At 70.6% G+C, this 55,635-nt stretch carries 55 protein-coding genes and 1 pseudogene (1 of these 56 only partly in view); 22 read left to right on the top strand and 34 right to left on the bottom strand.

All coding sequences use genetic code 11. The annotated features are described in order from the left end of the window. On the top strand, positions 1-372 hold a 372-nt coding region (locus G6045_RS06855), incomplete at its 5' end, for an oxamate carbamoyltransferase subunit AllH family protein (protein WP_165330916.1). Between the two features lie 19 nt (positions 373-391). On the opposite strand, the gene G6045_RS06860 is transcribed toward G6045_RS06855, so the two are convergent. The 4 genes from G6045_RS06860 to G6045_RS06875 all read right to left on the bottom strand — a co-directional run bounded on the left by G6045_RS06860 (position 392) and on the right by G6045_RS06875 (position 6,992). Continuing rightward, complete coding sequence (locus G6045_RS06860; protein WP_165330917.1) at positions 392-1,447, bottom strand: LacI family DNA-binding transcriptional regulator; 1,056 nt, start codon at positions 1,445-1,447, stop codon at positions 392-394. 107 nt (positions 1,448-1,554) lie between these two features. Further along, positions 1,555-4,005, bottom strand: a complete 2,451-nt coding sequence (locus G6045_RS06865; RefSeq protein WP_328707680.1) for a glycoside hydrolase family 3 C-terminal domain-containing protein — start codon at positions 4,003-4,005, stop codon at positions 1,555-1,557. Between the two features lie 43 nt (positions 4,006-4,048). Beyond that, on the bottom strand, positions 4,049-5,797 hold the full coding sequence (locus tag G6045_RS06870; protein WP_165330919.1) for a discoidin domain-containing protein: 1,749 nt from the start codon (positions 5,795-5,797) through the stop codon (positions 4,049-4,051). Between the two features lie 91 nt (positions 5,798-5,888). After that, positions 5,889-6,992: a DUF1996 domain-containing protein gene (locus tag G6045_RS06875; protein WP_165330920.1), complete on the bottom strand. Its 1,104-nt coding sequence runs from the start codon at positions 6,990-6,992 to the stop codon at positions 5,889-5,891. 316 nt (positions 6,993-7,308) lie between these two features. On the opposite strand from G6045_RS06875, the gene G6045_RS06880 reads away from it, so the two are divergent. Then, the gene (locus tag G6045_RS06880; RefSeq protein ID WP_165330921.1) at positions 7,309-9,138 is read left to right on the top strand and encodes a coagulation factor 5/8 type domain-containing protein; all 1,830 of its coding nucleotides are present in this window, start codon (positions 7,309-7,311) and stop codon (positions 9,136-9,138) included. 81 nt (positions 9,139-9,219) lie between these two features. Here G6045_RS06880 and G6045_RS06885 read toward each other — a convergent pair whose 3' ends face one another. Together G6045_RS06885 and G6045_RS06890 are read right to left on the bottom strand one after the other, a co-directional pair. After that, complete coding sequence (locus G6045_RS06885; protein WP_328707681.1) at positions 9,220-11,049, bottom strand: RICIN domain-containing protein; 1,830 nt, start codon at positions 11,047-11,049, stop codon at positions 9,220-9,222. Between the two features lie 14 nt (positions 11,050-11,063). Then, entirely contained in the window at positions 11,064-13,133 is a 2,070-nt protein-coding gene (locus G6045_RS06890; RefSeq protein WP_165330922.1) for a hypothetical protein, read from the bottom strand. A 208-nt stretch (positions 13,134-13,341) separates the two neighbouring features. Between G6045_RS06890 and G6045_RS06895 the strand changes: the two genes are divergently transcribed. Beyond that, positions 13,342-14,580, top strand: a complete 1,239-nt coding sequence (locus G6045_RS06895) for an ROK family transcriptional regulator (protein ID WP_165330923.1) — start codon at positions 13,342-13,344, stop codon at positions 14,578-14,580. A gap of 100 nt (positions 14,581-14,680) precedes the next feature. On the opposite strand, the gene G6045_RS06900 is transcribed toward G6045_RS06895, so the two are convergent. Beyond that, positions 14,681-15,559: a class II fructose-bisphosphate aldolase gene (locus tag G6045_RS06900; RefSeq protein WP_165330924.1), complete on the bottom strand. Its 879-nt coding sequence runs from the start codon at positions 15,557-15,559 to the stop codon at positions 14,681-14,683. 21 nt (positions 15,560-15,580) lie between these two features. Further along, on the bottom strand, positions 15,581-16,465 hold the full coding sequence (locus G6045_RS06905; RefSeq protein WP_165330925.1) for an SIS domain-containing protein: 885 nt from the start codon (positions 16,463-16,465) through the stop codon (positions 15,581-15,583). Positions 16,466-16,601: 136 nt separating this feature from the next. On the opposite strand from G6045_RS06905, the gene G6045_RS06910 reads away from it, so the two are divergent. Continuing rightward, positions 16,602-17,381 (top strand): DeoR/GlpR family DNA-binding transcription regulator, encoded by a 780-nt coding sequence (locus G6045_RS06910; protein WP_165330926.1) that lies wholly within the window; start codon positions 16,602-16,604, stop codon positions 17,379-17,381. Positions 17,382-17,467: 86 nt separating this feature from the next. Here G6045_RS06910 and G6045_RS06915 read toward each other — a convergent pair whose 3' ends face one another. The 5 genes from G6045_RS06915 to tuf all read right to left on the bottom strand — a co-directional run bounded on the left by G6045_RS06915 (position 17,468) and on the right by tuf (position 23,768). Then, the gene (locus tag G6045_RS06915) at positions 17,468-18,646 is read right to left on the bottom strand and encodes a Gfo/Idh/MocA family protein (protein ID WP_165330927.1); all 1,179 of its coding nucleotides are present in this window, start codon (positions 18,644-18,646) and stop codon (positions 17,468-17,470) included. Next, positions 18,646-20,295, bottom strand: a complete 1,650-nt coding sequence (locus tag G6045_RS06920) for a type 2 periplasmic-binding domain-containing protein (protein ID WP_165330928.1) — start codon at positions 20,293-20,295, stop codon at positions 18,646-18,648. Before G6045_RS06920 ends, G6045_RS06915 begins: the two co-directional genes overlap by 1 nt. Before the next feature lie 72 nt (positions 20,296-20,367). Next, on the bottom strand, positions 20,368-21,309 hold the full coding sequence (locus G6045_RS06925) for a carbohydrate ABC transporter permease (protein ID WP_165330929.1): 942 nt from the start codon (positions 21,307-21,309) through the stop codon (positions 20,368-20,370). After that, positions 21,306-22,343, bottom strand: coding sequence for an ABC transporter permease (locus G6045_RS06930; RefSeq protein WP_408056307.1), 1,038 nt, complete (start codon positions 22,341-22,343; stop codon positions 21,306-21,308). Before G6045_RS06930 ends, G6045_RS06925 begins: the two co-directional genes overlap by 4 nt. 252 nt (positions 22,344-22,595) lie before the next feature. After that, positions 22,596-23,768, bottom strand: coding sequence for an elongation factor Tu (gene tuf, locus G6045_RS06935; protein WP_165330931.1), 1,173 nt, complete (start codon positions 23,766-23,768; stop codon positions 22,596-22,598). Between the two features lie 387 nt (positions 23,769-24,155). Between tuf and G6045_RS06940 the strand changes: the two genes are divergently transcribed. Beyond that, entirely contained in the window at positions 24,156-24,509 is a 354-nt protein-coding gene (locus G6045_RS06940) for a VOC family protein (protein ID WP_165330932.1), read from the top strand. A gap of 18 nt (positions 24,510-24,527) precedes the next feature. On the opposite strand, the gene G6045_RS06945 is transcribed toward G6045_RS06940, so the two are convergent. After that, positions 24,528-25,268 (bottom strand): DNA alkylation repair protein, encoded by a 741-nt coding sequence (locus G6045_RS06945; RefSeq protein ID WP_165330933.1) that lies wholly within the window; start codon positions 25,266-25,268, stop codon positions 24,528-24,530. Positions 25,269-25,372: 104 nt separating this feature from the next. Between G6045_RS06945 and G6045_RS06950 the strand changes: the two genes are divergently transcribed. From G6045_RS06950 to G6045_RS06965, 4 genes are all read left to right on the top strand, one after another. Continuing rightward, the gene (locus tag G6045_RS06950) at positions 25,373-26,113 is read left to right on the top strand and encodes a TVP38/TMEM64 family protein (RefSeq protein WP_165330934.1); all 741 of its coding nucleotides are present in this window, start codon (positions 25,373-25,375) and stop codon (positions 26,111-26,113) included. A gap of 254 nt (positions 26,114-26,367) precedes the next feature. Next, positions 26,368-27,243: an undecaprenyl-diphosphate phosphatase gene (locus G6045_RS06955; RefSeq protein WP_165330935.1), complete on the top strand. Its 876-nt coding sequence runs from the start codon at positions 26,368-26,370 to the stop codon at positions 27,241-27,243. A 74-nt stretch (positions 27,244-27,317) separates the two neighbouring features. Beyond that, positions 27,318-27,488 carry a hypothetical protein gene (locus G6045_RS06960; protein WP_165330936.1) on the top strand — a complete coding sequence of 57 codons (171 nt, stop codon included), beginning with the start codon at positions 27,318-27,320 and terminating at the stop codon, positions 27,486-27,488. 59 nt (positions 27,489-27,547) lie between these two features. Further along, the gene (locus tag G6045_RS06965) at positions 27,548-27,787 is read left to right on the top strand and encodes a hypothetical protein (protein ID WP_165330937.1); all 240 of its coding nucleotides are present in this window, start codon (positions 27,548-27,550) and stop codon (positions 27,785-27,787) included. Positions 27,788-27,855: 68 nt separating this feature from the next. On the opposite strand, the gene G6045_RS41965 is transcribed toward G6045_RS06965, so the two are convergent. The 3 genes from G6045_RS41965 to G6045_RS06975 form a co-directional block, all read right to left on the bottom strand. Next, a complete protein-coding gene (locus tag G6045_RS41965) occupies positions 27,856-27,978 on the bottom strand; it encodes a hypothetical protein (protein ID WP_268978381.1) in 123 nt (40 codons plus the stop codon). A 319-nt stretch (positions 27,979-28,297) separates the two neighbouring features. Then, positions 28,298-29,008, bottom strand: a complete 711-nt coding sequence (locus G6045_RS06970; protein WP_165330938.1) for a phosphotransferase — start codon at positions 29,006-29,008, stop codon at positions 28,298-28,300. 74 nt (positions 29,009-29,082) lie between these two features. Next, positions 29,083-29,445 (bottom strand): antibiotic biosynthesis monooxygenase, encoded by a 363-nt coding sequence (locus G6045_RS06975; protein WP_165330939.1) that lies wholly within the window; start codon positions 29,443-29,445, stop codon positions 29,083-29,085. Between the two features lie 164 nt (positions 29,446-29,609). Between G6045_RS06975 and G6045_RS06980 the strand changes: the two genes are divergently transcribed. Beyond that, positions 29,610-30,662 carry an aldo/keto reductase gene (locus tag G6045_RS06980; protein ID WP_165330940.1) on the top strand — a complete coding sequence of 351 codons (1,053 nt, stop codon included), beginning with the start codon at positions 29,610-29,612 and terminating at the stop codon, positions 30,660-30,662. A gap of 184 nt (positions 30,663-30,846) precedes the next feature. Continuing rightward, positions 30,847-31,320: a nuclear transport factor 2 family protein gene (locus G6045_RS06985; protein ID WP_165330941.1), complete on the top strand. Its 474-nt coding sequence runs from the start codon at positions 30,847-30,849 to the stop codon at positions 31,318-31,320. A gap of 28 nt (positions 31,321-31,348) precedes the next feature. Here the strand turns inward: G6045_RS06985 and G6045_RS06990 are convergent, their stop codons facing one another. Then, positions 31,349-31,804: a MarR family winged helix-turn-helix transcriptional regulator gene (locus G6045_RS06990; protein WP_165330942.1), complete on the bottom strand. Its 456-nt coding sequence runs from the start codon at positions 31,802-31,804 to the stop codon at positions 31,349-31,351. A 97-nt stretch (positions 31,805-31,901) separates the two neighbouring features. On the opposite strand from G6045_RS06990, the gene G6045_RS06995 reads away from it, so the two are divergent. Then, complete coding sequence (locus tag G6045_RS06995) at positions 31,902-32,768, top strand: SDR family NAD(P)-dependent oxidoreductase (RefSeq protein ID WP_165330943.1); 867 nt, start codon at positions 31,902-31,904, stop codon at positions 32,766-32,768. Between the two features lie 128 nt (positions 32,769-32,896). Then, positions 32,897-34,486 (top strand): apolipoprotein N-acyltransferase, encoded by a 1,590-nt coding sequence (lnt, locus tag G6045_RS07000; RefSeq protein ID WP_165330944.1) that lies wholly within the window; start codon positions 32,897-32,899, stop codon positions 34,484-34,486. Here lnt and G6045_RS07005 read toward each other — a convergent pair. Continuing rightward, positions 34,410-35,315 carry a Gfo/Idh/MocA family protein gene (locus G6045_RS07005; RefSeq protein WP_165330945.1) on the bottom strand — a complete coding sequence of 302 codons (906 nt, stop codon included), beginning with the start codon at positions 35,313-35,315 and terminating at the stop codon, positions 34,410-34,412. The genes lnt and G6045_RS07005 overlap by 77 nt on opposite strands. Before the next feature lie 83 nt (positions 35,316-35,398). Beyond that, complete coding sequence (locus tag G6045_RS07010) at positions 35,399-36,583, bottom strand: FAD-dependent monooxygenase (RefSeq protein WP_165330946.1); 1,185 nt, start codon at positions 36,581-36,583, stop codon at positions 35,399-35,401. Between the two features lie 117 nt (positions 36,584-36,700). Here G6045_RS07010 and G6045_RS07015 point away from each other — a divergent pair, with 117 nt between their 5' ends. After that, positions 36,701-37,288, top strand: coding sequence for a TetR/AcrR family transcriptional regulator (locus G6045_RS07015; protein WP_165330947.1), 588 nt, complete (start codon positions 36,701-36,703; stop codon positions 37,286-37,288). A 74-nt stretch (positions 37,289-37,362) separates the two neighbouring features. After that, on the top strand, positions 37,363-37,836 hold the full coding sequence (locus G6045_RS07020) for a hypothetical protein (protein ID WP_165330948.1): 474 nt from the start codon (positions 37,363-37,365) through the stop codon (positions 37,834-37,836). 19 nt (positions 37,837-37,855) lie between these two features. On the opposite strand, the gene G6045_RS07025 is transcribed toward G6045_RS07020, so the two are convergent. From G6045_RS07025 to G6045_RS07055, 7 genes are all read right to left on the bottom strand, one after another. After that, the gene (locus tag G6045_RS07025; protein ID WP_328707682.1) at positions 37,856-38,329 is read right to left on the bottom strand and encodes a hypothetical protein; all 474 of its coding nucleotides are present in this window, start codon (positions 38,327-38,329) and stop codon (positions 37,856-37,858) included. Between the two features lie 156 nt (positions 38,330-38,485). Next, positions 38,486-39,154 (bottom strand): uracil-DNA glycosylase, encoded by a 669-nt coding sequence (locus G6045_RS07030; protein WP_165330978.1) that lies wholly within the window; start codon positions 39,152-39,154, stop codon positions 38,486-38,488. Positions 39,155-39,272: 118 nt separating this feature from the next. Continuing rightward, positions 39,273-40,829, bottom strand: coding sequence for an ABC transporter substrate-binding protein (locus tag G6045_RS07035; protein ID WP_235967642.1), 1,557 nt, complete (start codon positions 40,827-40,829; stop codon positions 39,273-39,275). A gap of 194 nt (positions 40,830-41,023) precedes the next feature. Then, positions 41,024-41,779 carry an SDR family oxidoreductase gene (locus G6045_RS07040; RefSeq protein ID WP_165330950.1) on the bottom strand — a complete coding sequence of 252 codons (756 nt, stop codon included), beginning with the start codon at positions 41,777-41,779 and terminating at the stop codon, positions 41,024-41,026. A 17-nt stretch (positions 41,780-41,796) separates the two neighbouring features. After that, on the bottom strand, positions 41,797-42,558 hold the full coding sequence (gene fabG, locus G6045_RS07045; RefSeq protein WP_165330951.1) for a 3-oxoacyl-ACP reductase FabG: 762 nt from the start codon (positions 42,556-42,558) through the stop codon (positions 41,797-41,799). A gap of 194 nt (positions 42,559-42,752) precedes the next feature. Then, the gene (locus G6045_RS07050) at positions 42,753-43,127 is read right to left on the bottom strand and encodes a DUF3037 domain-containing protein (RefSeq protein ID WP_165330952.1); all 375 of its coding nucleotides are present in this window, start codon (positions 43,125-43,127) and stop codon (positions 42,753-42,755) included. Then, positions 43,124-43,990, bottom strand: coding sequence for a HipA family kinase (locus tag G6045_RS07055; RefSeq protein WP_165330953.1), 867 nt, complete (start codon positions 43,988-43,990; stop codon positions 43,124-43,126). The genes G6045_RS07050 and G6045_RS07055 overlap by 4 nt, the downstream gene beginning before the upstream one ends. Positions 43,991-44,097: 107 nt before the next feature. Between G6045_RS07055 and G6045_RS07060 the strand changes: the two genes are divergently transcribed. From G6045_RS07060 to G6045_RS07070, 3 genes and pseudogenes are all read left to right on the top strand, one after another. Next, positions 44,098-44,346: a hypothetical protein gene (locus G6045_RS07060; protein WP_165330914.1), complete on the top strand. Its 249-nt coding sequence runs from the start codon at positions 44,098-44,100 to the stop codon at positions 44,344-44,346. An 82-nt stretch (positions 44,347-44,428) separates the two neighbouring features. Beyond that, positions 44,429-45,079, top strand: a pseudogene (locus G6045_RS41250) (HAD family hydrolase); the annotation flags it as partial. A gap of 577 nt (positions 45,080-45,656) precedes the next feature. Next, positions 45,657-46,175, top strand: coding sequence for a Rieske (2Fe-2S) protein (locus G6045_RS07070; RefSeq protein ID WP_165330955.1), 519 nt, complete (start codon positions 45,657-45,659; stop codon positions 46,173-46,175). A 51-nt stretch (positions 46,176-46,226) separates the two neighbouring features. Here G6045_RS07070 and G6045_RS07075 read toward each other — a convergent pair whose 3' ends face one another. Both G6045_RS07075 and G6045_RS07080 read right to left on the bottom strand, forming a co-directional pair. Continuing rightward, positions 46,227-46,646 (bottom strand): MmcQ/YjbR family DNA-binding protein, encoded by a 420-nt coding sequence (locus G6045_RS07075; RefSeq protein WP_165330956.1) that lies wholly within the window; start codon positions 46,644-46,646, stop codon positions 46,227-46,229. Positions 46,647-46,699: 53 nt separating this feature from the next. Further along, a complete protein-coding gene (locus G6045_RS07080; protein WP_165330957.1) occupies positions 46,700-47,326 on the bottom strand; it encodes a cysteine hydrolase in 627 nt (208 codons plus the stop codon). Between the two features lie 172 nt (positions 47,327-47,498). Between G6045_RS07080 and G6045_RS07085 the strand changes: the two genes are divergently transcribed. After that, entirely contained in the window at positions 47,499-47,969 is a 471-nt protein-coding gene (locus tag G6045_RS07085) for a pyridoxamine 5'-phosphate oxidase family protein (RefSeq protein WP_165330958.1), read from the top strand. A 33-nt stretch (positions 47,970-48,002) separates the two neighbouring features. Here G6045_RS07085 and G6045_RS07090 read toward each other — a convergent pair whose 3' ends face one another. Next, on the bottom strand, positions 48,003-48,908 hold the full coding sequence (locus tag G6045_RS07090; protein WP_165330959.1) for a LysR family transcriptional regulator: 906 nt from the start codon (positions 48,906-48,908) through the stop codon (positions 48,003-48,005). A gap of 103 nt (positions 48,909-49,011) precedes the next feature. On the opposite strand from G6045_RS07090, the gene G6045_RS07095 reads away from it, so the two are divergent. Both G6045_RS07095 and G6045_RS07100 read left to right on the top strand, forming a co-directional pair. After that, positions 49,012-49,959: a DMT family transporter gene (locus tag G6045_RS07095; RefSeq protein WP_206343348.1), complete on the top strand. Its 948-nt coding sequence runs from the start codon at positions 49,012-49,014 to the stop codon at positions 49,957-49,959. A 368-nt stretch (positions 49,960-50,327) separates the two neighbouring features. After that, positions 50,328-50,705, top strand: a complete 378-nt coding sequence (locus G6045_RS07100; protein ID WP_235967643.1) for an SMI1/KNR4 family protein — start codon at positions 50,328-50,330, stop codon at positions 50,703-50,705. Positions 50,706-50,724: 19 nt separating this feature from the next. Here G6045_RS07100 and G6045_RS07105 read toward each other — a convergent pair whose 3' ends face one another. Then, positions 50,725-52,068: an aminotransferase class I/II-fold pyridoxal phosphate-dependent enzyme gene (locus G6045_RS07105; RefSeq protein WP_165330961.1), complete on the bottom strand. Its 1,344-nt coding sequence runs from the start codon at positions 52,066-52,068 to the stop codon at positions 50,725-50,727. A gap of 35 nt (positions 52,069-52,103) precedes the next feature. On the opposite strand from G6045_RS07105, the gene G6045_RS07110 reads away from it, so the two are divergent. Further along, complete coding sequence (locus G6045_RS07110) at positions 52,104-52,796, top strand: pyridoxamine 5'-phosphate oxidase family protein (RefSeq protein ID WP_408056306.1); 693 nt, start codon at positions 52,104-52,106, stop codon at positions 52,794-52,796. A gap of 85 nt (positions 52,797-52,881) precedes the next feature. Here G6045_RS07110 and G6045_RS07115 read toward each other — a convergent pair whose 3' ends face one another. The 3 genes from G6045_RS07115 to G6045_RS07125 all read right to left on the bottom strand — a co-directional run. Next, positions 52,882-53,868, bottom strand: coding sequence for a DMT family transporter (locus G6045_RS07115; RefSeq protein ID WP_165330963.1), 987 nt, complete (start codon positions 53,866-53,868; stop codon positions 52,882-52,884). Positions 53,869-54,026: 158 nt separating this feature from the next. Then, positions 54,027-55,031, bottom strand: coding sequence for an EamA family transporter (locus tag G6045_RS07120; RefSeq protein ID WP_165330964.1), 1,005 nt, complete (start codon positions 55,029-55,031; stop codon positions 54,027-54,029). A gap of 135 nt (positions 55,032-55,166) precedes the next feature. Further along, positions 55,167-55,635 carry the 3' portion of a Clp protease N-terminal domain-containing protein gene (locus tag G6045_RS07125; RefSeq protein WP_165330965.1) on the bottom strand. The gene runs 92 nt beyond the window's last position, so only the last 469 of its 561 coding nucleotides appear in the window; its start codon lies off the right edge, out of view; the stop codon is at positions 55,167-55,169.

Here is a 55,635-nt window from a genome sequence, read left to right on the forward strand (position 1 = left end):
CACCCTCTCCGCGCACCCGCCCTCGCTCTCCTGGGCCGAGGCCCGGGCCTTACTCCGTCCGGCGACGACTACCTCTGCGGTCTTCTCCTGGCGGCCAATGCAGCTTCCGTCACGCCGAGTTGGAAAGCCTCGCTGGCCGACGCCCTCATCGAAGCCCATGAACACACCACCCTCGTCTCCGCCTCCCTCCTCGCCCACGCCGCCACCGGCCACTGCATTCCCCAGGTCCATGACCTGCTGAGCGCCACGGCGGCTTCGGACGAGGTCCCGCCCGGCCCGCTCGCCGCCCTCCTCGCCGTGGGCCACAGCTCGGGCTCGGACCTGCTGCACGGACTGTGCGCGGGGGCGAGGCTGCTGACACGGCCGGACTGACCGCCGCGCAGCGCCCCGCTCAGGCCGAGTCCCGCACGATCAGCTCCGGATCGAAGACCACCGACGTGGGTTCGTCACGCTTGCCGTGGATGTGCTCCTCGAGCAGCCGGGCCATCTCGGCGGCCATGTCCTCGACCGGCTGGCGCACCGTGGTGAGTTGCGGGCTGCAGGTGACGGCGATGGTGGAGTCGTCGAAGCCGACCACCGCCACGTCCTCGGGAATCCGCCGGCCGTGCTCACGGAGCACCTGGCAGATGCCCTGGGCCATCAAGTCGTTCGCGGCGAACACCCCGTCCAGATCCGGGTGTTCGGCAAGGAGGCCGGCCATCGCGGCCATGCCGCTGGCCAGCGTGAACCCGCCCTCGGCTATCGGCACGTACGGACGGCCCTGGCGGGCCATCGCGTCCCGGAACCCGTCGAGCCGTTCCTGGCTGGCGCGCACGTCGAGCGGCCCCGCCACCGTGACGATCCTGCGGCAGCCCCGGGCGAGCAGATGGTCGGCCGCCTGACGTCCGCCGTCGCGGTGGTCCAGGTCGACATAGCTCAGGGCGACCGGGCGGGCCGGACGCGCGAAGAGCACCGCGGGCAGCCCCTCGGCGGCGAGTTGCGCGGGCAGCGGATCCTCCGGGTGCGTGGACACCACGAGCGCGCCGTCCGCGCTGCCTTGGCGCAGATACGACAGGACCTCGGCGCGCGCCTCCGCGCTCTCGGCGAACATCAGGACGGGATGCATGCGGCGCGGCCGCAGATGACCGATCACTCCGCTGACCACACGCCCGAAGAAGGGGTCGGCGAAGACCCGCGCGGTGAAGGCGTTCTGGTCCTGCGCCGAGGCACCGCCCGCCGTGGCGTCACCGGCGCCGGAGACCACAAGGGCGATCGTGCCGCTGCGCCGGGTGACCAGGGATCTTGCGGCACGGTTGGGCGTGTAGCCGGTGCGTTCGATCGCCCGCCGGACCAGATCCTGGATGCTCGGGTCCACGTTGCGCACGCCGTTGATGACCCGGGACACGGTCGCCCTGGACACTCCGGCTTCCCTGGCGACATCCTCCAGGGTCGGGGCCTGTCGGTTCATGCCCCGCACCTTAACCGTGCGGCCGGTCGGCTGAATAGAGCGCTCTCCCATGATCGTTGGAGGACGAGGCCGCGTACGGGGCCCCAGGTCCGAGGCCCCTCCACCGCTCACTCGTCGCCGGCCAGCCGCACCTCCACGGCCAGCCGTGGATCCCCTGCCGAGCGGCCGACGAGGAAGCGGCAGCGGCCGGGCTCCACACGCCACCCTCGCTCATCCACCGACCAGTACGTCAACAGCCGGGCCGGTACGCGTACTTCGGCCGTCACCGCCTGCCCCGGTCCGGCGCGCACCCCGGCATAGCCCACGAGGCGGCGCTCCGGGTACTCCACCGCCGCACCCGGCCGGGTCAGATACACCTGGACGACTTCGCGGCCTTCCCTGGGACCGGTGTTGCGGATGCGTACCGCCACCGTGACGTCCTCGCCGGGACGGACGACGGGCGGCCCGGCGGCCTCCTCGTACGCCCAGGTCGTGTATCCGAGACCGTGCCCGAACCAGTACGCGGGTGCCCGCCTGCCGCGTCGCGCCCAGGCCCGGTAACCGATGTGCAGACCTTCCGCGTAGTGCAGCCGGCCCGCGGCCGGCCGCGTCCGCGTGACCGGGGCGTCGGCCAGACGCACGGGCCACGTGGTGGGCAGTCTGCCGCCCGGCTCCACGCGCCCGAAGAGCACGTCGGCGAGCGCACCGCCCGCTTCCTGTCCGGGGAACCAGGACAGGAGCAGCGCGCCGACTTCGTCGCGCCAGGGCAGTTCGACCGGGCCGCCGCTGTTGACGACGGCGACGGTCCGCGGGTTGGCCGCCGCGACCGCCCGTACCAGCGCGTCCTGTTCCTGCCCGAGGGCGAGCGAGGTGCGGTCGCTGCCTTCGCACTCGGTGTGCTCGGTGGTGCCCACGGCCACGATGACCGCATCGGCGCCATGGGCCGCGGCGGCCGCCTGGCGCAGTGTGGTGTCGAGGTCCTCGGACGGGGGCGCCGCGCTCAGGACCGTCGCGCGGCCGGTGTCCGGCGCGAGCTGCCGGGTGGCCACGACCAGCACCTCGCATCCCGCGGTCAGCTCCACCTCCGCCTCCGCGGCGGGCGGGTTCACGTGCACGACCGCGGGATCGTCCGTCGCGCGGGGGAAGTCCCCGTCGAGGACGAGGAGTTCGTCCACGGTGATCCGCATCCGCCCGAACCCCGCGAGGCCCAGCCGCCAAGTCCCGGACACACGTGGCTGCAGCCGGGCCCTGAGCTCGACCGTGTGCGCTCCGGGGGCCACGGGCGGCTCCAACTGCCGCCCGGACCGGCGGTGTCCGGAGTACAGCGGGCGGCCGTTCGCGTCGAGGACGCGGAGCCGCAGTCCCGGCTGCCCGGTCACCGGGTCGGTGCACAGGTCGGGGTCCAGCGGCGGCGCGGGACACCGCGGTGCGGGGCCCGGCACGTGCACGACACGGGCGCGACCGCGCAGTGCGGCCCGGATACCGGCCAGGAACGGCATCTCCGCGTGCGGGAAGACACCCGCGCTGCCGCCGCCCTGGGTGCGGGTGCGCGCGGCCGGTGCGCCGATGACGGCCACCGTCTTCAGTGCATGCGGGTCCAGCGGCAGCACCCCCCGATTGGTGAGCAGCACCATCCCCGACACGGCTGCGCGCCGCACCAGCCGCCGGCTCGCGGTGGAACGCGGCGACGCGGCCAGGTGCCCTGCGGCCCGTACGGCAGAGTGCTCACCGCGCTGCAGCCAAGCGGCCAGCCGCAACAGCCGACGCACCTTTTCGTCCACGGCCTCCTGGGGCACCTCGCCGTTCTCGACGGCGCGCAACAAGGCCTCGCCCCACGGCCCTTCGGGCCCGGGCATGACCAGATCGAGGCCGGCGGCCGCGGTGTCGGCGGTGGTGCGTACGGCACCCCAGTCCGACACCACGACCCCGTCGAAGCCCCACTCGCTCTTGAGCGGATCCGTCAGGAGCGCGTTGGCGCTCATCGTGGCGCCGTTGACGCTGTTGTAGCCCGCCATGACGAGGCGTACTCCGGCGCCCACGGCCGCTTCGAAAGGCGCCAGGTACACCTCGCGCAGCACCCGCTCGGCGACGCGGACGTCGACGGTGAGCCGGTCGGTCTCCGCGTCGTTGGCCACGTAGTGCTTGGCCGCGGCGGCGACGCCCTGCGCCTGGATCCCGCGGACCAGTGCCGCCCCGGTTCGCCCGGTGAGTTCGGGGTCCTCGGAGAAGCACTCGAAGTGCCGTCCGCCGAGCGGGCTGCGGTGCAGATTGAGGTTGGGCGCGAGCACCACGTCCACCCCCTTGCGCCGGGCTTCGGCGGCGAGCAGCCCGCCGAGGGACTCGACCAGCTCGTCGTCCCAGGCCGCCGCGAGCGCCGAGGCCGAGGGCAGCAGCACCGAGGTGCTCCGTTCGTCCCAGGTCTGGCCGCGGACGCCCGCGGGACCGTCGGAGAGCACCGACTCCCGCAGCTGCACGGCAGGTTCGGCGTGCGTGCGCCAGGTGGTGGCCCCGGTGAGCAGCCGGACCCTGGCGGCCGGGGTCAGTTTCTCGAGCAGCCGGTCGAGTTCCTCGTCGTTCACTCGGACCTCCCTTCGTGAGGTGTACCGGTCGGCGGTGTACGGATCAGCTGTAGACGCCGAACTCGTACAGCGAGTAGCCCCAGCCGGTCCCGCGGGCGGTGCCGTGCACGCGGACATGGCGGGCGGTCCCGGAGATGTCGAAGGAGTCGACGCCGCCGTTGCCGTCGGTCACCTCGCGCACGGTCTGCCAGTTCTGCCCGTCGTCCGAGGTCTGGATCGTGTACGCCTTCGCGTACGAGGCCTCCCAGACGAGCTGGACGTGCCGGAACGTCGTGCGCGAACCGAGGTCGACGCTCAGCCACTGCGGGTCGGCCCAGTCGCTGGCCCAGCGGCTCGTCGCACCTCCGTCGACGGCGTTCGAGGCCGGGCACGGGCAGTCGCCGTAGCTCTGCTGGAAGGAGGACGCGGTGGCCGGCTTGCCGAGCGCCACATTGGTGCCGCCCGGGGTGGGCGGCACGACCTTGACCGACCGTGTCTCGACGCCCACGTTGCCCCTGCCGTCCTTGACCTTGACGTACACCTTCCAGACGCCGGGCTTGTCGGGTGCGGTGACCTTGAGGCGTCCGCCGCCGAGGTCGGTGTGGGGCACGGTCGTGAGGTACTTGTTCTGGTCGATGTAGTTGCTGCCGACCTGCACCTCGTGCGTCAGCGCGTCGCCGTCGGGGTCGGTGACCTGCGTGGCGAGGGTGAGATCGCGCCCGGCCCCGACCTTCGTGGCATCTCCTTCGACGTCGAACCGGCCGATGACGGGCGGGGTGTTGTCGCCCGAGGTGTCGCCTCCGTACGCGCGCTTCAGTGCGTAGTACGAGAGCCGCTTCTCGCCGGCGGGCAGCAGGTTGAACCAGATGCCGCCGAAGTCGTACTCGAGGCCGTAGTGGAAGAGCGTGGCGCCGAGCGCGACGCCCTGATGGTCCTTGATGCAGTTCCAGGCACGTGTGTAGCCCTCGGCCTTGGCGCGGTCGGTGGGCTCCTCGGGCACGCCGTTGATGTCGTCGGGCACCTCCCACTCGCCCGCGGGTCCGCCCTCGGTGACGATGTACGGCTTGCTGTACCCGCCCTGCTCCCAGGCGGACTTGACGTCGCATACGGCGTCGTAGGAGTTCACCGCGTACAGGTCCAGGTCGGGTGCGTTGCGCTTGTAGTAGGGCCAGGCGCCGACCCAGGCGTCGGTGGAGGTCACGGGGTGGTTCGGGTCCACGGCGTGGATCTTCTTGGTGACGTCGTTGACGAAGGCCGTGTAAGCGTTGCGCTGGGCTTCCAGTTCGTCGCCGCTGTAGCAGTTCTGCAGGCCGAGCACCGACTCGTTCCCGACGTTCCACATCAGGACGCCCGGGTGGTCCTTGTACTCCTGGACCCACTTGGGGAATTCGTCGAGCATCTGGTTCTTGTACGCGGTGTCCGTCAGGTAGTTGACGCAGCCTCCGCTGCCCGGCCCGCCGCCGGGCTGGAGCCAGAAGCCGGCGATCACCTTGATGCCGTGGGCGGCCGCCGAGTCGAACAGGGGCTTGCTGGAGGCGTCGGTGCCCCAGGTGCGGACGGTATTGACGCCCATCGATCTGAGGTCGGGCATATAGCGGTCGGCGTCGGCGACCGAGGGCCCCCAGGTGAGGCCCTTCACCTGGTACGGACTGCCGTCGACGGTCAGCTGCCAGTTGCCCTGGCCGCCGGTCACCTTCACCACGCTCGGGGCGGCCTGGGCGCTCTGGGCGGGCAGGACGAGTGCGCCGGCGGCGAGCACGCCGGCGATCAGCGGCGCCGCTGCACGGCGCGCGCGGGTTCGGGGTCGGATCATCGTTGCCTCTCCGGTACGGATGCGGGTGCTGGGGGTGCCGCGGGAGCCGGCCCGGGCTCAGCGGGGGGCGTGGTGCCCGGGCCGGCCCGGTTCAGGGCAACTCGTAGTTCTCGTTCAGGGCGGCCCCGGCTTCGGGGTGGTTCTGGTCGTAGCCGCGTGCGTCGCACTGCAGCGCGCCGACGACGCAGTGGTCGACGAGGGCCTCGAGGGTGCGGTCGTCCCAGGCGTTGAAGAAGTCGTAGTGGAACGACCAGGCCTCACCGGACGAGAGCCGCACGTTCGACAGATCGCCGTTCACGGGGAAGGCCATCTTGAACTCGATCATCGGCAGCGCGACCGGATGCGAGGCGGGGCAGATGTTGTTGTTCGTCCCGGGGTTCACCACCGGATACGCCATGTGGCTCTGGTGGTTCGGGGTGTCGAGGTACTTGCCGTCCCAGCAACTGGGCGCCTGGAAGCGGATGTTGACCTGGACGTCCTCGCGTTCGGGGCAGTTGGTCGGGAAGTCGGTGTTGAAGAAGCTGTCACCGCACTCCCAGCCCTCCACGAACCCCTTGTGGGCGCGGAACTCCTCCCGGCTCTGCAGCGGGCTGCCCACGACGTAGCGCAGCCCCTTGGGGAAGGGCCGCACGCTGGTGTAGTCGGTGACGCCCGCCTTGTAGTAGATGACCTGCGGTCCGATCGGCAGGACCGGCCGGTCGCCGTCGAGCAGCGTGGGCATCCAGTACGCCGACTTGTCGCCGGGCGCCCGGCACTTGGTGCCGGCCGCGGAGAGCGAGGCCGTGGTGCTGGCCGCGTCGGTCGTGGTGTTGCCCATGAACGTGTGGTCGTGGGACTTGCCGGGCTGCTGCGGATAGACGATCGGGTCGTCCGGACGGGTGTGGCTGACCGAGCAGTTGGCCTGGAACTCGTGGAAGTAACGGTGCGGCGGCTCCTTGGTTGACGGCTCGACGCCGGTGACCGGCGGTTCGGCCGGTATGTAGCCGTCGCCGTCGGGGTCGTCCGCCGCGGCGCGCGTCGAGGCGGCCATCTGGTGACCGGCGTGGGCGGCCTGCGCCATGGGGGCGGCGGCCGGCGCCGCACCGCTCGTGGGCGGGCCGTCGACGCTGGAGGCGACACCGCCTATCCCGAGCGTGGTGAGCAGCAGGGCGCCGGCGATCAGACTCCCTGAGAGGACTTTCGATCTCCGTGGCATGGAGACCTCCTGGTCGATGGAAGGACGGTGGGGGTCGGGCTCTCACCCGGATTGCGCCTTCACGGGGAAAGCGGGAGAGCGCTCTCCCACTGCGGGAGTGTTGAGGTGGCCGCGTAGGACTGTCAAGAGTTCGAACGGAAGGATCAGCGGGGACCGCAACTGCCTTCATTCCCTGATGTGTTGAGGAGGAGGCTGCTGTGGCTCCGGAACATGGTGCGACACCTCTTGACGCGGGCTCACCGCACCTGAAGCATGCACGTTCGGAGAGCGCTCCCCCACCCCTGCCCGTTCATTACATGAACCAGGAGAGCCGCCCATGTCCTCAACATCCCCCCACAACCCCCAAGAGCCGTCGCACGGTTCATCGGTCGGCCGACGCACCGTCCTGGGCGCCGCCGCCACGGCCGCGGTCCTGTCGGCCACCGTCGGCCGTGCCTCTGCGGCACCCGCCGACGCATCCGCGTCCGCGTCCTCACAAGCGGCGAAGCCCCTGCGCGACCTGCCCGGCGGCGGCGACCTCGGGCCGAACGTGATCGTCTTCGACCCGTCGACGCCCGGCATCCAGTCGCGGCTGGACGAGATCTTCCGCGCGCAGGAGTCGGCCCAGTTCGGCACCGGCCGCTACGCCCTGCTGTTCAAGCCCGGAACGTACAACGGCCTCAACGCCCAACTCGGCTTCTACACCTCGATAGCGGGCCTCGGCCTGTCCCCCGACGACACCACCATCAACGGCGATGTGACCGTCGACGCGGGCTGGTTCAACGGCAACGCCACCCAGAACTTCTGGCGCTCCGCGGAGAACCTGGCCCTCGTCCCGGTCAACGGCACCAACCGCTGGGCGGTGTCCCAGGCGGCGCCGTTCCGCCGGATGCATGTGCGCGGGAGCCTCAACCTCGCGCCCGACGGGTACGGCTGGGCCAGCGGCGGCTATATCGCGGACAGCCGGATCGACGGCCAGGTCGGACCGTATTCGCAGCAGCAGTGGTACACCCGCGACAGCGCGGTCGGCGGCTGGGTCAACGCGGTCTGGAACATGGTGTTCTCCGGCGTCGAGGGTGCCCCGGCCCAGAGCTTCCCCAACCCCCCGTACACCACGCTCGACACCACCCCGGTCTCGCGCGAGAAGCCGTTCCTGTATCTCGACGGCAGCGCGTACCGCGTGTTCCTGCCGGAGAAGCGCACCGCCGCCCGCGGCGTCAGTTGGGGATCGGGCACGCCACGCGGCACCTCGCTGCCACTGGAGCAGTTCTACGTGGCGCGTCCTGGCGATTCGGCCGCCACACTGAACCAGGCGCTCGCCCAGGGCCTGCACCTGCTCCTGACCCCGGGCATCTACCACGTCGACCAGCCGATACAGGTGGAGCGCGCGGGTACCGTAGTCCTGGGGCTCGGCTACGCGACGCTCATTCCCGACGGCGGCGCCACGGCCCTGACCGTCGCCGACGTCAGCGGCGTACGCCTGGCCGGTTTCCTGATCGACGCCGGGCCCGTCAACTCCGCGACCCTGATCGAGGTGGGCCCGCAGGGTGCCTCCGCCGACCACTCGGCGGACCCGATCACGGTGCAGGACGTGTTCATCCGGGTCGGCGGCGCGGGCGCGGGGAAAGCGACCTGCGGCATGGTCGTCAACGCCCGCCACACGATCATCGACCACACCTGGATCTGGCGCGCCGACCACGGCGAAGGAGTCGGCTGGGAGACCAACCGCTGCGACTACGGCCTGATCGTCAACGGCGACGATGTCCTGGCCACCGGCCTGTTCGTGGAGCACTTCAACAAGTACGACGTCCAGTGGTCCGGGCAGCGCGGCCGCACCGTCTTCTTCCAGAACGAGAAGGCGTACGACGCACCGGACCAGGCCGCGATCCAGAACGGATCGATCAAGGGGTACGCGGCGTACAAGGTGGCCGACTCCGTGACGGAGCACGAGGGTTGGGGCCTGGGCAGCTACTGCTATTACAACGTCGACCCGAGCATCGTGCAGCACCACGGTTTCGCGGCTCCGGTCACGCCGGGCGTGCGCTTCCACGGCCTGCTGGTGGTGTCACTCGGCGGCAACGGCCAGTACGAGCACGTCATCAACGACACGGGCGCCCCGACATCGGGTACGTCGACGGTGCCGTCCACGGTGGTGTCGTATCCCTGATGGTCCGCCGGGCGTCCCTCACGTGCGTGCCGTACCGCCGTACGGCACGCACGCGAGGCAATGCGACCTATGCGACTCGGCTCAGCTGTCGGGCGTGAGCGTGAGCGTCTGCTCGTCGGCGGTGCGTCCGCCGCCGACCGGGTTGCCCGTGGTGTCGGTCCACGCGCGGGTCGGCGTCGTCTCCACGAGACGGTCCCCGTCCGCCGACATGCCGATGACCAGGCCGCTGTAGCGGTTGACCAGGCGGTACGTGTCGGTGGGCGCGCCGTCCGTCGTGGTGGTGCGGATGACGAACCACTGCTGGCCGACGCTGGGACCGCCCTTGGGCGCCGCCGTCACGGTCGGGTCGGCGCCCCAGGCGCGGCCCGCGTTCCGGCTCGAATCGACGCCGAGGAGCTGCTTGGTGGCGGCGTTGGCGATGCGGTACGAGCCGTCACCGTTGGACGTGAAGGTCCACTTGCTGCGGGCGGAGCCGGCGGCGGACAGGGAGGTGGTGCCGGAGCCGCGGGCTGCCTGGGCCAGGGCGCGCCCGCCTTCGCTTGCGATGGTGTACGTCCCGCCCGACTGGACCGGTGCGGCGGGCGAGTCCGTCTCGATCGCGGTGTTGTAGTACTCGCCGCTGCCGCCGCCGGAGCACTGCCAGGAGCAGTAGTTGCGGAAGTTCTTGCCGACGATGGTGGAGCCGGTCTTGTTCACCGAGTCCAGCATCCAGCGGTACCAGGACCCCGACTTGTAGGCGCCGGTGTCGCCGATCAGCTTCCACTTCTGCGTGGACAGGTCGTCGGTCGCGTAGAAGCGCTGGGACTTGCTGCTGTCCTGGACGATCGCTTCGGGTGTGCCGATGTACAGGCCGAGGTACGCGTTGTAGGCGATGTTCATCGTCAACAGGTCGGACTTGGCGGGGAGTTCACCGGCCGCGACCTGCTCGGCGACGTTCCCGTCGTTCGCCGGGTCGTAGTCGTGCTCGACGGGCGTGTAGCCGTTGGGGTTGTCGGCGTCGACCGGCTCCATGTTGCTTTCCTTGCCGCCGACTCCGGGCTGCGACCAGGCGCCGTCGTACCACTTCTGCCAGGACCCCGGCGCCATCTTCGCGGACATCGGGGCGCGCGCCACATGGCCGCGGCTGCCGTCGGTCCAGCCGCCGGAGACGCCGCCCTTCGGGATGGCGCGGGAGTTGTAGTAGACGTAGAAGTAGCCGGACGCGGTGTCGACGAACAGCCGCGCGTCACCGTTGCCGTAGTGGTACAGGTCGTGCGGGAAGGCCTCGTTGTCCCCGCGCTTCGTGCTGTACGGCGAGGTCAGGACGTGGTCCTTGATGTCCCAGGTCTTGCCCTGGTCCTTGGAGACGGCGTAGTCGAGCGCGTCGTAGTGCAGTCCGTCGTCGAAGGGGCTCGGCGTGAACTCGTTGTGCACCAGGCCGTACCAGTCACCGGTGTCCGGGTCGACCCACACGCCCATGAGGTCGCAGTAGTTCTTCTGCGCGTAGTGCGAGGTGTCGGGCGCGTATGTGGACTCGCGGCCGGTGGGGCTGTTGTTGCAGCGCCAGGTCGTGTCGTCGTTGCGGTCACGTGCGTCGGCCGGGTTGACCGCGCTGCTGAGCTTGGTGTCCAGCTTCGCCGAGTCGAAGTCGCCGCCCGTGTAGAACGACCACTTGCGCGGGTCGTTCGCCGCGTACAGCGCGTGCGCGGACTGGTAGTGGAACGTGCCGTCCTTGTCGATGTACGTGCCGGCGGGGGTGTCGTCGGGGTTGGTCCACGTGCCGATCTGCCCGACGTTCACCGAGTACGACGGGGCGTCTTCGGCGGCGGCTGCCGTCGGCGACGACAGCGCCGCACCTGCCACCAGGGCGGCCGCCGCGGCGAACGCGCCGGCCGTCCGTGCTCTCGTACGAGCGGACATACGAGTTGACACAGGTACTCCTCGATTCAGGAGAGGGGGGAGGGGGATCGAACCGGCGACCACCCGAGGGCGGTACGCCACTCGAGGACCAGCCAGCCGCGGTGCGGCAGAGCGGGCTCGAGGTGCAGAGGGCCGGCCGCCGACGTCATGGCGGCCGGGGCCGGGTCGGCCAGCGGCGCGAGCAAGGTGGCGCGCACCGTGTCCGGAGCGGGAGCGTGGGGCAGGTCGATGCGCGGATGGGCGGGGTCGGCGCTGCCGTTGGCGATCGCGAGCCGGAGCGTGTCGCCCGACCGCGACAGCCGCGGGATGAGATGGGGAGCGCCGTCGATCAGCGGAAGCCGGGGGTGAGCGCCCTCCAGGAACCGCACCGACGTGTGGAGCAGGCGCTGTCCCCGGTCGCTGCGGGCCAGTCGGTCGGGCGCCGTCGCGGCGAGGACCGCGACGCGTCCGCCGAGAGCGTTCACGTAGTGGCAGCGGCCTGCGCCCCACTGGCTGTCGTCCGGCGTCAGGATCTCGGTGATCACCTGGGCGCCGGGGGCCGGTTCGAGCAGGGCGAGCGCCGGCTGGACGTCGACGCTCACGTACGCGCCCTCGTCCGCGCCGGCGAGTGCCGTGATCCGCTCGGCAGCGTAAGGGCCGGGCTGTGCCGGTTCCTCCCGGGCGTACAGCCGTCCGGCGCGCACCCCGAGCAGGTCGGCGAAGCCGCGCTCGGTGAGCAGCTGCGCGGCCACCCCGTCCAAGAGCAGCCCGCCGCTCAGCATCGCGCGCAGCTCGTCGTCGCCGAAGGCGTCGACGGCCCGGCCGAACAGCGCCTGGACGGGGGCCGGTTCGGCGGTGACGGGAACCCCGTAGCCGAGCAGGAAGTCCGCGGTCCGCGCGGGACCGGCCTCCAGTTCCTGCCAACTCCCACCGGTGGTCCGCAGGTGAGTGGCGGTGTCCGGCTTCCACGGCAGTCCGATGCCGAGGGAGGCGGACTGTTCGGGGTGCAGCCGGGCGGCCCAGTCGAGGGCGGGCCGTGCGCGGCTCAGGAGCCGGTCGATGCGCGGGAACTGTTCGGCCCGCTCGGCCGAGCTGGGGTGCACGTTCAACAGGAGTGCGTCGGCGCCCGAAAGCTGCGCGGTCACCATCTCGGACCAGGTCTGCGTGTCCGACTTCGACCAGGCGGTGTGCGGCCAGTTCTCGATCTCGGGCTCGCAGGCCACATAGGGCGGACGCAGCGCGCGTTGCGCCTCGAGGGACCACACGGCCGAGGTCAGACTCCGGCCCGGAGTGTCGGAGTAGGGGGCGAAGTGCGGCCGCTGGGTGGCCTGTTGCCCGATCGACAGCGCGGTGAACAGGGCGTCCCAGTCGCGTCCCTCGACGGAGTGCATGGCCGGCAGTGAGCTCATCAGGCCCAGCCGGCTGCGGCCGGCTGAGTTCTCCCGTACGGACTGCGCGAGCCCTTCCGCGACTTCGAGCTGCGCGGTGCGCCAGACCTGCTGGAGCAGGGCGCGCCAGGGATGCGGGCGTCCGGGTGCGGTGACGGCGGCGACCACTTCCTCGCGTGTGACCTCCTCCCCCACGAGCCGGGACAGGCGCTCCATCATGAGCGGCTCGAAGCCGCCGCCCCAGTCGAGCGGTGCGTGGTTGTGGAAGCGGAAGTCGTCCTCGACCCACAGCACCCGGAAGCCGAGCTGAGCGAAGCGCCCGTAGTGCGCGTACAGCCAGGTGCGCCATGCCGGGCAGGCGAACGACGCCTGGGCGGCGGCCACTTGTCCGCTCGGCGAGACCATGGGGGCGAAGCCGAGCCGGTCCCTGCGGCCGCGGTCCGCGTGCCCGACCGTCACCCACGGGTTGAGGCTGACCTCCACGCCCGCGCCCGTCAGGACGTCGCGCGCCTGGGCCGCCGCCGCGAACCAGGTGTCCTCCTCCGCTCCGGCCAGATGACCGGTGTACGCCTCTTCGGCGCCGAGCAGCAGGACGACTTCCGCGACCTCGTTCTCCTGGCACACCTTGGCCAGGTGCCCGGCCCGCTCGGCCAGGTCACCGCCGGGCCGCAGCTGGTAGCGCAGGTGGTAGCGGGCCCTCGGGCCGCGGGGCGTCAACGGCACCTTCATCCATCGTCTCCATCGCCGAGCTCGATTAGTTCGACTAGAATCTGAAATTAATACTTCCTAGTCAACAGGCCGGAACCGGAAAGTTTCTGACAGTGATCAAGGGCCTCTCGCCGAGGACCGACCGTTCGCGTACGTTGACCGGGAGTACGGCGAGCGCGCGAAGAGGGGCCAAGTGAACGTAGATCCACCCAGATCAGGCGTACGGAACGTGGGCGGGGATGGATCGTCCAAGGCACGCGACCGTGCGTCGCTGCGCCGCACCAATCTCGCTCTGGTGCTGCGTCTGTTGCGGGACGCGGGACCACGGCCGCGCACGCAGATCGCGACGGAGACCGGCCTGCCCAAGGCCACGATCACCAACCTGGTCGCGGAGCTGGTGGAGCGCGGTCTCGTACGCGAAGGGGACTCCGCGCGCGACGGCGCCGTCGGCCGCCCGAGCCGCACCCTCGCGATCGACGGCCGTTCCGTGTGCGGTATCGGCCTGGAGATCAGCGCCGACTACGTCCATCTGATCGCCCTCGACCTGCGCGGCGAGGTCGCCGCCGAACACCGCCTGCCGCTCGACGCGCGGGCCGCCGGTCCGGACGCGGTCCTCGACCGGGCGGCGGAGGCGATCCGCGCCACCCGCCGGACGCTGCAGGGCCGGAAAGCGCAGGCGGTCGCGGTGACCGTGGCCGCGCCGGGCGTGATCCAGCGCGACAGCGGAGTCGTCTCCTACGCACCGAACATCGGCTGGCGTGATGTCGATGTGGTCGGCGGCCTACGGGAGCGGCTCGGCCGCGGCTGCCCGCCGGTCCGGCTGGAGAACGACGCCAAACTCGGCGCCGTGGCCGAGTACTTGGTCGCCGCGCAGGCCGGTATCCACGACCTGATCTATGTGACCGGCGAGACCGGCGTCGGCGGCGGCATCATCTCCGACGGACGATTGCTGCGCGGATCGGCCGGATTCGCCGGCGAGATCGGCCATATGCGCCTGGCCCCCGACGGAAAGCCGTGCGCCTGCGGCCGGCAGGGCTGCTGGGAGACCATGGTCGGCCTCAACGCCCTGCTCGAGCACGCGGCCGCACCCGACGACCCCGTACGCGACCCGAGCGTGGACCTGGAGCAGCGCCTCGCGGAACTCAGACGCCGGGCCGACGCGGGCGAGCCCGCCACCCGGGCCGCGCTCGACAAGATCGCCGACGGACTCGGCCTGGGACTGACCGTACTGGCCGATGTGCTCAACCCGCGGGCCATCGTCCTGGGCGGCTACTTCGCCTACTTCGGCGACCACTTCATCGCGCAGGTGGAGAACGAGCTCACCGCACGCGTCGTGGCCCCCGACGCCGGCGGCTGCACCGTCCTGGCCTCCACCCTCGGGTTCACCGCGGCGGCGCGCGGCGGCGCCCACGCCTCGCTGGACTTCGTGTACCAGGATCCGGGCGGGACGATGGCAGCACCCGGGTGATACAAGGCACCCGGGTGCTACAAGGATCGCAACCCCCGCTTGATACGCGAGGGTTGGCCGGTCAGCCCGAAGGCCGACCGGCCAACCCCAGAGCGACCGCTCAGAAGCTCACCCTTCGGCAGTGCCCGCCCGCACCGGCCCCCCCGATCGTCCGGGCCACCGCCGCGGCCATCGCCTCTCGCCCGGCCGCCAGATACTTGCGGGGGTCGACCACCGCGGCGTGTTCGGCGAGGTGGTCGCGTATCGCCCGGGTCATGGCGACGTTCAGCGCGGTCCCCACGTTCACCTTGGCGATGCCGCCCGTCACGGCCAGGGCGAGTTCGCCGGCCGGGACGCCCGACGAACCGTGCAGGACGAGCGGCACCTTGACCGCCTCGCGCAGCGCGGCGAGCAGCGCATGGTCGAGCGTCGCCGTGGCCTCGGTCATCGCGTGCGAGCTGCCGATGGCGACGGCCAGCGCGTCGACTCCGGTCTCGGCGACGAACTCCCGTGCCTCGCCGGGCTCGGTGCGCGCGCCGGGTGCGTGCGGGTCCAGCGGCGGCCGGCCGTCCTTGCCGCCGACCTCGCCCAACTCGGCCTCGATCCACAGGCCTTGGGAGTGCGCCCAGTCCGCGGCGGCCCGCGTGGCGGCGACGTTCCGCTCGTACGGCAGATGGGCCGCGTCGTACATGACCGAGCTGAACCCGGCAGCCGCGGCCTGCCGCAACAGGTCGTCGCGCTTGACGTGGTCGAGGTGCAGGGACACCGGCACGGAGGCGCACTCCGCGGCGGCGACGGCGGCCCGGGCCAATGGCAGCAACTGCCCCTGCCGGAAGGCGACCGCGTTCTCGCTGACCTGAAGGATCACGGGCGATCCGGCGGCCTCCGCACCCGCGATGACCGCTTCGACGTGCTCAAGGGTGATGACATTGAAAGCGGCGACGGCCTGCTGCTTGGCCGCGGCCTCGGCGACGAGTGCGCCGGTGGTGGCGAGTGGCATCGAAGTCCCCCTTCCGGCCGGTCAGGCGGAGGCGAGCACGACGGACCGGGTCAGATGCCGCGGCCGGTCCGGGTCGAGACCGCGCGCCGCCGCCACCGCGACGGCCAGCCGCTGGGCCCGCACCAGCTCGGCCAGCGGGTCGAGCGTCCCCTCGATCCACAGGGCCCCGGTCGCACGGACCTGCTCGGCGAGACCCTCCGGCGCCGCACCGAACATCCAGGTGGCCGTGCCGGTGGTGGAGATGGAGATCGGTCCGTGCCGGTACTCCATCGCCGGGTACGCCTCGGTCCAGGACAGTGACGCCTCGCGCATCTTCAGGGCGGCCTCCTGGGCGAGGCCGTTGGTCCAGCCCTGGCCCAGGAAGCTGAACTGGGTGCTCTCCACGAGCCCTTCGGGCAGCGGCTCGGCCAGCGCCACGCGCGCGTCGGCCACGGCCTGAGGGGTGTGCAGGCCCAGATGCGCCCGCAGCAGGGTGAACGCGGTGGTGGCGAACCGGGTCTGCACCACCGACTCCTCGTCGGCGAAGTCGAGCACCACCACGTCATCGGCGGCCGTCATCACCGGCGTATGCGGGTCGGCGGTGATCGCGGTCGTCCGGGTGCTCCCGCGCAGCCGCGCGAGCAGCTCGAGCACCTCGGTGGTGGTGCCGGACCGGGTCAGGGCGATCACCCGGTCGTACGTGCGGCCCACCGGGTATTCGGATGCGGCGTAGGCGTCCGTCTCGCCCAGGCCCGCGCTCTCACGCAGCGCGGCCACGGACTGCGCCATGAAGTACGAGGTCCCGCAGCCCACGAGAGCGACCCGCTCCCCCGGTGCGCCGAGCGCCTGCCCGTGCCCGGCCGCCGCCTCGGCGGCCCGCTCCCAGCAGTCGGGCTGGCTGTTCAGTTCCGCCTCTATGTGGCTCATGCCCACTCCGCTCATCAGAATGATTGTTCCTGCAAGATAAAGCCTTGTTTCAAACATAATCAAGCATTGAGGTGTGCGTTAAGGTCGTCCCGGACGGTGCGTGTCACGCACCGACGGACCGACAGGGAGGCTGTGGATGTCACGCGAGGCGCGCTGGCAGGCACTCCTGGAACTACTCGTGGAGCGCGGCCGCCTGGACGTCGAGGGCGCGGCGAAGGAGCTCGACGTGTCCGCCGCGACCATCCGCCGCGACTTCGACCAGCTCGCCGAGCAGCAGATGCTGGTACGCACCCGCGGCGGCGCCCTCGTCCACGGCGTCTCGTACGAGCTGCCGCTGCGCTACAAGACGGCGCGGAAGGTCTCGGAGAAGGAACGCATCGCCAAGGCGGTGGCGGGCCTCATCACGCCGGGCGAGGTCGTCGGCCTGACCGGCGGCACCACCACGACCGAAGTGGCCCGCGCCCTGACCCTGCGGCCCGACCTCGCGGACGGCGCACCGGCGTTGACCGTCGTCACCAACGCGCTCAACATCGCGAGCGAACTGGCCGTCCGGCCCCAGTTCAAGATCGTGGTGACCGGCGGCGTGGCCCGCCCCCAGTCCTACGAGCTGGTCGGCCCGCTCGCCGACGGCGTCCTCGACCAGATCGCGCTCGACATCGCGGTGGTCGGCGTGGGCGCCTTCCACGTGAAGCACGGCGCCAGCGCCCACGACGAGGGCGAGGCCGGCATCAACCGCCTGCTGTGCGAACACGCCGCGCGCGTCGTCGTGGCCGCCGACTCCACCAAGCTGGGCGAGCGCGCCTTCGCCCGCATCTGCACGACCCAGCAGGTGGACGTCCTGGTGACCGATACGGGCCTGTCCCCGGAAGCTGCCGCCCAGTTCTCCGACGCGGGCGTGGAAGTCCTCACCGTCTGACGGCTGCCGCAAGGCGTGCCACGACCTGCCGGCCGCCGCGAGGTGCCCGGCCCGGGAGGAGTCACGCTCCCAGGCCGCGCCGGCGCTCAAGCCCTCGTCTGACCGGCGTCGAAGTACCGGACGAGGTCCGCGTCCAAGGCCGGGACGTCGTACGGCGTGCCGCCGTCGCGCAGCGAACGGGTCGCGAGTTCGCCCGCGGCCACGCTCATCCGGGCCGCGACCGGAGAGGTGTCGGTGACGCCCCCCTCGCGGACGAAGCGGCAGAACTCCTCGATGATCCGGCCGTCCGCGCCGCCGTGCGAGCCGTCGGCCGCCGGGACGCGGTGCACCGCGTCGGCGTCCGACCGGTAGGCACTCGGCCCGGTGTTCCAGACGCGGATCTCGTCGCCGGGCCGGTCACCGAAGTTCTCCAGACGGCCCTCGGTCCCGATGACCGTGTAGTTGCGGAAGTAGTCGGGACTGAAGTGGCACTGCTGGTACGCGGCGATGACCCCGTTGTCGAGGCGCATGTTCATCACCGACACGTCCTCGACGTCGACGACATGGTGCAGGTCCTTGCGCGCCGTCGGCGGCCAGTCGAACTCCTTCAGCCAGCCGTCCGGACGCGGGGTGTCCGGGGCGCGGCGGGGCAGGTCTCCGTAGACCATCAGGTCGCCGAGTGCGTTGACCCGGCTGGTGTAGCCGCCGGCGAGCCAGTGCACCACGTCGATGTCATGGGCGGCCTTCTGAAGCAGCAGTCCGGTGGTGCGGCGACGGTCGGCGTGCCAGTCCTTGAAGTAGTAGTCGCCGCCGTACGACACGAAGTGCCGTACCCAGACCGTCTTCGGCTCCCCGATGTCACCGCGCGCGATCAGCTCGCGCATGGTGCGCACGACACCCATGTGCCGCATGTTGTGGCCGACGTAGAGCCGGGTACCGGTCTTGTACGCGGTGCGCAGGATCTCGTCGCACTGCTCGGTGGTGATGCCGAGCGGCTTCTCCACGAAGGCCGCCTTGCCGGCGCTCAACGCGTCGCAGGCGATGGCCTCATGGGTGTCGTCGGGGGTGGCCACGATGACGGCGTCCAGCGTCGGGTCGTCGAGGAGGCGGTGGTAATCGTCGAAGGCTGTCGCGCCTTCGTACCGGTCCGGGACTCCCGCGCGTACGGCCGGATCGGTGTCCGCGACCGCGGCCACCACGGAGCCGCGACCGGGCCGGTGGGCGGCGTCGGCGATGCTGGCGCGCAGGCCGAGGCCTATGACGCCGATACGGAGATCGTCTGTCATCACTTGTTCCCCTTCGCGATGGCGTCCTCGAACTCGCCGCGGATGGCGTCGCCGCCGTCGCGCAGCCACTTCTTCAGCGATTCCTTGTAGGTGGACAGCGGCTTGCGCCCGGCGACGATGTCCTTGATGTCGTCCTCGAGCTCCGAGCGCAGGGACTGCCACTTCGCGGCGTACGTGTCGGAGTAGAAGCCGATGGTCGGGTCGGCCTGGGCGATCTTCAGGAGTTCGGTCTGCGTCTCGTGGATCGAGCGCGTGACGTCCGGCTTGCCCGGGGTGTAGAGGGTCTCCGGGGTGTTGCCGAGGAACTGCAGCGGGTCGAAGGTGGTCAGCGCCTCGCCCTCGCCCTTGGGCGTGAGCGCGACGTCGCCGTCCTTGGTCCGGGTGTGGTGGGTGCCCTCGATGCCGTTGCCGAGGAACAGCCGCTCCTCGCTGCCGAAGGGGGCGTTGAGGTAGTCCATGACGGCGAGCAGCGTCTTGACGCGGCTCTTGTCGGCCTTCTTGCTGATGCCGACGAACCCGACGGAGCCGATGCCGAGGTTGTACTTGGGGCTCGCGCCGCTCTCGGCGGCGAAGGGCACGATGATCTCCATCGGCCAGTCGTACATCTTGGTGTCGCTGAGCAGGCCGGGGAAGGACTGGACGTGCGCGCCGAGGTACCCGCCGCCCATCTTCTCGAGCGTGGTGCGCAGGTTCGGGTCGGGCCAGAACAGCTGCGCCTGCCGGCACTTGAGGGCGAACTCGATCGCCGCGAGGTACTCCTCGGTCTCGTAGCGGGCGGTCAGCTTGCCGTCCTTCAGGGACCACCAGTTGGGAGCGCCGTACCACTGGCTGAACATGTGCACGTGGTTCACATAGGCCGGTTCGAGCACGTACTTCCTGCGCTTGATGTCGAGCAGGTCCTTGCCCTTGGCCAGGAAGTCCTCGGCGTCGTCGAAGCGCACTCCGCCGACGGGCTTCCAGAAGTCCGAGTTGGCGACATAGACCTGGCCGAAGCGGCCGTACGGCACGGCCGTGCCCCAGATCTTGCCGTTGATGACGGCGGTCTTCCAGGCGAAGTCGGGGATGTTGGCGAGGTTCGGGAACTCCTTGACCGCATCGCCGGAGAGATACGACGTGAGGTCGTGGAAGCGGGCCTCCAGGAGCTGCGGCACGTTCTTCAGACCCTGGTTCGGCGGGAACCACACGAGGTCCGGCAGATCGTCGCTCGCGGTGAGGGCGTTGAGCTTGGTGCGGTAGACGTCCTCGTCGCCGAGGCCGTTGACGACGGTCATCCTGAACTCGGAGCCCAGCTGCTTGTTGAGCTCCTGCCAGTACGCGTTGCGGCCCATGGCCGGCGGCGCGGTCGTGAACGTCTCGGTGAGCGCCGTGATCGGCTTGCCGTCGCCGGGGGTCTTCGCGACGGACTTCACCAGCTTCTTCGGGTAGCGCAGATACGCCGGGTCGAGGCCGTCGGCGTTGCCCGCGAGATCCGGTGCGGCCACGTTCGCCGCGATGTACGTGGGCAGCTTGACCTTGGCCGACTTGGCGGCGCCGCCCTTGCCGGACGCGGCGCCTGAGCCGCAGGCCGTGAGCAGGGAGCCGCCGGCGACCGTGAGGCCCGCGAGACCGGCGGCGCCGAGGAAGCCGCGGCGGTTGAGGGAGGAGGACATGGGTGGGGAACTCCTTGTGAGGTGCGGGGAGATCTTGCAGGAAGGCGAGAGGGCCTCGGTGAGGAGCGGGGCTCAGCCCTTGACCGCGCCGGTGAGGACGCCCTTGGTGAAGTGCCGCTGCAGGAAGGGGTAGACGGCGATGATCGGCACGATGGCGAGGAGCAGCACGGCCATCTGCGTGGCGCTGGACGGCGGCAGGCTGGAGACGCCCATGGCCGACTCGTTGATGGTGTCGCCCTGCAGCACATAGGAGCGGAGCACCATTTGGAGCGGGAGCTTCGCGCCGTCGTTGATGTAGAGCATCGCGTTGAAGAAGTTGTTCCAGTACGACACCGCGTAGAACATGCCGACCACCGCGAGCACGGCCTTGGACAGGGGCAGCACGATCCGCCACAGGATGGTGATCTCACCGGCCCCGTCCAGGCGGGCCGCCTCGTGGAGTTCGTCGGGGATGCCCTGGAAGAAGGCGCGGACGATCACGATATTGAAGGCGTTGAGCATGATCGGCACGATCAGCGAGGCATAGCTGTCGATCATGCCGAGCTGGTCCACCACCAGGTAGACGGGGATGATGCCGGGCGTGAACAGGAACGTGCCGAGGACGAGGAAGAGGATCGGCTTGCCGGCCACCGTCCCGGGCCGGGACAGGCCGTAGGCGAGCGCGATCGTGCACAGCAGGCTCAGCGCGGTGCCGACCAGGGTGACGCCGATGCTGACGAGGGCGGCCCGGGTGACCACTCCCCCGGACAGGACCGCTTCGTACGCCTGGAGCGTCGGCTCCGTCGGGAACATGACGTACCCGCCGTTGGCCGCGATCTCCTCCTTGCCCGCGAGGCTGGTGCCGAGGGCGATGAGGAAGGGGTAGCCGACGGCCACCACGATCGCGCCGAGCACGAGGACCTTGAGGCCCTGCCCGTACCAGGTGGGGCGCTCCATCCAGGGCGGTCGCCCGTCGGTGCGGCCCTTGAACGTGTCGGTGCGGCGCTTGAACAGGCTGATGGCGGGCGTGGTCATCGGTAGACCCCCTGCTCTCCGAGGCGGTGGGCCACCTTGTTGGCGACGACGATCAGGACGAAGCCGATGACGCCCTTCATCAGGCCGGCGGCGGTGGACATGCCCCAGTCGCCGTCGACGACGCCGTGGTAGTAGACGTACGTATCGAGGACTTCGGCGGCGTCGGGGCCGACCGCCTCGCGCTGCAGCAGGATCTGCTCGAAGCCGACGGAGAGGATCTCGCCGAGCCGCAGGATGAGCATCAGGACGATCGTGGGGCGGATGCCCGGCAGCGTGACGTGCCACATCCGGCGGGCCCAGCCGGCCCCGTCCATCGCGGCCGATTCGTACAGGCCGTTGTCGATGGAGGCCATCGCCGCGAGGAAGATGATCGCGCCGTAGCCGGCGTCCTTCCAGATCATCTGCGAGGTGAGCAGGAACGTGAAGGTGTCCGGGTTGGTCATCAGGTTGCCGGCCCCGATGCCGTGCTCGGCGAGGTAGCCGCTGATGGTGCCCGCGCCGCCGAAGACCTGCTGGAACATGGCGACGACCACGACCCAGGACAGGAAGTGCGGCAGGTACACGATGGTCTGCATGAACCGCCGGGTGCGGTTGCTGATCAGGGAGTTGAGCAGCAGCGCGAGCGCGATCGGTGCCGGGAAGAACAGCAGCAGCTGTACGGCGGTGATCTCCAGGGTGTTCCAGACGGAGGACCAGAACTCGGGCTGCTCCAGGAGCGCCGTGAAGTTCGTCCAGCCGACGAACGGGCTCTCCTTGAACCCGAGATACGGCTGGTAGTCCTGGAAGGCGATCGTGTTGCCGGCCAGCGGCAGATAGAAGAAGACGGCGAAGTACACAACGCCGGGGATGCACAGGAGCAGCAGGGCGCGGTCCCGCTTGAGCCGCGCACGCAGCGGCTTGCGGACGGTCGGCGCCCGCTTCCCGCCGCGGGCGGGTGGTGCCGGCTTGCGCGCCGAGTGCCCCGTCGGGGGCGGAACTTGAGGGGTTGACGTGTCCGAGCGGGTCGAAGCGGACGCAGCTGTCGGCACATTCACCTCCTGCGTCGAGTGGGAGTGCGGTGGGGGCATGGGGTGACGCTCGGGCCACTGCGACGCCGGGGTCTCCGGGCTGCGCGACCATGGGAATCTTGCAGCCTGAAAACACTCGATGACAAGAGATGCTCGAAGGATCTTTCTTTTTTACATTTTCGCGCACAGTCCGCGCAGGTGATGAGGGCTGCCCGGCTCGCGTAGCGGTATTCCGTTACGCGAGCCGGGCAGGGCAGAGCAGGGCAGGCAACCCAGCGGCTACCCGAGGACCTCCATCACGGTCCCCGCGCCGACCGTGCGTCCGCCCTCGCGGATCGCGAAGCCGAGGCCGGACTCCAGCGGTACGTCACGCCCCAGCTCGACCGTCATGGTGACGGTGTCCCCCGGCCGCGCGACCGCCGCGTCCCCGAGGTCGATGTCGCCGACCACGTCCGCGGTGCGGATGTAGAACTGCGGCCGGTACCCGGTCGTGAGCGGCGTCGTACGACCGCCCTCACGGCCGGAAAGCACGTACACCTGCGCCCGGAACCGGCGCGCGGGCTCCACACTGCCGGGCGCCGCGACCACATGCCCGCGTCGCACCGCGTCACGCGGCACACCGCGAAGCAGCAGCGCCACGTTGTCGCCGGCCTGCGCCTCGTCCATCGGCTTGCCGAAGGTCTCCAGACCGGTGACCACCGACTCGACCTCCGCACCGAGCACCTGCACCCGGTCGCCGACGTGGACGGTGCCGCGCTCGACAGCACCTGTGACAACTGTGCCGCGACCAGTGATCGTCAACGTATTCTCGATGGGCAGCAGGAACGGCGCGTCGACGTAGCGCTCCGGCATCGGGACGTACGTGTCCACCGCGTCGAGCAGCGCCTCGATCGACGCCGTCCAACGCGGTTCGCCCTCAAGGGCTTTGAGGCCGGACACCGGGATGACCGGCACCGCGTCCCCGTCGTACCCGTTCTGCGCGAGCAGGTCGCGGACCTCGAGCTCCACGAGCTCGATCAGCTCCTCGTCGCCGGCGTCGGCCTTGTTGAGCGCGACCACGATGTGGTCCACCCCGACCTGCCGCGCGAGCAGCACGTGCTCGGCGGTCTGCGGCATGATCCCGTCGGCCGCGGAGACGACGAGGATGGCCCCGTCGAGCTGGGCGGCGCCGGTGACCATGTTCTTGATGTAGTCGGCGTGGCCGGGCATGTCGACATGCGCGTAGTGCCTGGTGTCGGTCTCGTACTCGACGTGCGCGATGTTGATGGTGATCCCGCGCGCGGCCTCCTCCGGGGCCTTGTCGATCCGGTCGAACGGAACGAACGTGCCGGTCCCCCGCTCGGCGAGCACCTTGGTGATCGCGGCGGTGAGGGTGGTCTTGCCGTGGTCGACGTGGCCCATGGTGCCGATGTTGAGGTGCGGCTTGGTGCGCACGTATGCCGTCTTGGGCATGGCTGCTTGTCCTTCTGGAACTCCCCTGAGGACAGGGGACGTTGAGGGCCTTCCGCACCGGTTGTCAGTCGGCTTGCCTCATACGGCGGCGGAAGACGGGGACCCCTCGGTTCGGACCGACCCTCCCCCTCTGGGGTCCGCCGGAGAATGTCCGGGGAGGGTCAGCGTCGGACGCCGTCGAAGGCGTCGGCCAGAAGACCGGCAGCCAGGCCCGCGGCTGCGACGGCCGCCTCGAGTGCAGCGGCCCGGAAACCGGCAGCCCGAGCAGCGCCCGCGACTGCGGGCGTAGCTGCGAAGGTGGCGTGCCGGAACATGCTGTGATCTTCTACCGTCGGCGCACGCGCGTCCAACGATTTATCGTCAGCCGTGTTCTCAGGGGGAGTTGGCATGCCGAACCGCTGGGTCGGAGTGACCGTCGACTGTCTGGACGTGGAGCGCGTGGCGGCGTTCTGGAGCGTCCTGCTCGACCGCCCGAAGGGCCCGTCGATGCCCGGCTGGATCTACCTCGGCCATGTGGACGACCCGCAGCCGCGGCTCGTCTTCCAGCCGGTGGCCGAGCCGCAGCAGGGCAAGGTACGGCTCCATCTGGACGTGCTGGTGGACGATATCGACGAAGGGGTGGCCCAAGTCCTCGCTCTCGGCGGCACGTTCACCGGGGAGCGGCACGACTACGACGAGGGCGTGGTCCTGGTCATGGCCGATCCCGAGGGCCATGAGTTCTGCCTGTCGCAGTTCTACTGAGCCGTTACCGATCCACTGTTACCGGCGCCCGATGTTCTTGAGGGCCTCCCGCACGGACAGCGGCGCGAGACGTCGCTCATGCTCGGTCACGAAGTCCCGTACGGCCTGCGCATCCGTCTTCGCGTACTCCCGCAGACACCAGCCGATCGCCTTGCGGATGAAGAAGTCCGGGTGCCCGCTCTGCCGCAGGCAGTACCCGAAGAGGCGGTCGATGTCGGTCGCGTCCTTGTAGCGCAGCTGGTGCAGCAGAGCGGTACGCGCGATCCAGAGGTCGTCGTCCTCGATCCACTCGTCCATGTCGCCCTTGAGCCGCGCGTCCGCCGCGACGAGCCCGCCGACAACATGGGAGGCCAGCGCGTCGACCGTGTCCCACCACGGGACGGTGGAGACCAGATGCCGGGCGACCGGCAGGAAGCCGGACGAGCAGGACTTCACGTACCGGCGCAGATAGTCGACGGCGAAATAGTGGTACTCCCGCTCGGGAAGCCGCCAGGCCCGCAGCGCGACGGCCGTGCAGTCCGTCTCGTCCGGCCGCGGCAGCCCTTCGAGCACGGTCCTGGAGAGCGCCTTGCGCTCGGGGGACGGAATCCCGAGAAAGGGGGTGACCCCTTTCATATACGCGGCCATCCGCTCACCGCTCTGCGTATCCGCGCTCTTCCCGTACGCCGGAACCAGTCGTTCCAGTACGAGATCGGCCAGGTCACTGGCCGGAATCGGAAGTGAACCGGACGCGAAGGCCGCGGCACGCCGAGCACCCATGACACGTACCCCATGAAGTGAGGAGACAGAGACAGCACAGTCTTGAGACAGGGATGAGACGCAGACTACGGCGATCAGTGCGGTTTGTCGGTTAGTCTCCCCGGATGTTGGACTCCGTCACGCGACCTGCGGCGAGCTCCCCGCTCGCGGCGCCTGCCCCCGGCGATGCGGCGTTTGCCGTCCGCTGCGGCAGAGCGCTGCTCTCGCCGTGGTCACGGCTCGGGCTGCTCGGGCTGCTGCTCGCGGCCGCGGGTGCCGGCGTCCTGGTCCTCGAACCCCAGCGGCTGCTCGCCGAGGGCTGGCCGCCGCAGGTAGGCGGCGCGGCCGCGGTGGTGCTCTTCGCCGTCGCGTACGGCGTGTGCACGGCGGCCTTCGTTCCCCGGCCGCTCCTCAATCTCGCCGCCGGTGCGCTCTTCGGCGCACAGGCGGGACTCGTGGGCGCGATCGCCGGAACGGTGCTCGGTGCGGGCATCGCCTTCGGCCTGGGCCGCCTCCTGGGGCAGGACGCCCTGCGCCCACTGCTGCGCGGCCGCATCGTCCACGCCGTCGACGGACAGCTCAGCCGGCACGGCTTCCGCTCGATGCTCGCGGCCCGTCTCTTCCCCGGCGTCCCCTTCTGGGCGGCGAACTACTGCGCGGCCATCTCCCGTATGCGCTGGACCCCGTTCCTCCTGGCCACCGGGCTCGGCTCGATCCCCAACACCGCCGCCTACGTCATCGCCGGCAGCCAGGCGTCGACGCCCACCTCGCCCGCGTTTCTCATCGCGATGGGCTTCATCACCGTGACGGCCCTTGCCGGGGCGATCGTCGCCTGGTGCAAGCGCCACCGGCTGCGCGGCCACTGACCGGACCGGGTGCGGGTGGAGCGCGGGCCGGGTGCGCGCTGAGTCCGAGTCGGGGTACGCACTGAGTCCGGGCCGGGGTGCGCACGGAGCGCCCGCCCGATGACGCTACGCTGCACGGGGCAACCGCATGATCACCCGAGAACCCTCACGTTCGCTGTACGGGGATCATCGGCCGCCCAGGACCACAGCCCCCGCAGCGCCTGGCCCGCACCTATGCCGGTCGGCTCGAGACCAGTACTTGGACGGCGTAGTACATGTCTTGGTTCGAATCCCTGATCCTCGGACTCGTCCAGGGACTCACGGAGTTCCTCCCGATCTCCTCCAGCGCCCATCTGCGCCTGACCGCCGCGTTCGCCGGCTGGCACGACCCAGGTGCGGCGTTCACGGCGATCACGCAGATCGGCACCGAGACCGCCGTCCTGATCTACTTCCGCAAGGACATCGCGCGCATCGTCTCGGCCTGGTTCCGCTCGCTCACGAACAAGGAGCTGCGCGGCGACCATGACGCCCAGATGGGCTGGTTCGTGATTGTCGGTTCGATCCCGATCGGCGTCCTCGGCGTCACGTTCAAGGACCAGATCGAGGGCCCCTTCCGCGATCTGCGGCTGATCGCCACGACCCTGATCGTCATGGGCATCGTCCTCGGCATCGCCGACCGCCTCGCGGCCCGCGACGAGACCGGTGGCCGCCACCGCGCGGTCAAGGTGCGCAAGACGCTCAACGACCTGGGCGTCAAGGACGGCCTCATCTACGGCTTCTGCCAGGCCATGGCCCTGATCCCGGGCGTCTCCCGCTCGGGCGCCACCATCAGCGGCGGCCTCCTCATGGGCTACACCCGCGAGGCGGCCGCCCGCTACTCATTCCTCCTCGCGATCCCCGCGGTCCTGGCCTCGGGCCTCTTCGAACTCAAGGACGCGGGCGAGGGCGGCCACGTCTCCTGGGGCCCGACGATTTTCGCGACGATCGTCGCTTTTGTCGTGGGTTACGCCGTCATCGCATGGTTCATGAAGTTCATCACCACCAAGTCCTTCATGCCCTTCGTCTACTACCGCGTCGCCCTCGGCATCCTGCTGTTCGTCCTGGTGGGCATGGGCGTGCTGAGCCCGCACGCGGGGGAATCGGCGGGGTGACGGGGCGCTTCGGCGACCTCCCTCAGCGAGGAAACGAGAAACCGCCCCCGTCGAGGTGGGCGTCGGCGAAGGTGATGCGGCGCGAAGTCGAACTCTCGCTGGTGGCGTTCACCTCGATGTCCCGCTGCGCGACCTCGGTTGACCGTGGTCTCGTACTGCTGCGGGGAGCCAGCCCGAAGACCTTCCGGAGCGTGGCCCAGTTGACGTCGACGAGGACTCCGGCCTCAGTGCGCGCGATGCGGTGATTGCCGAATCCGGTAGCTGCGCCCGACTACGGTGCGGGCATGTCACCGAAGGAGATCGCATGAGCGAGGACGTCGACCCCTACGAGCTTCGGGCGCGACAGCTCCGCATCCTGGCCGGCCTGCACCGGAAGAGGGCGGCCGAGCTGGAGATGGCAGCGCAAGCGGGACTCGCAGCCCGATCCATGCGCAAACTCACGGAGTTGCTGACCGAGGCGGAGGTGCGCGAGATCGCTGAGCACCCGGATTTGGCGGAGCTGAACGTACAGCTGGACGGGTTCTACGAGGACCCGGAGGGCTAACCCACCGCATGACAACGGCCCTGCCCCGGAACCTGGGAGCGGGGCCGTCGTCGTAATGTCAGAGCGCGCTACAGGCTCTCTCCCAGCTTGCCCTTGTCGAACTCGCCGTCCTCATCCGTCCAGCCGAGGCCGTTGATCGCCTTGTCCACGGCGCCGGCTAAGGGGTGCGCAGCGCCCCTACCCCTGGTCACATTCGAAGAGCCCCAACTGCCCCGCCGTCCGGGACGCGCCCCCGCCACCCACGTCGAGAACCGTCTGTCCCGGCAGTGGAGGCGCGACCGGTGCCTTCAGGCTCCCCGGGCACGAGGTGAGTCCGTGCCGGAGCGTGGTCGGAGGGTCGTGGCGGGCGAGCACGCCACCGACGACGGCGATCGAGCGGGCGCAATGCGGGCACGGACGGCGCGGGCTACGACTCATGGTCCGTAGCCTCTCAGGCCGGCGTCAGGTGCGCAGAGCAGGCCACTCCGCACTCACCCCCACGTCAGGTGCTCAGAGGAGGCCGCTCCGTACTCACCCCCGCCCGACTCCCGTCACCTCCACCACCAACTCCACCGCCCGGTCGAGCACCCCGACCTCACGGCTCGTCAGGTTCGGGTCGGCAGCCCTGCGCAGTCGGGCCTGTGCCAGGAAGCCGGTGCCTGCGTCGCCCAGATCGACCGTACGGTCGCGTCGCTCGAGCATCGCGGTCAGGCCCGCCCGCGCGACGGAGGCCTCCACGCCGGGGGTCACGGCCACCTGGGCCAGAATCAGGGCCGACATGGCCCAGTCGAGACCGGGCGGCCCCTCCTCGACATTGCCCCAGTCGATCACCATCGGCCCGCCGGGCGTGAGCATCACGTTGTCCGGGTGCAGATCGAGGTGGAGCACCCGTTGGTCCACGTCGCCCGAGAGCCGGGCCGGGATCGCATGGAGCCGCCGCAGCAGTGCCGCCAGCATCACGCCGGCCGCTTTGCCGGTGATCCCCCCTTGCCACAGCGCCTCGCGCATCGAAGGTCCGGACAGGCGCTCCATCACCAGATCACTGCGCGTCGAGGCGAGGTCTCCGGCGGCGCTGAGCGGGCGAAGTTTCGGCACCGGATACCCGTGCTCGGCGAGATACGCCATCACGACCGCTTCCGCCGCCGCGTCACCACCGCCCCGGTACCGGCGCAGTACCCAGGCGTCATCCAGTGCGTACACATCGGCCGAGCGGCCGACGCCCAGCAACTCCTCCGCATCCATGCCACAAAGCGTACTGATGACGCACCCCCGCCCGAGACGCTCCTGACGACATCCCGGCTCCGACTCGCCACCCCTCAGCGGGGACGCGTGTCCTGCGGTGTCAGCAACGTCTCGTAATGCGCGGACCGTTCGTCGAAGCGGGCCAGGACCGCTCGCGCCTGGGCCGGCACGTGGGCGACTTCGTAGTCGTCGCCGACGAACTGCCGTACGGCGTCCAGTGAGTCGAAGTACATGATCGTGGAGAACTCGACCTCGACCTCGACCTCGGTCTGGCCCTCACCCTCGCCCCCGGCGAGCGGGCGCCGCAGCAGATAGGCGCCGTGGTAGCCGGGGAGCTCGCGTTCGGCGATCGCCGGCAGGACCTGTGTGCTGACGATGGACTCGTACGCGTCGGCGTTGTCGGGAGTCGTCCACCCCCGCCAGATTCGAACGATCATGAGCTCAGGATATCGGCAGGCAACAGCAGAGGGCACACAACTCCCTTACGTTTCCGTGGCGTTGGCGCGCCGCCGCACCTCCCCACCCGCACCGCTTGCCATCGAGCGCACTCCAACTCCTAGACTCACGGCCCCACCCGCCCCGGCCCCGACGGAGTCCCACCATGCGCTACCGCGTGCTCGGCAAGACCGGTATCGAGGTCAGCACCCACTGCCTCGGCACCATGATGTTCGGTGCGGTCGGCAATCCCGACCACGAGGACAGCGCACGGATCATCCACGCCGCGCTCGACGCCGGGATCAACTTCGTGGACACCGCCGACATGTACTCGGCCGGCGAGAGCAAGGAGATCGTCGGCAAGGCGCTCAAGGGGCGGCGCGACGATGTGGTGCTCGCGACGAAGGTGCACTTTCCGCTCGGGGAAGGACGCAACCGGAGCGGGAATTCGCGGCGTTGGATCGTCAGGGCCGTCGAGGACAGCCTGCGGCGCCTGGACACCGACTGGATCGACGTCTATCAGGTGCACCGGCCCGACCACAGCACCGACGTCGAGGAGACGCTGTCCGTCCTGAGCGACCTGGTGCGGGCGGGCAAGATCCGTACGTTCGGGTGCTCCACCTTCCCGGCCGAGGAGCTCGTCGAGGCGCACCACGTCGCCGAACGGCGTGGTCTGATGCGTCTGCGCACCGAGCAGCCGCCCTACTCCCTGCTCGCGCGCGGGATCGAACGGGCCGTGCTGCCCACCGCACAGCGTCTCGGCATGGGCGTGCTGACCTGGTCGCCGCTCGCGTCCGGGTTCCTCTCGGGTGCGCAGCGCGCGGGCCGGCCCGTGGACCTCACCACCGGCCGCGCCAAGCTCACTCCGCACCGCTTCGACCCGGCCGTCCCGGGCAACGCGGCGAAGTTCGCGGCCGTCGAGCAACTCGTCGCGCTCGCCGAGGACATCGGCTGCACCCTGCCCGAACTCGCCGTCGCGTTCCCGCTCGTCCACCCCGCCGTCACATCGGTCATCATCGGCCCGCGCACGATGGACCAGCTCACTTCGCTGCTCGAGGGAGCCGAGCTGCTGCTCGACGACGCCGCGCTCGACCGTATCGACGAGATCGTGGCGCCCGGAACCGATCTCTACCGGGCCGACGGCGTCTGGCAGCCGCCGGCCCTCACCGACCCCGCCCTGCGCCGCCGCCCGACCGGTGAACGGGCCGCTACGGGCTGATCGTTCACCCGGCCGGGGCGAGGTGAACGGGTGGCCGGCGGCTCATCGTTCACCCGGCCGGGCCGAGCAATTCCCCCTGGCCGCGCCGACCCCCTGCGCAACGACACCGCCGCCCCCGACGTACCCAACACCTGATCCCTGCACGCCTCTTGGCTACGGCACCGGCGCCCCCGAGACTGACCCGATGACGCAGCGCGTGGATCTCTCGAATCTGCTGGACCGCTTGGCCATCGACTCACTGATCACCGATTACGCCAACATCGTCGACGACGGCGACTGGGCCGCGTATCCCGAGATCTTCACTCAGGACGGCCGGGCCGACTACACCTCCTCCGGCGGCGAGGAGGGCACGGCGCAGGAGATGGCCGCCTGGCTGGAGCAGACGCTGCAGCTGTTCGCGATGCGGCAGCACCTGATCGTCAACCGGAAGATCCGTTTCGAGGCGCTCGACGGCAACGCCGGTGACACGGCCACCGCCCAGGCCGACATGTACAACCCGATGCGGATGGGCGACGACGGCGGCCCGCCGGACCTCGAATGCGGCGCCCGTTACGCCTTCACCTTGCGGCGTACGCACGTGGGCTGGCGCATCTCGAAACTTGTCGTCCACGAGAAGTGGCGCCGCATGAAGCCGCCCACCAGGGAAGGCCTCGACTAGGCGGTGCCCTGCGCCACGGGAGCCGCCGTCAACGGTCTCCGGCGGTCGAGGGCAGGCCCGCCTGCAGCGAGTCGAGAAGCCGGCTCAGGTCGGCCAGCTGTTCGCCGCCCATCGCCCCGAACGCTTCGCGCAGTGCCCGCTCCCCTGCCGCGGTGCCCGCGGCCAGCGCCTTGACGCCTGCCGGGGTCAGGCGCACCAGCTTGGAGCGGGCGTCGCCGGGGTCCGCCGCCCGCTCGACCAGCCCTTCGCGTTCCAGCGCTTCGACGGACTGGGTGACCGACCGGGCGGCCTGTCCCAGTTCCTGGGCCAGCGCCGTCTGCTTGATCACCCCTCGGCGCTCGACCACCTGCAAGACCTTGGTGCGTGCCAGGGACAGCCCGCCGGCCGCCATGCTGTCGTCGACCGCCTTGCGCAGGCGGTACCCCAGCGAGAGGTAGCGCAGTCCGACGTCGACGGCGGTGACCTCGCGGTCGCTGATGGCCATGATCCCTCCGGGGGCTCTCCATAGACACTTCGTGAGGTACCTCACCAACTGCTACATTGATGAGGTACCTCAACGTTACCTTGAGCAGGGAGCCCCCATGAGCGCGCAGCCCGTCATCGTCATGACCGGAGCGACGAACGGCATGGGCCGGCTAGCCGCACTGGACCTGGCCCGCAAGGGTGCCCGCCTCGGCGTGATCGCCCGCAGCGAGCCGAAAGCCGAGGCGCTGCGCCAGGAGATCGAGCGGACCGCGCCGGGAACCCCTGTCGATGTCTTCCTCGCCGACCTGTCCCTGCTCGCCGAGACGCGACGGGCGGGTGAGGAGATCGCCGCGCGCTATCCGCGGATCGACGTGCTGGTCAACAACGCGGGTCTGCACGCCTTTTCCCAGCGGGTCACCGCCGAGGGCTATGCCGAGATGACCGCCGTGAACTACCTCGCACCCTGGGTACTCACCGAGACCCTGCGCGACCGGCTCATCGCCTCCGCCCCCGCACGGATCGTCACGGTCGCCTCGCGGGCTTCGAAGCGCCCCGACACCGTCGACCCGCGCGGCGATCTCACCGACATCGCGGACTTCACCCGCCGCGGATCGAGCCCGCTGTACGGCCGCACCAAGCTGATGGACATCATGTTCACCCAGGAACTCGGCCGTCAGCTCGACGGCACGGGCGTCGCGGTCACCTGCTGCTGCCCGGGCTTCAACGCCACCGGCCTGGGGCGTGAACTCCCGCTCGCCGGAGCCCTGGAGAAGGTCCTCACCGCGCTGCGGATCGGCGATCCCCAGCAGGGAGCCGACATCATCGTGAAGCTCGCGACCGCACCCGAGTTTGCCGACAGCTCCGGTGGCTACTTCGCTGCCAGGACCGCCCAGCCCTTGGAGTGCCCCGAGCCCGGGCGAAGCGAAGAAGTCCAGCGCGCTCTATGGGAGGCGACGTACGAACTCGTCCACAGCTTCCGGTAAGCACGGCAAGGCGGCGGGGTGATCTGCCGGATGCCGGACAGACCAGGCCTCACGCACTCTGTCCGAGATCGTCCCGAACACGCACACTGGACCCATCGACCGGCGTCCGGGGGCGAGGGAGGCGCGGTATGGCCGGCTCTGCGGGTGCGCGGGAGGGCTTCGCGCGGCGGCTTCGCTCCCCTTGGTGGCGCGCTCTCGCCGCCGTGGCGGCGGGGGCGCTGCCCGCGCTCGCGTTCCCCGAGCCGAACTGGTGGTGGTTCGCCTGGGTCGCGCTCGTACCGTGGATGCTCCTGGTCCGCTCCGCGCCGAGCGGCCGGCGGGCCGGTCTCGACGGCTGGCTGGGCGGGACCGGGTTCATGCTCGCGATGCATCACTGGCTCGCCCCGAACCTCCATGTGTTCACCGTGGTCATCGCCGCGCTGCTCGGGTTGCTGTGGCTGCCCTGGGGCCGGCTCGTACGGCACCTGCTCGGCGGCGCACCGTCCCGCAGAAGGTCCGCGGCCGCGCTCGCCGTGCTCCCTTCGGCCTGGCTGGTCGTCGAACTCGTCCGGTCCTGGGAGGGGTTGGGCGGCCCTTGGGGGCTGCTCGGATCCAGCCAGTGGCAGCTCGAACCGGCCCTGCGGCTCGCTTCCGTGGGCGGCGTCTGGCTGGTCACGCTGGCGATCGTCGCCGTGAACACGGGAGTGGTGCTCCTGCTCGCCCACCCGCCCGCGCGTGTCCCGGCGATCACCGGCATCGCGCTCGTCGCCGTCGTCACGACCGCCGCCTGGACCTGGGCGCCGCGCCCCCAGGAGGCCGGCCGCATACGGGTCGCCCTCGTCCAGCCCGGCATCGTGAACGGACTGGGCGCGAGCGGTAACCGGTTCGACCGCGAGGAGGCACTGACCCGCACCCTCGTGGGCCGTGATGTGGACCTGGTCGTCTGGGGTGAGAGCAGCGTCGGCCATGACCTCGCCACCCGAGCGGACCTCGCCGACCGGCTCGCGCGCCTGTCCCGCGAGCTCGGCGCCGAGATCCTCGTGAACGTGGACGCACGCCGCTCCGACAAGCCCGGCATCTTCAAGTCCTCGGTCCTGATCGGGCCGGACGGACCGACCGGCGACCGCTACGACAAGATGCGCCTCGTACCGTTCGGTGAGTACGTGCCGGCCCGGTCCCTGCTCGGCTGGGCCACCTCGGTCGGCGAGGCCGCCGGGGAGGACCGCAGGCGCGGCACCGCGCCCGTGGTGATGCCGATCGGCGAAGGCTGGACGGTCGGCCCGCTGGTCTGCTTCGAGTCCGCGTTCCCCGACATGAGCCGCCAACTGACCCGCCGCGGTGCCCAGTTGCTGCTCGCCCAGTCGGCCACGTCGACGTTCCAGGCCAGCTGGGCACCCGGACAGCACGCCTCGCTCGCGGCGATGCGCGCCGCCGAGAACGGCCGCCCCATGGTGCACGCCACTTTGACCGGCGTCTCCTCGGTGTACGCCGCCGACGGTTCCCGTATCGGCGAAGCACTCGGCACCGACGAACGCGCCGCCGGGGTGTACGACATCAGGCTGACCTCGGGCACGACCCCGTTCGTACGCCTCGGGGACTGGGCCGTGTACGCGGCCCTGACCGTCCTCGCGCTCCTGCTCGCCTTCGAAGGCGCCCGGGCCTTCAGGCAGCCTGTTCCGACACGCTCCGCACGATCCGCTCGCACAGCTCATGAGTCGCCAGCGCATCCCGGGCGCTGAGCGGCTTGCCGGCGCGGACCGCGTCGACGAACGCGAGCACCACCTGCTCGATACCGCGCTGGCGCGCCACCGGCACCCAGTCGCCGCGCCGCCGCACGCTCGGCTGCCCCTTGTGGTCGATGACCTCGGCCAGGTTGCGGACCTCGCGCTTGGTGTCCTGTCCGGAGACCTCGAGGATCTCCTCGGTCGAACCGCTCAGGCGGTTCATGATGCCGAGCGCGGTGAAGCCGTCGCCCGCCAGCTGGAGCACCACATGGTGCATCAGACCGTCCTCGACACGGGCGCGCACCGTGACGTCGTCGACCGGCCCGGGGACCAGGAAGCGCAGGGTGTCGACCACGTGGATGAAGTCGTCGAGCACCATGGTGCGGATGTCCTCGGGCAGCCCGACCCGGTTCTTCTGCAGCACGATCAGCTCGCGCGGGTGCTCGGCGCACTGCGCGTAGCCAGGTGCGTAGCGCCGGTTGAACCCGACCGCGAGCGAGACACCGCGCTCCTCGGCGAGCTCCACGAGCCGCTCGGAGTCGGCCAGTTCATAGGCGAGCGGCTTGTCGACATACGTGGCCACGCCCGCTTCGAGGAGCCGCGTCACGATCTCGGGATGCACGGCGGTCGGCGCGTGCACGAAGGCCGCGTCCAGACCCACCGCGAGCAGCGAGTCGAGGTCGGCGTGCAGCTGCTCGGAGGGGATGCGGTGGGTGGCTCCGACCCGCTCAAGGGTCTGGGGGCTGCGGGTCTGCAGGTGCAGCTCGGTGTCGGGCAGGGTGGTCAGCACCGGCAGATAGGCCTTCTGGGCAATGTCTCCCAGACCGATGCAACCGACCTTCACGATGACTCTCCCTGCCTCGACCTGCATTGATGGCCTACCTCTACCTGCACTGACCTGCACTGACCCGCACGACGCCGGCCTGCTCAGCGACTTTTTGCAGCATACGTGGCCTGCGGCGGCTGCCAGTCCGCGATGGACTCGAAGCTCTTGAGCATCAGGTTCGGGCCGAGCCGCGAGGCCGTGGCGATCAGCGCGTTGCGGGCCGCGACGAGCGGGACGCTGCTGACCATTTCCAGCCGCGCGGTCCTGGCCGCCTGTCGCAGGATCCCCATGGTGCGCGGCAGCCTGTCGCGTGTGTACGCGTCCAGGTCCAGCTTCGGGTCCTGTGCGTCGCCCGCATGGTGGGCCAGCACGATGGCGTCCTCGATGGCCTGGTTGCCGCCCTGCCCGAGCATGGGCACCATCGCGTGCGCGGCGTCGCCCAGGAGTGCGACCCGGCCCCGGTGGTAGGCCGGCAGGGCCGTGGCCATGTGGTGGACGTCGTGGCGCAGCACCTGGCCGGGCTCGGCAGCCGCGAGGATCGCCGGGACCGGGTGGTGCCAGCCCGCGAACAGGCGGTGGAGTGCGGCCAGTTCACCGTCGGGAGCGCGTTCGCCTTCGGGTGCGCGGGCGGCGGCGTAGGCGTAGGTGCGGTCGCCCTTGAGCGGCTGGGTGCCCCAGATCCGTCCCCTGCCCCAGGTCTCGTGCGGCGCGAACGCCTCCTGCGGGGTGGGGACCACCACCCGCCAGGTCGTGTATCCCGAGTAGACGGGTCCGGGGTGCTCGGGGAAGAGCACACCCCGCACGCCCGAACGCACTCCGTCGGCGCCGACGACCAGCTCCGCCTCGTACTCGCCGTGCTCGGTGGTGACGACCGCCGGCCGGCCCGGGCCTCCCATGGCGCTCAGGCGGGCCGCGCTCGCGGTGCGCAGCACCCCTTCCGGCAGCGCGGAAGCGAGCACGTCGACCAGATCGGCGCGGTGCACGGCGACCAGCGATCCGTCGAACTTGTCCGCCATCTCCGCGACATCGGTACGCGCCAGCCAGCGCCCGCTCGGCGACCGCATTCCGCCCTGTCCGCCCTGCCAGGCGCCCAGGTCACGGACCTGGTCGCCGAGGCCGATGACGTCCAGGGCCCGCTGCGAGTTGGGGGAGAGCCCGATACCGGCGCCCACCGGTTCGAGCGATGCGGCGCGCTCCAGGACCGTGACGGTCCAGCCGCGCTGATGCAGGGCGATCGCGGCGGTCAGGCCGCCGATGCCGCCACCGATGACAAGGGCACGGGACATGGGAACTCCTCGGGTCCGCCGGAGCCGGTGGGCAGGACGCACCTCCCGGCACTACAGCTGTAGTCCGTACACCATGACCGTACTACACATGTAGTGGAAACGGGTAGGGTGGCCGTCATGGCAGCACCAAAGACCGGCGCCCCGCGCGCCGCACTCATCGCCGACACCGCACTTGACCTGCTCGCCGAGCGGGGGATGCGCGGGCTGACGCACCGGGCCGTCGACGAGGCGGCCGGCCTGCCGCAGGGGTCGACCTCGAACCATGCGCGCACCCGGCTCGCCCTGCTCGAAGCGGCGGTACAGCGGCTCGCCGAGCGCGAGGCGCAGGTGCTCACGCCGGAGGAGATGCCGGCACCGGGCACGGACGTGGTCGCCGCCGGGCTCGCTCTGGCCCTGCACCGCTATCTGACCCGGCAGCCGCAGCTGATGGTCGCCCGCTACGAGTTGGCGCTCGAGGCGACGCGGCGCCCCGAGCTGCGGGCCTTCTACGACGAGGCGGGCCGGCGCTTCCGTGAGCCGATCACGGCACTGTTGCGCGCGGCGGGCTCGGCCGATCCCGAGCGTCACACCCTCTCGCTCGTCGCCTGGTGCGAGGGCGTCATGTTCTCCTGCGCCGCGGGCTCGTTCCACGCCTCGGCGCCCACGCACGAGGAGCTCACGCTCGGCATGAACGAATTGCTGGCCGGAATGCTCGACCACCGCTGAGCGCCCTCACCCATGTGGGGCAACCTGCGCTCGTCAGCTCCCCAAAAGTGCACGGAACCAGCAGAGTTGCGCGCGTGCATCGAACCACCCGAGCCGCGCTGCTCGTCTCCCTCACGGTCACGGCCGTCTCCGGCTGCGTCGCCGTCCGGTCGCCCGCCGCACCGACCGCCACCCCACCGGGCCCGGCTTCGGCGCCCGCGGCGAAGGACGGCGCCGAGCACCGGATCGTGCAGGCCCCGGCCCACGAGGCGCTCCAGCGCATCCACGCCGAGGAGCAGCGGCAGCAGCGCCCCGGGACCGTACGGACTCCGGCCGTGCGGCCCGATGCCGTACGCGAATCGACGCGTGCTGCCGTACGGGGATCAGGGACGGATGCCGTACGAGCACCGGGTGCCGAGCCCCGTAAGGACACCGGCTCCGTACGGCCGCAGGCACAGGAACCTCCGGCGCAGCCGTCGGTGGATGTATGCGCGCTCGGCGAGCAGTACGGCGGCTGGCCGTCCGACAGCCCGCAGGCGCAGATCTGCCGGAACACCTACGGAGGTTGAGCCGACGCCGCGAGGAGCTCTAGAGCCCCAGCTCATCTCCCAGCCGTCGCACCGCCGCCCGGATCCCGTCCCCGTACGGGTCGTCGCCGAGGGCGCCCAGTGACTTCTGGGCCGAGAGCAGATGCCCGCGGGCCTCGTCGTCACGGCCGAGCTTCTGGTAGTCCGCGGCCAGGTTGAGGTGGAGCGAGGGATAGAAGCCGCGGACGGCCAGGCCCGCGTGGTGGTTGTCCACCCGCTCGTCCGTGAGGCTGTCCGCGGCGGTCAACGCCCGCAGGTCCCAGGCCAGCTCGTCGGCCGGATCGTCCTGGGTGTCCGCCATGTAGTGCGCGATGGTGCAGCGGTGCAGCGCGTCGCCGTCCTCACCGACCTCGAGCCACAGGTCGAGGAGGCGCTTGCGGGCCTCCTCGCGGTCACCGCCGTGGTGCAGCATGACGGCCTGGCCGGCGCGTGCCATGACCGGGTCGGCCGTCGTTTGCTCCTGGTGGTCGGCCACGTGGTCCTCCGTGCTCGTACGACAACGCTCGTATGACGATCAATTGCCGATGACGCTATCCGCCGCCACTGACAATCCAGGTCTCACGAGGGCGCGGCTCGCCGGAAGCCTTCGCGAGCGGTGGCGGCGCAGGGCCACCGCCACCGCCGCCGCGCTTCAGCCCAGGCTGGGGATCGTCCAGTCGATCGCCGTATGGCCCTGGGCCGCGATCGCCTCGTTGATCTGCGTGAACGGCTGCGAGCCGAAGAACTTCTTCGCCGAAAGCGGCGAGGGGTGCGCGCCCTTGACGACGATATGGCGCGACTCGTCGATCAGCGGCAGCTTCTTCTGCGCATAGTTGCCCCACAGCACGAAGACCGCCGGGTCGGGCCGCGCGTCCACGGCTCGGATCACCGCGTCCGTGAACTTCTCCCAGCCCTTGCCCTTGTGCGAGTTCGCCTCGCCGGAGCGCACCGTCAGCACCGCGTTGAGCAGCAGTACGCCCTGCTCGGCCCACGGCATCAGATAGCCGTTGTCCGGGATCGGGGTGCCGAGCTCGGCCTGCATCTCCTTGTAGATGTTGCGCAGCGACGGCGGGGTCCTCACCCCGGGACGCACCGAGAAGCACAGGCCGTGCCCCTGGCCCTCGCCGTGGTACGGGTCCTGACCGAGGACCAGCACCTTGACCTGGTCGTACGGCGTCGCGTCCAGCGCCGCGAAGACCTGCTCGCGCGGCGGGTACACCGGCCCCTTCGCGCGCTCGTCCTCCACGAACTCGACGAGCTCCTTGAAGTAGGGCTGCTCGAGCTCCTCACCGAGCACGCCCTGCCAGGATTCGGGGAGCATGGCGGCGTAGGCCTGGTCCGTCACGTCAACAACCTCCGGTGTGCGGTCACTTGCGTAGACCCAAGAACCTACCGGCGGCCACTGACAACGCCTGCGCCGCCCACCCCCATCAGAGCTTCTACCAGCTCGTCTTCCGCTCCAGCGCCCACATCATCATGATCGTCGAAGGGTCGAGCGCCTGCTCGCCGCCCGCGATCTCCTCGCTGGCCGCGATGTACTGCTTGCCCTGCCACAGCGGAAGCAGCCGGGCGTCGTCGACGAGGATGTCCTGGGCGCGCTCGAACGCGTCGTCCACCGCGCCACGGTCGCTCTCGCGCCGCGACTCGGGCAGCAGCTTGTCGGTGATCTCCGGGGAGGGATACGGCGTGCCGAGCGCGTTCTTCGGGCCGACGAACGGCGCGATGAAGTTGTCCGGGTCCGGGAAGTCGGGGAACCAGCCGCGTCCGAAGACTGGGTACTCGCCCTTGCGGTAGCCCGCTTCGTACGTCACCCAGGGCCTGCTCTTGAGGGTCACCTTGAACAGGCCCGGCTTCTCCAACTGCCGCTTGATCTCGTCGAACTCCGGCTTCGTGCCCGATCCGTACCGGTCGGTGGTGTACCAGAGCGTGAGCGGTACGGGCTCGAAGATCCCCGCCTCGGTGAGCAGAGCCTTCGCCTTCGTGGCGTCCGGCTTGCCGAACGAGTTGAAGAAGCCCGCGTTGTGGCCCGTGACGCCCTTCGGCACCATCGAGTACAGCGGCTCGACCGTGCCCTCGTACACCTCATGGCTGATCGCGGCCCGGTCGATCAGCTGCGCGACGGCCTTGCGGACAGCGGGGTTACGGGTCCACTTGTCCTTCTGCGTGAAGACGAGGTAGCGGATCTCCATGCCCGCGCCCTCCACCAACTGCAGCCCGTTCGCGGCCTGCTGCGCGTCCAGATCGACGATGTCGGTGGGGGCGAGACCGCGGAAGGTCACGTCGATCTTCTTGGCCTTGAGCGCGCCCACCATGGCCGCCGAGTCCTGGTAGTACCGGATGGTGACCGCGCTGTTCTTGCGCTCCGCCGGGCCCTCGTAGTGCGGGTTCTCGGCCAGCACGGCCTCCACCGGCCGCCCCTTGGCGGCGACCTTGTACGACTGGATCAGATACGGTCCTGAGCCGGTGATCGTCCGTGCGTCGCGCAGCTTGTCGGCCGGGTAGTCGTCCGGGTCGACGATCGACATGGCGGGGGTGGCGAGCACGAACGGGAAGGTGGCGTCGGACTTCTTGAGGTGGAAGATCACCTCTTTGTCGCCGCGGGTCTCCACCCGGTCGAGGCTGTCGAGCAGGGGTTCGGGTCCGCCCTTGACCGCGATCGTGCGGATGCGGTCGATGGAGTGCTTCACGGACGCGGCGTCCATCGCGTCGCCGTCGGAGAACTTCATGCCGTCCCGCAGTTCACAGCGGTACGTCTTGTTCTCGCTGTCCGTGAAACGGCAGGTTTCGGCCGCGTCCGGTTCGGGGGCCGCGCTGCCGCTGGGGAAGCTGACCAGGGTCTGGTAGACGTTCCGGAACAGCTCCCACGAGCCGTCCCAGGCTGCCGCCGGGTCCAGCGTGGACGGCGCGCTCGTCGTACCCACGACGATCGCCTTCTTCTCCTCGGACTCCCCCGAGGAAACCAGTCCGCACCCCGCCACCAGGGATATGGACGCCATGGCCGCGGCCGTACGCAGGCTCGTAAGCCGTCTTGGGGCCCGGTTGAACACGTGCACGCTCCTCGCTCGGACATGCCAGAGTCGGGCGACCATATCGCAGTGCCCCGCCGTTCCAACCCGCAGGAACGACAGGGCACTTGAGCACGATTCCGGTTATCCGCGTACGTCACTTACGCGGCCTCGCGACGGGTTCGTCAGCCGACGCCCGCATTGAGGAAGATTCCGCCATCGACCACGAGCGTCTGACCGGTGACCCAGTCCGACTGGTCGGAGGTCAGGAACGCGGCCGCGCCGCCGATGTCCGAGGGCACTCCGAGCCGGCCCAGCGGGTACGCCGCCGCGGCCTCCTCCTCGCGCCCCTCGTAGAGGGCCTCGGCGAACTTGGTCTTGATGACCGCGGGCGCGATCGCGTTGACCCGCACCTTCGGCGAGAACTCGTGCGCGAGCTGCACCGTCAGATTGATCATGGCGGCCTTGCTCATGCCGTACGCGCCGATGAACGGCGAAGGCGCGACACCCGCGACGGAGGCGATGTTGACGATCGCGCCGCCGTGCTCGGACTGCCAGGCCTTCCAGGTCTGCTGGGCGAAGCCGAGCGCCGAGATGACGTTGGTCTCGTACACCTTGCGCGCGACATTGAGGTCGAGGTCGGCCATCGGGCCGAACACCGGGTTCGTACCGGCGTTGTTGACCAGGAAGTCGACCCGCCCGTACGCCTCCATGACCCGCTCGACGGCGACGGCCTGGTGGGCCTCGTCGTGCGCCTTGCCCGCGACGTACATGGCACGGTCCGCGCCGAGCTTGTCGACGGCTTCCTTGAGGGCATCCTCGTTGCGGCCGGTGATGCACACCCGGTCGCCGCGGGCGATGAGCGCCTCGGCGACGCCGTAACCGATACCGCGGCTCCCGCCCGTGACGAGCGCGGCCTTTCCGCTGTCCTGCACTGTCATGTCTCTCTTCCTCAGCGCTAGTCGAGCGGTCCGCCGGCCACGTACAGGACCTGGCCCGAGACAAATCCGGCCGCCTCGCCGGTGAAGAAGGCGATGGTGTTGGCGATGTCGTCGGGGTTGCCGACGCGCTGCACCGGGATCATCGTGGCGGCCGCGTTCTGGAAGTCCTCGAAGCCCATGCCGACGCGGTCGGCGGTGGACTTGGTCATCTCGGTGACGATGAAGCCGGGGGCCACGGCGTTGGCGGTGATGCCGAACTTGCCGAGCTCCTTGGCGAGCGTCTTGGTGAAGCCCTGCAGACCGGCCTTGGCGGCCGAGTAGTTGGCCTGGCCGCGGTTGCCGAGCGCGGAGGAGCTCGACAGGTTCACGACGCGGCCGAAGCCCGCGTCGACCATGTGCTTCTGGCAGGCCTTGGTCATCAGGAAGGCACCGCGCAGGTGCACGTTCATGACGGTGTCCCAGTCGAGCGCGCTCATCTTGAAGAGCAGGTTGTCGCGCAGGACGCCGGCGTTGTTGACGAGGATCGTCGGCGCGCCCAGCTCGTCGGCGATCCGCGCGACGGCGGCCTCGACCTGCGCCTCGTCGGCGACGTCGCAGCCGACCGCGATGGCCTTGCCGCCTGCCGAGGTGATGGCCTCGACGGTGTCCTTGCAGGCCGCCTCGTCGAGGTCGATCACGGCCACAGCGCGGCCCTCGGCCGCCAGGCGTACGGCGGTCGCCGCGCCAATGCCTCGTGCGGCGCCGGTGACTACGGCGACGCGCTGCTCGGTGCTGGACATGCTGGGTTCTCCTCGCCCTCGGGGGTGCGGCTCCTGCGGTTGCCGTGGACCGCGCGGTTGAATGAGCGACCGCTTAGTACCTTCAGCAGACGTGACGCTAGAAGCCCTGGCACCCGGTGTCAACGGCCCATCGGGTGCCAGGGCTTCACATCACATCTGCTCGCGGCGGTTCAGCACGCCGTTCGACGCACCGCTCAGCGCACCAAAAGGTCGAGCAATCGCTCCACCTCGGCCTCGGGATCAGCGGTCAGACCGGTGTGCACGGGTCCCGGCTGCACCACCGTCGAGCGGGGTGCGATCAGCCAGCGGAAGCGCTGTCCGGGGTTGTCCCCGGCGGCCTGACCTGCGGCGTCGCAGACCCCTTCGACCGCCCGCAGCGCGGCCCGTACGCCCTCGACATCGGCCGCGGGGTCCAGGGTCCGCAGCTTGTGCTCGTCGAGGTGGGTGCGCGCCGCCACGTAGGACTTGGCGCGGCAGTAGACCACGACCCCGGCATTGATCAGCTCGCCGCGCTCGACCCGCGGCACCACGCGCACCAGCGCGTATTCGAAGACGTCCCGCTCGCTCACCGCGACTCCCTCCACCCGGCCGGCGCGGACTGTCCCGCCCGTCCGCTCGACTTCGACGGCTCGGCCTGCGCTGCCGACCGGTCGGCCGGCGCTTTCGGCAGGTCGGCCGGCGTACCGAGTGTGATGCGCTGCTCGAGCCCCTGCGCGCGGGTGAGCAGCGTGGTCGCGTACGCGCGTCGCACCTCGTCCGGGTCGGCGAAGCCGGGCTCGTCGGCCAGCCACACATCCGGTACGTCGGCGGCGCACTCGAGCAGCAGCTCCTCGCTGACCTGGGGCGCGAGCGCCGAAGCCGCGCCCGCCACGTCCGGTCCGAAGACAGCGAGCGCGTGGTCCGAGGCGTCGTACGGCTTGGCGGCCGAGGTCGCCGCGCCGCGCCAGTTGTGGTGCCAGATCATCGAGGCTCCGTGGTCGATCACCCACAGGTCGCCCTGCCACAGGAGCATGTTGGGGTTGCGCCAGGAGCGGTCGACATTGTTGATCAGGGCGTCGAACCACACCACGCGCCCGGCCTCCTCGGCCGACACCTCGTGGGCGAGCGGGTCGAATCCGATGGCGCCGGACAGGAACTCCATGCCCAGGTTGAGGCCACCGCTCGACTTGAGCAGCCCCTGGACCTCCGGATCGGGCTCCCCCAGACCGATCACCGGGTCGAGCCGGATCTGCGCGAGACCCGGAATCCGCAGGCCGAGCCGGTCCGCGAGCCGGCCGCAGATCACCTCGGCGACGAGCGTCTTGCGGCCCTGTCCCGCGCCGGTGAACTTCATGACGTAGAGGCCGAGATCGTCGGCCTCGACAAGTCCGGGGAGCGATCCGCCTTCACGCAGCGGGGTGACGTAGCGGGTCGCTGAGACTTCCGTGAGCATGCGCCCAAGCTATCCGGCGTTCGGACCGGGCGATCACAGGCGTGCCCCACGGCCTGCGGTCGACGGCGGCGGGGCGTTCCGGGCGCATCGCGGGGTACCCGGCGCGGATGACCGACGAAAACAGGAAGAAAACGGACGAACCCGAGGCCGAACAGCATGGCCGGCCCAACGTTCCCCGCGGTGACTCGGCCGTCGACCAGGCCCTGATCGAACTCGAGGAGGCAGAGACGGGCTCCCCCTCGGGCGGCCGGCGCAAGTGGGGCCGCGAAGGCGAGGCCGGCGACACTCTCACGCCGAATCAGCGCGCGCAGCAACAGGCCCAGGAATCCGGCGAGGACTCGCAGGACGGCTCCTGATCCGCACGCCCCGACCGGCACCTGGGACGGCCGGCCGCAGGCTTCCGAGACCCCTGCGCAGCCAGTGAGAAACGAGCACACCATGAAGCGAGCCGCACTCTTCGACGTGGACGGCACCCTCGTCGACACCAACTATCTGCACACGACGGCGTGGGCGGAGGCGCTGCGTCAGTGCGGCCATCACATCCCGATGGCGGCCGTCCACCGGGCGATCGGCCTGCCCTCGGTCGATCTGATCGAGCACCTCACGGGCAAGACGCCCGACGACGAAACGAAGACGCAGCTCAGCGCCGCGCACAAGGCGCTCTACGCTCCGTACTTCGAGCGCCTGCACGCCTTCCATGACGCGGCTCGGTTGCTGCGCACCCTCGCGGGAAAGGGTTGGGTGATCGTCCTGGTCACCTCGGCCTCGGGTGAGGAGCTCGAGGCGCTGCGGCGCGCGATCGACGCCGACGACGTGATCGCGCAGACCGCGTCCGCGGACGACGTGGACGAGGGCAAACCCGCGCCCGACCCGGTGCACAAGGCGCTGGGGCTGGTCGGTGCCCCGGCGGAAGGATCCGTGTTCGTCGGCGACTCCGTCTGGGACGTCCGGGCCGCCGGGCAGGCGGGTATCCCGTGCGTGGCCCTGCTCTCGGGGGGCATCCCGCGTGCTGAACTGGAAGAGGCGGGCGCGGCGGTCGTGTACCAGGACACGGCGGACCTGCTGGACCGGCTGGACGAGAGCCCTTTGCGCGTACGAGAAGACCAGCTGAACGAAAGCCCCTCGGGCGCACGAGAGGAGAGCACGGTGAGCGGACAGGACGAGACGGTGGGCGAGCAGGACGAAACCCCCGAGGCCGTACCGGACGACAACCTGGAAACGGGCCTCGGCCAGGGAGGGGACGACACCGACGGACCCGAACACCCGGTCCCCGGCGGCGAGTTGCCGCAGGGACCCGGCGAGCGAGCCGAGGCCGTGCCGCGTGACCTGCCCGACCAGCAGGCACGCGAGGGCGACCCCTGGGACCTTCACGAGCCGGGCACGTCCTCCGAGGACGACGCGGCACCCGGCCCCGGTGACTCTGGCACGGACTCGGGCGAGGAAGCCGGCCCGGAGGGCGCCCAGTCCGAGCAGCCGAAGCCCGACGAGCCCTCCGCCTGAGCGCCTGCGGGGCCGCCTCCAGTAGGCACCCGGCCGGGCGAAGATTTCGGTGCGGTTTGAACAACTTCCCGACTGCGGCCGTACGAGAGGACAGGATTCCGATACGGGCCGAGCTCCGGCCCATGCGCCGACGACCGGCGCAGGACCGCCAAGGGGAGTCATCAGGATGACCGTTACGCAGCAGCCCCAGCACCCCGTCGAGTCGGCGGAGCCGGAGGCGGGGACGCAGTGGTGCGGGTGCCCGTCACGGCGCACCGTCGTCTCGGCGGTGGGTGTCGCGGGCCTTGCCGTTGCGCTCACCGCCTGCGGAGGTTCCGATGACGGCGGCGGTTCGGACGAGGCACAGGAGCCGGCGGGCGAGGCCTCCGACCAGCCGACCGAGGGCGGCGGGGGCGGCGGCGAGGAGCTCGCCAAGACCGCGGACATCCCGGAGGGCGGCGGCACGGTCTTCAAGGACCAGGGCGTGGTCGTCGTGCAGCCGTCGGCCGGCGACTTCAAGGCGTACTCCTCGAAGTGCACACACGCCGGCTGCGGGGTCAAGGACGTCTCGGGCGGCACCATCAACTGTGTGTGCCACGGCTCCAAGTTCAGCATCGAGGACGGCAGCGTGAAGGGCGGACCGGCCCCGAAGCCGCTGCCCGCCGCGCAGATCACGGTGGACGGCGACTCGATCAAGCTCGGCTGAGCAACGTTCCGGGGCCTCGAAGCGACCCCGGGCCACGCCGCCCGCCGCCGGTCAGCCGATCGGCGGCGGGAGAGCGACCTGGGCGGCGAGGAACTTCGGGGCCATCCCGCAGTAGCTGTCGGTGATCAGTTCGGTGAGCTCGGTCCAGTCGGTGTGCTCACCGAGGACGGCGGCGACCACGTTGTGGCCCCAGCCGGCGCGGAGGAACGGGAATCCGTCGATGGTCAGGCCGAGCAGATCGTCGGCGGGCACCCGGAAGGTCACCACGACGAGTTCCTGGTCCGCGGTCGCATACGGGGCGTAGACGGGGTGGCGATCCGGATCCGGCGCGTAGAGGTGGGCGAACGTCCGCGTACGGATCCGCCAGCGCATGCCGATCCAGGCCGGCTCCTCGTACGACTCGGGCAGGTGCCGGCAGATCGACCGCAGCCGATCCAGGATCTCCGGCGGCACGTCTCCGGGACTGGACATGGTTCGACCCTAGCGACTCCGCACGGCCGGCGGCCACCGGCCCACGAGTGGTGCTAGCCCTTCCAAGCGGCGAGGATCTCGTCGGTCGTGGTGACCGACGAGATCAGCGCGAGGGTGTTACGGATCATCAGCGGGGTGTAGTCGGCGGGCACGCCCGCGATGGCGTCCGCGGGCACCACCACGCGATAGCCCAGGTTGACGGCGTCGAACACGGTGTTGGGGATGGCGACATTGGCCGACACCCCTGTGACGATCAGCGTGCGGCAGCCGAGGTTGCGCAGCAGCGCGTCCACGTCCGTGCCGGCCATCGGCGACAGACCGTGCAGTCGGCGGACGACCAGATCCTCTTCGGCGACCTCGATCGGCGGGGCGATCCGGACCGCTTTGGTGCCGGATATCTGCAGCACGGGAAGGCGCGAAACGGCGTGGAAGAGCCGGGCGTTGTGGTTGGAGCCGCGTCCGTCGGGGCGGCGTTCGGCCACCGCGTGCAGGACCTGGACCGAGGCGTAATGGGCCGCGGCGACGAGGCGGGCGATGTTGGTGAGCGCGCCCGAGGAGCGGGCCTGTTCGGCCAGTTCGGGCAGGGCGCTCTCCTCGCCCACGACGCCCTGCTGGCACTCGCTGGTGAGCAGTACGGTGGTGGCGGGATCGAGCAGCTCGGCGAGCGTTTCCCTGGCCATCTGGCCCTCCTGACGCAGCGTCGGCCGGCACACGGCGCGCGGACCGTGTGAAGTCGGCGCGAGGGTAACCCCCATTGCGTACCGGCGGAAGAGACCCCATGATTTTCTGACGCAGAGTCAGGAATGCCTCTGTGCACGGACCATGGAGCCGAAGGCACGGAGGGGAACACGGATGAGCGTGACACAACGCAGGGGCCGGCGGATCATGATGACGCGGGAGGAACTGGACGCCTTCCTCGCCGAACAGCGCACCTGCCGGGTGGCCACCGTCTCCGCGGACGGCGCACCGCACGCCAGCACCCTCTGGTTCGCCTGGGACGGTGGCTCGCTGTGGCTGTACTCGATCACCCGCAGCAAGCGCTGGGCAGATCTGCGCGCGGACCGGCGCATCGCGGTCGTGGTGGACGCCGGCGAGGACTACGGCGAGTTGCGCGGAGTGGAGCTGGCCGGTTCGGTGGAGTTCGTCGGTGAGGAGCCGCGGGTCGGGGAGCCGTGTCCCGAACTCGACGAGATCGAGAAGCAGTTCGCCCGCAAGAACTTCGGCATGGACCAGATGCCGCACGACGGACGGCATGCGTGGGTGCGGCTCACACCGGACACCATCGCCTCGTGGGACTTCCGGAAGCTGACGGAACTGCACTGAGGCCCACGCTCACGGCACCAGGCGGCCGAGGCTTCACGCCTCCGCCACCTCCCCCGCCTCCCGCAGCGCGTCGACCGCCGCCCTGATCGAGGGTCGGCGGTCGGCGTCCGTGCGCCACACCGCGTACACATGGCGGGCGATCTTCTGACGCAACGGCACCACGCGCACGCCGTCCGGCGCCTGGCCGCGCCCCAGGCGCGGGGTGACGCACACCCCCAACCCCGCTCCCACCAGGGCCAGTTGGGTCGAGTGCTCCTCGGCCTGGTGCCCGATGCGCGGCTCCACGCCCTTGGAACGCAGGGTGTAGAGCAGCCAGTCCTGGCAGAACGCGCCTTCGGGCCAGCAGATCCACTCGTCGTCGGCGAGCTCTTCGAGGGACAGCTCGGCGCGGTCGGCGTACCGGTGGCCCGCCGGCAGCACCACATCGGCCCGGTCGTCGAGCAGGGAGGCCTTGGCCAGGCCCTCGGGCATGGGGAGGGGCTTGTTGTACCAGTCGAGGACGACGGCCACATCGAGATCGCCGCGTACCACCGCCCGTACGCCGAAGGCCGGTTCGAGCTCCTGCGAGCGCACCACCAGGCCGGGGTGCGCCTTGCGCAGCGCGAGGAAGGTGAGCGGGAACAGGCCGCGGGCCGCGGTCGGGAAGGCTCCGATACGCAGCTCGCCGACCACCTGGCCGCGGTGCGCCTCCAGGTCCGACTGCGCGTACTCGACCTGCGAGATGATCCGCGCCGCGTGCTCGGCGAGCAGCACACCGGCGTCGGTGAGGCGCACACCGCGCCCGTTCTTGGCGATGAGCTGCTGGCCGATCTCGCGCTCCAGCTTGGTCAGTTGCTGCGACACGGCGGAGGTCGTGACATGCAGCCCCGCGGCCGCCCCGCTCACCGAGCCGTGCCGGGCGAGGGCGTCGAGGGTGCGCAGACGCTCGAGGTTCAGCATGTCCGCTCCATTGGCTCGCCCGTCAACATGTAAGCGATGCTAATCCATCCCTCGTAACAAATCTCGCTTGTGCTACGAGATCGCGGGGACGATCGTAGAGGTCATGGCCACTGCCTCCGCCTCCCGCACCCGTATCCGCACCTCCACCACCGCGCCCGCGTCCACGCCTCGGCGCACGCTCGACTGGCGGCTCCGCTTCGCGGTGCTCTCCTTGATCTGGGGCTTCAGCTTTCTGCTCATCAAGGTGGGTACGCATGGCTACGCACCCTTCCAAGTGACCTTCGGACGGCTCCTGTTCGGCACCCTGGTCCTCGCCGCGGCGATGCTGGTGCGGCGCGAGGGGCTGCCGCGCGGGTGGCGCACCTGGGGACATCTGACGGTGGCGGCGTTCTTCCTCAACGCCCTGCCGTTCTCGCTCTTCGCCTACTCGGAACTCACGATCCCGTCGACGCTCGCCGGCATCTGCAACGCGACCTCGCCGCTGTGGGGCATGGCCCTGTCGATGGTCGCGCTCTCCGAGGACCGGCCGACCCGCCGGCGCGTGGCGGGCCTGGGTCTCGGCTTCCTCGGCGTCCTGACGGTGCTTGGCGCCTGGCAGGGCTTCCAGGGCATCGACGCGGCGGGCACGGCCATGGCGCTCGCCGCTTCCCTGAGCTATCCGATCGGCTGGATCTACGTGCGGCGCACACTCGCGGGCAGCACCGAGTCGCATCTGTCCCTCATGGGTGCACAGCTGTTGCTCGCCACCGCGCAACTGGCCTTCGTCACCCCGCTGTTCACCTCCATGCCGACCGGCTTCCCGGTCCTGCCACTGCTCGCCGTCATCGCGCTCGGCGCCCTCGGAACCGGCCTCGCGGTGCTTCTCCAGTACGGCCTCGTGGCGGAGATCGGCCCCACGACCGCGCAGATGGTCACGTACTTCATCCCGGTCATCGCCACCGCCGCGGGCGTGGCCCTGCTCGGCGAATCCCTGTCGTGGTCGACACCGGTGGGTGCGGCGATCGTCCTGGCGGGCGCGGCTCTGACCCAGTCGCGGGCCAAGGCGGCCTAGCCGCCTCAGGGGCATCGGCGCAGACCATTAAGATGGCCGCGCTTTCGAGGGTCGAGAGGCGAGCAGCGCGCAACGGGGCAAGGGGGCAGCATGTTCGACGTCGACGGGTTCCCGGCAGTACCGAGTGCGGGCCGATGAGAGGCTTCCGACGCAGCCGGGCCTCCCGGAGCCTGCCTTCCGGGCCGCCCCCGCTGACCACGGCGGAGGTTGCCGAAGCCGAGGCCGAGCTCGATGTCCGCTTCCCTGCCGCGTACCGCCGCTACTTGCTGCAGGTGAGCGCCGGCGGTGCAGTGTGCGAGCTCCGGAAGTCGGCGGACGGCTGGTGGTGGGCGGGCGACCACAGGTGGCCGCGACGTGACCTGTTGCGAGTGCCCTTCCCACATCCGGACGACTACGCGGCGGCTGATGACGCGCTCGACCGGTGCGAACCCCGAGCCGAGGAGTATGCCGACGCGGCGGCGTTCGACCGGGCGTGGAGAGCCTGGGACGCCGAGTGCGAGGAGTTCGAGGACCGCAAGACGGCCGGAGCGGTGATCGCGCAGGAGCACGGCTGTGGCTTCGCGACTCTCCTGGCGATCACCGGCCCTCTCGCCGGCACGATGTGGTGGGACGGCCGGGCCACCTGCGACCTGATCCTCCCGCTCTCCCTCGACCACGCCGGCGGCGCACGGCCCGTGACCTTCGACGAGTGGCTGCCCCGCGACTCATGGGACTTGCTGCCGCCGGGCTGGGGACGACCGGTCTAGGTCACCGGAGACAGCCGGTCTAGGTCGCCAGGGTCCGGCCCGCTCCGCCCCGCCCGCCCAGCACGGCATACGCGACGGCGTCGGCCAGCGGCTCGATGTCGGACTCGGCCAGCGGCGACACCGTGATCCGCATCCCGGGCGCCGCCCCGATCCGGAACCTCGCCCCGGGCGCCACCGCCCACCCGGCGTGCAACAGCCGGGACACCGCGCCGGTTTCGTCCGGGACCGGCACCCATACGTTCAGGCCGCTGCGCCCCGTCGCCGCGACACCCCGCCGCCCCAGCGCGGCGATCAGGGCGTCGCGGCGACGCGCATAGGTACGCGCCACGTCCACGGGCACCACCGCACCGGAAGCCCACAGTTCGACGACCGCGCGCTGCACGATCCGGCTCACCCAGCCCGGTCCGAGCCGCTGCCGGCCCTGCACCCGGTCCACGGTGACCGCGTCGCCGGTCAGGACGGCGAGCCGCAGATCGGGCCCGTACGCCTTGGCCACCGAGCGCACCAGCGCCCAACTCCCCTTGCCGGTGGCCAGAGGATGCAACGGCAGGTCGACGATGCCGTGCCCGTGGTCGTCCTCGATCAGCAGCACCGATGGGTGCTTCCTGAGGACCGCCCGCAGCGCCCGCGCACGCGAGGCGGTGACCGCGGCGCCCGTGGGGTTCTGCGCCCGGTCCGTGACGATCACGGCACGGGCACCTTCGCTCAACGCCCGGTCGACCGCGGCCGGCTCGGGCCCTTCGTCGTCCACGGCGATGGCGACGGCGCGCAGCCCGAGCGCCGGGATCAGATCGAGCAGCGCACCCCAGCCCGGATCCTCCACCGCGACCGCGTCACCCGGCCGCAGGTGCGCGGCCAGGATCCGCTCGATGGCGTCGAGCGAGCCCGACGTGACGGCGACAGGCCCGCCCGGAATCCCGTCGGCGTCGAACGCGGCCCGGGCGAGCGCGCCCAGGTCCGGGTCCACCGCGGCCTCGGCGTACATGACCGGCTGCCGGTCGCTGCGCGCGGCCGCCGCGGCGAACGCCCCGGTGAGGGAAGGCAGCAGCGCGGGATCGGGATTGCCGAGCGAGACATCCCGTACGCCTTCGGGCGCTTCGACCCGGATCGCGTCGCGCGCGGTGCTCGCGGGCCGCGAACGGACCCGGCTGCCGCGCCTGCCCGCCGTCTCGATCACTCCCCGCTCACGCAGGGTGCGATACGCCGACGCGACCGTATTCGGATTGACCCCCAGCTCCAGGGCCAACTCCCGCATGGGCGGCAGCACTTGCCCGGGCTCCAGGTCTCCCCTGCCCACCGCGCCCTCGACGCTGGCCGCAATCTCTGCTGCGCGTCGGCCTTCGATCCGATATCCTCCTAGCACAAACATGAGTATGCACTAATGCAATGGAGATCGCAATGAGCGTTGCGCCGGACACCACGGAGCCGACCACCACCCCGGACTCGTATGCACCGACGGAGCGCACCGTCCCCACCCGCTCCAAGGAGCGCGCGCACTACGACCGGGAATTGGTGCATTCGATACTCGACGAGACCTACCTCTGCCACATGGGCTTCGTCCGCGACGGCGCCCCGGTGGTGCTGCCGACGCTGTACGCGCGGGTCGGCGAGCGGCTCTACGTGCACGGGTCGACCGGCTCGCGCCCGCTGCGGATGGCGGGCCAGGCCGACCCGGGCCTGTCCGTCTGTCTGACGGTGACGCATGTGGACGGCCTCGTGCTCGCCCGCTCGGCGTTCCACCACTCGATCAACTACCGCTCCGTCGTGGTGCACGGCACCGCCCACCAGGTCACCGATCCGCAGGAGAAGCGACTGGCCCTGGACGCCATCGTCGACCAGGTCGTGGCCGGCCGGGCCGCGGACTCCCGCCCGGCCGACGCCAAGGAGCTGGCCGCCACCGCGGTGCTCCGCGTCGACCTGGCCGAGGTCTCCGCGAAGATCCGCACCGGCGGCCCCAACGACGAGCCCAAGGACATGGAGCTCCCCCACTGGGCGGGCGTGGTGCCGGTGGCCCGCACGTACGGCGCGCCGATTCCGTCCGATGACCTGGAGCCGGGGGTCGAACTGCCGGAGTATCTGCGCGGTTTGTGAGCGGACGCATCACCCGAACGTGAAGCAAGGGCCGCCCTCTCGTCGAGGGCGGCCCTTTCGCTATGTATCGAGGGCGGCCGTTTCGCTATGTACGGACAGCGCTCAGTGATGTACGAGCAGCGGTCCGCGTCTCCGCCACCGCGAGCCCCGCCAGCGCGAGCAGCATCAGCAAGGTGCCCACCACCGTCGCCGCGGTCAGATGCTCACCGAACGCGAGCACCGCGAGGATGGCCGCACTGACCGGTTCGAGCAGCATGATCACGGAGACGGTGGCCGAGCGGACCGCGGCCGCCCCCGCGAAGTACAGGGCGTAGGCCAGCGCGGTCGGCACGGCCGCGACGTACAGCATCAGGCCGAGGATCCGGCCGAGTTGATCGGTGTGGGGCAGCAGCCCTTCGACCGCCGCGAACGGCAGCAGGCACAGTGCGGCGATCGCGAAGGTCCACACGGTCGTGGTGTGGGTGTCGGCGCCCGAACCGTCCCTGCCCCACCAGCGGGTGAGCAGAGTCATCACGGCGTACCCGGCAGCGGACCCGATCGCGAGCAGGACGCCGGCCGGATCGACCTCGCCCGGACCGCCGCCACCCTCGCCGAAGACGAGCACGACCAGGCCCGCGAGTGCACCGGCGACGGCCAGTACGCCGCCGATTCCGAGGCGTTCACCGAGCAGCAGCCTGGCCCCCAGCGCGATCAGGACGGGGCCCGCACCGAGCGTGACCACCGTGCCGACGGCCAGACCGGTGGCCGATACGGCGGCGAAGTACGCGGTCTGGAAGACGGCGAGGGCGACACCGAGCGCGATCATCCGCCCCGGCCGCACCTTGGCACGCGCCCGACCGCCGCGGCGCCGCAGCAGCCCGGCCACGAGCAGCAGCACGAGGCCGCCGGCGCAGCGCCAGAACGACAGGGCGATGGGCCGCAGTTCGCTGGACTGGAACACCAGGAGCGCGGCGGCTCCCGCGGTACCCCAGGCGACACCGGCGACGATCAGATAGAGCAGGCCGCGTCCGACGGACAGGGCGGGGGAACCAGGGGCGACGACGGCACCCTGGGTGGAAACAGCATTCGACACGAGGCTCTCCGCAAAGGACAGACGAAAGGGACTGTCGTCTGCGGGCAGCCGTCACCGGCCCGGGAACTCCCGGGCAGATTTCGGTGGTTGACTCCGACCGCCCGCGCTAGGCGGCAGGAGGCGGAAGGACAAGCGCTCGTGCGTGCATGATCGCCACCCTACGCTTCGGCCCGGCTCACGGACAATGCCGTTTCGTCCTGTGGACCGCCGCTCGCGACGGGCTCGGGCGCCGCCTTCACAGGAGTGGCGGACTGGGCGATGAACGCGCCGATCAGAACGACCGCACCGCCGATGATCTGGGGCGCGGACAGATGCTCGCCGAGCAGGAACCAGGCCAGTACGGTCGCGACGACCGCCTCGAGGTAGGCGACGACTCCGGCCACCTGCGGCGAGAGCCTGCGTACGGAGAGCAGACCCGTGCCGTACGCGAGCACCGTGGCGATCAGCACCACCCAGCCGAGCAGCAACCACCCCGACACCGCGGTGCCGTCCATGTCCGCAGTGCCCGAGAGCACCGACCAGTCCATCTCCCATGGGCGGGCGATCACCGTCAGGATCAGAGCGCCGATCAGCATGCCGTACGCGATGACGCCCAGCGGATCCGGAGCCTGTTCGCCCGAGTCGCTGCCGTGGTCGCCGAGGATGAAGTAGCCGGCCTGGCACACCGCGGCGCCAAGACCGAGGAGCACGCCGATCGCGTCGAAGCTCAGACCTGCCCAGACCTCGACCACACAGGCGAGCCCGCCGACCGCGAGCACCACACCGACCGCCGCGGCCCGCGTGACGTGCCGGCGCTGGACGAAACGGATCCAGACGAGCACGAGCGCCGGCCCCAGGTACTCGATGAGCAGGGCCACGCCTACGGGGATACGGGAGATCGCCGCGAAGTAGCAGGCCTGGACGCCCGCGACGGCGAACAGGCCGAAACCGGCGAGCAACGCGGGCCTGCGCACCAGCAGTTCGCGATGGCGCCAGGCCACCGGCAGCAGCACAAGCGCCGCACCCGCCACCCGCAGCCAGACCACATGCAGCGGGTCGAGCCCTGCCGTGATGAGCGGCTTCGCCGCCACGCCGGAGCCGCCGAACGCCAGCGCCGACACCAGAGCCAGCGTCAGTCCGACGCTGCGGCCCCGGTCCCCTTGAATCCCCTTGAACGTAGACACGCGGCCATGATGACAGGCGACGTCATGAGCGTCACCCCCGATACCCCTGACATCTCGGAAAGCGAGACGGCGCCCGGGCGCGGTCCACGCGACGACCGGGCACAGTTCGCCCGACGTCCACCCACTGCGCCCCCGTCAGCCCGTCAAGGGCTCACCGAACCCCGCGTCGATGCGCTCCACCAGCGCCCGCGGATCCACACCGGAGCGACGCAGGATCTGCACCGCGCGGCTTTCGGCATCCAGAGCGAGGGCCGCGAGCACATCGATCCCGTCGGCGGACCTCCGGCCGCCCTCCCGGGCGCGCGCCTGCGCCAGCTCCATCGCACTCAGCGCGGAGGGCGACCAGCCGGCCGGTTCCCGCGCCCCTCGTTCCCGTACGACCGGAACGGCGCCCGAATCCTCGACCGTGCCCTGCCAGCGCAGCCCGTACCCGATGGAACGCTGCACCAGGAGGCCGAGCAGCCGGGCCACGCGCGCGCCGTCTCCGAATACCGCGCGCACCGCGGGGTCGGACTCGAGCAGGGAGTGCAGCAGATGGGCGGTATCCAGCTGGCCGTCGCCGCCGCGCAGGGCCCGTCGGCGGGCGCCCGCGATCACCGACTGC

Source organism: Streptomyces mesophilus (assembly GCF_011044995.1).
Taxonomy (GTDB): domain Bacteria; phylum Actinomycetota; class Actinomycetes; order Streptomycetales; family Streptomycetaceae; genus Streptomyces; species Streptomyces mesophilus.

What these genes read in the sequence shown, in the direction of transcription:
- G6045_RS07030 (WP_165330978.1), bottom strand. Translation starts at nt 39,154, where the DNA reads ATGCTCCCCGAATCCTGGCAGGGCGTGCTCGGTGAGGAGCTCGAGCAG.
- G6045_RS06965 (WP_165330937.1), top strand. Translation starts at nt 27,548, where the DNA reads ATGAGCGAGGACGTCGACCCCTACGAGCTTCGGGCGCGACAGCTCCGC.
- G6045_RS06905 (WP_165330925.1), bottom strand. Translation starts at nt 16,465, where the DNA reads ATGAGCCACATAGAGGCGGAACTGAACAGCCAGCCCGACTGCTGGGAG.
- G6045_RS06860 (WP_165330917.1), bottom strand. Translation starts at nt 1,447, where the DNA reads ATGAACCGACAGGCCCCGACCCTGGAGGATGTCGCCAGGGAAGCCGGA.
- G6045_RS06890 (WP_165330922.1), bottom strand. Translation starts at nt 13,133, where the DNA reads ATGAAGGTGCCGTTGACGCCCCGCGGCCCGAGGGCCCGCTACCACCTG.
- G6045_RS07085 (WP_165330958.1), top strand. Translation starts at nt 47,499, where the DNA reads ATGAGCGTGACACAACGCAGGGGCCGGCGGATCATGATGACGCGGGAG.
- G6045_RS06880 (WP_165330921.1), top strand. Translation starts at nt 7,309, where the DNA reads ATGTCCTCAACATCCCCCCACAACCCCCAAGAGCCGTCGCACGGTTCA.
- tuf (WP_165330931.1), bottom strand. Translation starts at nt 23,768, where the DNA reads ATGCCCAAGACGGCATACGTGCGCACCAAGCCGCACCTCAACATCGGC.
- G6045_RS06970 (WP_165330938.1), bottom strand. Translation starts at nt 29,008, where the DNA reads ATGGATGCGGAGGAGTTGCTGGGCGTCGGCCGCTCGGCCGATGTGTAC.
- G6045_RS06945 (WP_165330933.1), bottom strand. Translation starts at nt 25,268, where the DNA reads ATGGGTGCTCGGCGTGCCGCGGCCTTCGCGTCCGGTTCACTTCCGATT.
- G6045_RS06990 (WP_165330942.1), bottom strand. Translation starts at nt 31,804, where the DNA reads ATGGCCATCAGCGACCGCGAGGTCACCGCCGTCGACGTCGGACTGCGC.
- G6045_RS06875 (WP_165330920.1), bottom strand. Translation starts at nt 6,992, where the DNA reads ATGCCACGGAGATCGAAAGTCCTCTCAGGGAGTCTGATCGCCGGCGCC.
- G6045_RS06870 (WP_165330919.1), bottom strand. Translation starts at nt 5,797, where the DNA reads ATGATCCGACCCCGAACCCGCGCGCGCCGTGCAGCGGCGCCGCTGATC.
- G6045_RS07010 (WP_165330946.1), bottom strand. Translation starts at nt 36,583, where the DNA reads ATGTCCCGTGCCCTTGTCATCGGTGGCGGCATCGGCGGCCTGACCGCC.
- G6045_RS07095 (WP_206343348.1), top strand. Translation starts at nt 49,012, where the DNA reads ATGGCCACTGCCTCCGCCTCCCGCACCCGTATCCGCACCTCCACCACC.
- G6045_RS06985 (WP_165330941.1), top strand. Translation starts at nt 30,847, where the DNA reads ATGACGCAGCGCGTGGATCTCTCGAATCTGCTGGACCGCTTGGCCATC.
- G6045_RS07075 (WP_165330956.1), bottom strand. Translation starts at nt 46,646, where the DNA reads ATGTCCAGTCCCGGAGACGTGCCGCCGGAGATCCTGGATCGGCTGCGG.
- G6045_RS07035 (WP_235967642.1), bottom strand. Translation starts at nt 40,829, where the DNA reads ATGGCGTCCATATCCCTGGTGGCGGGGTGCGGACTGGTTTCCTCGGGG.
- G6045_RS07080 (WP_165330957.1), bottom strand. Translation starts at nt 47,326, where the DNA reads ATGGCCAGGGAAACGCTCGCCGAGCTGCTCGATCCCGCCACCACCGTA.
- G6045_RS06920 (WP_165330928.1), bottom strand. Translation starts at nt 20,295, where the DNA reads ATGTCCTCCTCCCTCAACCGCCGCGGCTTCCTCGGCGCCGCCGGTCTC.
- G6045_RS07090 (WP_165330959.1), bottom strand. Translation starts at nt 48,908, where the DNA reads ATGCTGAACCTCGAGCGTCTGCGCACCCTCGACGCCCTCGCCCGGCAC.
- G6045_RS06940 (WP_165330932.1), top strand. Translation starts at nt 24,156, where the DNA reads ATGCCGAACCGCTGGGTCGGAGTGACCGTCGACTGTCTGGACGTGGAG.
- G6045_RS07110 (WP_408056306.1), top strand. Translation starts at nt 52,104, where the DNA reads ATGAGCGTTGCGCCGGACACCACGGAGCCGACCACCACCCCGGACTCG.
- G6045_RS06995 (WP_165330943.1), top strand. Translation starts at nt 31,902, where the DNA reads ATGAGCGCGCAGCCCGTCATCGTCATGACCGGAGCGACGAACGGCATG.
- G6045_RS06925 (WP_165330929.1), bottom strand. Translation starts at nt 21,309, where the DNA reads ATGACCACGCCCGCCATCAGCCTGTTCAAGCGCCGCACCGACACGTTC.
- G6045_RS06950 (WP_165330934.1), top strand. Translation starts at nt 25,373, where the DNA reads ATGTTGGACTCCGTCACGCGACCTGCGGCGAGCTCCCCGCTCGCGGCG.
- G6045_RS06975 (WP_165330939.1), bottom strand. Translation starts at nt 29,445, where the DNA reads ATGATCGTTCGAATCTGGCGGGGGTGGACGACTCCCGACAACGCCGAC.
- G6045_RS07040 (WP_165330950.1), bottom strand. Translation starts at nt 41,779, where the DNA reads ATGACAGTGCAGGACAGCGGAAAGGCCGCGCTCGTCACGGGCGGGAGC.
- G6045_RS06960 (WP_165330936.1), top strand. Translation starts at nt 27,318, where the DNA reads ATGCGGCGCGAAGTCGAACTCTCGCTGGTGGCGTTCACCTCGATGTCC.
- G6045_RS07070 (WP_165330955.1), top strand. Translation starts at nt 45,657, where the DNA reads ATGACCGTTACGCAGCAGCCCCAGCACCCCGTCGAGTCGGCGGAGCCG.
- G6045_RS06910 (WP_165330926.1), top strand. Translation starts at nt 16,602, where the DNA reads ATGTCACGCGAGGCGCGCTGGCAGGCACTCCTGGAACTACTCGTGGAG.
- G6045_RS06900 (WP_165330924.1), bottom strand. Translation starts at nt 15,559, where the DNA reads ATGCCACTCGCCACCACCGGCGCACTCGTCGCCGAGGCCGCGGCCAAG.
- fabG (WP_165330951.1), bottom strand. Translation starts at nt 42,558, where the DNA reads ATGTCCAGCACCGAGCAGCGCGTCGCCGTAGTCACCGGCGCCGCACGA.
- G6045_RS07055 (WP_165330953.1), bottom strand. Translation starts at nt 43,990, where the DNA reads ATGCTCACGGAAGTCTCAGCGACCCGCTACGTCACCCCGCTGCGTGAA.
- G6045_RS06980 (WP_165330940.1), top strand. Translation starts at nt 29,610, where the DNA reads ATGCGCTACCGCGTGCTCGGCAAGACCGGTATCGAGGTCAGCACCCAC.
- G6045_RS07060 (WP_165330914.1), top strand. Translation starts at nt 44,098, where the DNA reads ATGACCGACGAAAACAGGAAGAAAACGGACGAACCCGAGGCCGAACAG.
- G6045_RS06915 (WP_165330927.1), bottom strand. Translation starts at nt 18,646, where the DNA reads ATGACAGACGATCTCCGTATCGGCGTCATAGGCCTCGGCCTGCGCGCC.
- lnt (WP_165330944.1), top strand. Translation starts at nt 32,897, where the DNA reads ATGGCCGGCTCTGCGGGTGCGCGGGAGGGCTTCGCGCGGCGGCTTCGC.
- G6045_RS07015 (WP_165330947.1), top strand. Translation starts at nt 36,701, where the DNA reads ATGGCAGCACCAAAGACCGGCGCCCCGCGCGCCGCACTCATCGCCGAC.
- G6045_RS06955 (WP_165330935.1), top strand. Translation starts at nt 26,368, where the DNA reads ATGTCTTGGTTCGAATCCCTGATCCTCGGACTCGTCCAGGGACTCACG.